39 protein-coding genes (1 of these 39 cut by a window edge) are annotated in these 42,643 nt (G+C 65.7%); 17 read left to right on the forward strand and 22 right to left on the reverse strand.

All coding sequences use genetic code 11. The features are described from left to right. From J2X45_RS04955 to J2X45_RS04970, 4 genes are all read left to right on the forward strand, one after another. Positions 1–686, forward strand: the 3' portion of a protein-coding gene (locus J2X45_RS04955) for a site-specific integrase (RefSeq protein ID WP_310211938.1). It extends 181 nt beyond the left edge of the window; the window shows 686 of its 867 coding nt (coding positions 182–867); its start codon lies off the left edge, out of view; it ends in the stop codon at positions 684–686. A gap of 4 nt (positions 687–690) precedes the next feature. Then, a complete protein-coding gene (locus J2X45_RS04960) occupies positions 691–1,908 on the forward strand; it encodes an IS91 family transposase (RefSeq protein WP_310211942.1) in 1,218 nt (405 codons plus the stop codon). Positions 1,909–2,688: 780 nt separating this feature from the next. Next, positions 2,689–3,729, forward strand: a complete 1,041-nt coding sequence (locus J2X45_RS04965) for a substrate-binding domain-containing protein (protein ID WP_310211944.1) — start codon at positions 2,689–2,691, stop codon at positions 3,727–3,729. A gap of 76 nt (positions 3,730–3,805) precedes the next feature. Continuing rightward, positions 3,806–4,579 carry an A24 family peptidase gene (locus J2X45_RS04970; protein ID WP_310212111.1) on the forward strand — a complete coding sequence of 258 codons (774 nt, stop codon included), beginning with the start codon at positions 3,806–3,808 and terminating at the stop codon, positions 4,577–4,579. A gap of 40 nt (positions 4,580–4,619) precedes the next feature. On the opposite strand, the gene gspN is transcribed toward J2X45_RS04970, so the two are convergent. The 14 genes from gspN to J2X45_RS05040 form a co-directional block, all read right to left on the reverse strand. After that, complete coding sequence (gene gspN, locus J2X45_RS04975) at positions 4,620–5,330, reverse strand: type II secretion system protein N (protein ID WP_310211947.1); 711 nt, start codon at positions 5,328–5,330, stop codon at positions 4,620–4,622. Beyond that, positions 5,327–5,803: a type II secretion system protein M gene (locus J2X45_RS04980; RefSeq protein ID WP_310211949.1), complete on the reverse strand. Its 477-nt coding sequence runs from the start codon at positions 5,801–5,803 to the stop codon at positions 5,327–5,329. Before J2X45_RS04980 ends, gspN begins: the two co-directional genes overlap by 4 nt. Then, positions 5,800–6,906, reverse strand: coding sequence for a type II secretion system protein GspL (gspL, locus tag J2X45_RS04985; protein WP_310211953.1), 1,107 nt, complete (start codon positions 6,904–6,906; stop codon positions 5,800–5,802). The genes J2X45_RS04980 and gspL overlap by 4 nt, the downstream gene beginning before the upstream one ends. Further along, entirely contained in the window at positions 6,888–7,862 is a 975-nt protein-coding gene (gene gspK / locus J2X45_RS04990) for a type II secretion system minor pseudopilin GspK (protein WP_310211956.1), read from the reverse strand. The genes gspL and gspK overlap by 19 nt, the downstream gene beginning before the upstream one ends. Beyond that, complete coding sequence (gene gspJ, locus J2X45_RS04995) at positions 7,859–8,449, reverse strand: type II secretion system minor pseudopilin GspJ (RefSeq protein WP_310211959.1); 591 nt, start codon at positions 8,447–8,449, stop codon at positions 7,859–7,861. The genes gspK and gspJ overlap by 4 nt, the downstream gene beginning before the upstream one ends. Then, entirely contained in the window at positions 8,446–8,829 is a 384-nt protein-coding gene (gene gspI, locus J2X45_RS05000; RefSeq protein WP_310211962.1) for a type II secretion system minor pseudopilin GspI, read from the reverse strand. The genes gspJ and gspI overlap by 4 nt, the downstream gene beginning before the upstream one ends. After that, positions 8,798–9,286 (reverse strand): GspH/FimT family pseudopilin, encoded by a 489-nt coding sequence (locus J2X45_RS05005; RefSeq protein ID WP_310211964.1) that lies wholly within the window; start codon positions 9,284–9,286, stop codon positions 8,798–8,800. Before J2X45_RS05005 ends, gspI begins: the two co-directional genes overlap by 32 nt. Then, on the reverse strand, positions 9,270–9,722 hold the full coding sequence (gspG, locus tag J2X45_RS05010; RefSeq protein WP_310211966.1) for a type II secretion system major pseudopilin GspG: 453 nt from the start codon (positions 9,720–9,722) through the stop codon (positions 9,270–9,272). The genes J2X45_RS05005 and gspG overlap by 17 nt, the downstream gene beginning before the upstream one ends. 11 nt (positions 9,723–9,733) lie before the next feature. Then, the gene (gene gspF / locus J2X45_RS05015; protein ID WP_310211969.1) at positions 9,734–10,945 is read right to left on the reverse strand and encodes a type II secretion system inner membrane protein GspF; all 1,212 of its coding nucleotides are present in this window, start codon (positions 10,943–10,945) and stop codon (positions 9,734–9,736) included. Next, positions 10,932–12,407 (reverse strand): type II secretion system ATPase GspE, encoded by a 1,476-nt coding sequence (gspE, locus tag J2X45_RS05020; RefSeq protein ID WP_310211970.1) that lies wholly within the window; start codon positions 12,405–12,407, stop codon positions 10,932–10,934. Before gspE ends, gspF begins: the two co-directional genes overlap by 14 nt. Continuing rightward, positions 12,404–14,488 (reverse strand): type II secretion system secretin GspD, encoded by a 2,085-nt coding sequence (gspD, locus tag J2X45_RS05025; RefSeq protein WP_310211972.1) that lies wholly within the window; start codon positions 14,486–14,488, stop codon positions 12,404–12,406. Before gspD ends, gspE begins: the two co-directional genes overlap by 4 nt. After that, complete coding sequence (locus J2X45_RS05030) at positions 14,485–14,922, reverse strand: type II secretion system protein N (protein ID WP_310211974.1); 438 nt, start codon at positions 14,920–14,922, stop codon at positions 14,485–14,487. Before J2X45_RS05030 ends, gspD begins: the two co-directional genes overlap by 4 nt. A gap of 190 nt (positions 14,923–15,112) precedes the next feature. Next, a complete protein-coding gene (locus J2X45_RS05035) occupies positions 15,113–17,779 on the reverse strand; it encodes a TonB-dependent receptor domain-containing protein (protein ID WP_310211976.1) in 2,667 nt (888 codons plus the stop codon). A gap of 82 nt (positions 17,780–17,861) precedes the next feature. Next, a complete protein-coding gene (locus J2X45_RS05040; RefSeq protein WP_310211979.1) occupies positions 17,862–19,400 on the reverse strand; it encodes a hypothetical protein in 1,539 nt (512 codons plus the stop codon). Positions 19,401–19,820: 420 nt separating this feature from the next. On the opposite strand from J2X45_RS05040, the gene J2X45_RS05045 reads away from it, so the two are divergent. Together J2X45_RS05045 and J2X45_RS05050 are read left to right on the forward strand one after the other, a co-directional pair. Next, on the forward strand, positions 19,821–20,402 hold the full coding sequence (locus J2X45_RS05045; protein WP_310211982.1) for a ribbon-helix-helix protein, CopG family: 582 nt from the start codon (positions 19,821–19,823) through the stop codon (positions 20,400–20,402). A gap of 128 nt (positions 20,403–20,530) precedes the next feature. Continuing rightward, a complete protein-coding gene (locus J2X45_RS05050) occupies positions 20,531–20,935 on the forward strand; it encodes an IS6 family transposase (protein ID WP_404980001.1) in 405 nt (134 codons plus the stop codon). A gap of 292 nt (positions 20,936–21,227) precedes the next feature. On the opposite strand, the gene cydX is transcribed toward J2X45_RS05050, so the two are convergent. The 7 genes from cydX to J2X45_RS05085 all read right to left on the reverse strand — a co-directional run bounded on the left by cydX (position 21,228) and on the right by J2X45_RS05085 (position 27,414). Further along, positions 21,228–21,347 carry a cytochrome bd-I oxidase subunit CydX gene (cydX, locus tag J2X45_RS05055; protein ID WP_310211984.1) on the reverse strand — a complete coding sequence of 40 codons (120 nt, stop codon included), beginning with the start codon at positions 21,345–21,347 and terminating at the stop codon, positions 21,228–21,230. Positions 21,348–21,365: 18 nt separating this feature from the next. Continuing rightward, on the reverse strand, positions 21,366–22,517 hold the full coding sequence (cydB, locus tag J2X45_RS05060) for a cytochrome d ubiquinol oxidase subunit II (protein WP_310211987.1): 1,152 nt from the start codon (positions 22,515–22,517) through the stop codon (positions 21,366–21,368). 14 nt (positions 22,518–22,531) lie between these two features. Next, positions 22,532–24,094, reverse strand: coding sequence for a cytochrome ubiquinol oxidase subunit I (locus tag J2X45_RS05065; RefSeq protein WP_310212116.1), 1,563 nt, complete (start codon positions 24,092–24,094; stop codon positions 22,532–22,534). Positions 24,095–24,193: 99 nt separating this feature from the next. Next, a complete protein-coding gene (locus tag J2X45_RS05070; protein ID WP_310211990.1) occupies positions 24,194–25,459 on the reverse strand; it encodes a TolC family outer membrane protein in 1,266 nt (421 codons plus the stop codon). Next, entirely contained in the window at positions 25,459–25,662 is a 204-nt protein-coding gene (locus tag J2X45_RS05075) for a DUF2892 domain-containing protein (RefSeq protein WP_310211994.1), read from the reverse strand. Before J2X45_RS05075 ends, J2X45_RS05070 begins: the two co-directional genes overlap by 1 nt. A 20-nt stretch (positions 25,663–25,682) precedes the next feature. Next, complete coding sequence (locus tag J2X45_RS05080; RefSeq protein WP_310211996.1) at positions 25,683–26,126, reverse strand: thioredoxin domain-containing protein; 444 nt, start codon at positions 26,124–26,126, stop codon at positions 25,683–25,685. Positions 26,127–26,130: 4 nt separating this feature from the next. Then, on the reverse strand, positions 26,131–27,414 hold the full coding sequence (locus tag J2X45_RS05085) for an FAD/NAD(P)-binding oxidoreductase (protein WP_310211998.1): 1,284 nt from the start codon (positions 27,412–27,414) through the stop codon (positions 26,131–26,133). Between the two features lie 160 nt (positions 27,415–27,574). Between J2X45_RS05085 and J2X45_RS05090 the strand changes: the two genes are divergently transcribed. Genes J2X45_RS05090 through J2X45_RS05105 form a run of 4 tightly spaced genes read left to right on the forward strand, consistent with a single transcriptional unit; the run spans position 27,575 to position 32,571 of the window. Continuing rightward, positions 27,575–27,937 (forward strand): rhodanese-like domain-containing protein, encoded by a 363-nt coding sequence (locus tag J2X45_RS05090; protein WP_310212000.1) that lies wholly within the window; start codon positions 27,575–27,577, stop codon positions 27,935–27,937. Between the two features lie 26 nt (positions 27,938–27,963). Continuing rightward, complete coding sequence (locus J2X45_RS05095) at positions 27,964–28,998, forward strand: efflux RND transporter periplasmic adaptor subunit (protein WP_310212003.1); 1,035 nt, start codon at positions 27,964–27,966, stop codon at positions 28,996–28,998. Next, positions 28,995–32,207 (forward strand): efflux RND transporter permease subunit, encoded by a 3,213-nt coding sequence (locus tag J2X45_RS05100; RefSeq protein WP_310212005.1) that lies wholly within the window; start codon positions 28,995–28,997, stop codon positions 32,205–32,207. The genes J2X45_RS05095 and J2X45_RS05100 overlap by 4 nt, the downstream gene beginning before the upstream one ends. Positions 32,208–32,238: 31 nt before the next feature. Beyond that, positions 32,239–32,571, forward strand: coding sequence for a metalloregulator ArsR/SmtB family transcription factor (locus tag J2X45_RS05105; protein ID WP_310212007.1), 333 nt, complete (start codon positions 32,239–32,241; stop codon positions 32,569–32,571). A 3-nt stretch (positions 32,572–32,574) separates the two neighbouring features. Here the strand turns inward: J2X45_RS05105 and J2X45_RS05110 are convergent, their stop codons facing one another. Continuing rightward, on the reverse strand, positions 32,575–33,351 hold the full coding sequence (locus J2X45_RS05110) for a sulfite exporter TauE/SafE family protein (protein WP_310212010.1): 777 nt from the start codon (positions 33,349–33,351) through the stop codon (positions 32,575–32,577). 78 nt (positions 33,352–33,429) lie between these two features. Here J2X45_RS05110 and J2X45_RS05115 point away from each other — a divergent pair, with 78 nt between their 5' ends. The 7 genes from J2X45_RS05115 to J2X45_RS05145 all read left to right on the forward strand — a co-directional run bounded on the left by J2X45_RS05115 (position 33,430) and on the right by J2X45_RS05145 (position 42,539). Beyond that, positions 33,430–34,347, forward strand: coding sequence for an MBL fold metallo-hydrolase (locus tag J2X45_RS05115; RefSeq protein ID WP_310212013.1), 918 nt, complete (start codon positions 33,430–33,432; stop codon positions 34,345–34,347). 142 nt (positions 34,348–34,489) lie between these two features. Next, on the forward strand, positions 34,490–35,518 hold the full coding sequence (locus tag J2X45_RS05120; RefSeq protein WP_310212015.1) for an IS110 family transposase: 1,029 nt from the start codon (positions 34,490–34,492) through the stop codon (positions 35,516–35,518). Positions 35,519–36,014: 496 nt separating this feature from the next. Then, positions 36,015–36,395, forward strand: coding sequence for a hypothetical protein (locus J2X45_RS05125; protein ID WP_310212018.1), 381 nt, complete (start codon positions 36,015–36,017; stop codon positions 36,393–36,395). Between the two features lie 45 nt (positions 36,396–36,440). Then, on the forward strand, positions 36,441–37,706 hold the full coding sequence (locus J2X45_RS05130; RefSeq protein ID WP_310212021.1) for a TolC family protein: 1,266 nt from the start codon (positions 36,441–36,443) through the stop codon (positions 37,704–37,706). Next, positions 37,703–38,962, forward strand: coding sequence for an HlyD family efflux transporter periplasmic adaptor subunit (locus J2X45_RS05135; RefSeq protein WP_310212024.1), 1,260 nt, complete (start codon positions 37,703–37,705; stop codon positions 38,960–38,962). Before J2X45_RS05130 ends, J2X45_RS05135 begins: the two co-directional genes overlap by 4 nt. An 11-nt stretch (positions 38,963–38,973) precedes the next feature. After that, entirely contained in the window at positions 38,974–42,105 is a 3,132-nt protein-coding gene (locus tag J2X45_RS05140) for a CusA/CzcA family heavy metal efflux RND transporter (protein ID WP_310212027.1), read from the forward strand. An 83-nt stretch (positions 42,106–42,188) separates the two neighbouring features. Further along, positions 42,189–42,539: a DUF3147 family protein gene (locus J2X45_RS05145; protein ID WP_310212030.1), complete on the forward strand. Its 351-nt coding sequence runs from the start codon at positions 42,189–42,191 to the stop codon at positions 42,537–42,539. The last annotated feature ends 104 nt before the right edge of the window (positions 42,540–42,643 follow it).

A 42,643-nucleotide genomic window follows, 5' to 3' on the forward strand; every position in this document is an offset into this window, starting at 1 on the left:
CGCAGAGCGGCCTGGCCTCGGCCAGCGTCAACGGCGCGATGGTGGCGCTGCGGTTCTTCTTCCGCGTGACGCTCAAGCGGCCAGAGGCCTTGGACTACATCCCGATCGCCCGCCAGCCGCAGAGATTGCCGGTCGTGCTGACGCCGGACGAGGTCGCGCGGCTGTTGCAGGCGGCGCCGGGGCTCAAGTGGCGCACCGCGCTAAGCGTGGCCTACGGCGCGGGCCTGCGGGCCGCCGAGGTCGTGGGCCTGAAGGTCGGCGACATCGACAGCCAGCGCATGCGCATTCGGGTCGAACAGGGCAAGGGTCGGCGCGACCGTGACGCGCTGCTCTCTCCGCATCTGCTGGCGAGCTTGCGCAACTGGTGGAAGGTGGCCCGCCCGCCGGTGTGGCTGTTCCCCAACCGGCTGACGTCGTTCAACGCCGTGACGCCGCGCTCGCTCAATCGCGCCTTCCACGTGGCGGTCAGGACGGCCGGCATCAGCAAGCCGGTCTGCCTGCACACCCTGCGCCATTGCTTCGCCACCCACCTGCTGGAGCAAGGCGTCGATGTGCGGGTGATCCAGGTCCTGTTAGGCCACAAGAAGCTGGAGACAACCTCGGTCTACACGCATGTGGCCGCCAAGACCCTGGACGGCATCGAGAGCCCGCTGGATCTGCTGCGATTGAGACCGCCGCGGGCCTGAGCGAGTGGCCAGGCTTGTGCGCCCGGTCCTGGAGGTCGCCGACATCTTCCATGCCCATGGCGAGACCTTCCGCCGCGATCAGGTCGGACATCTGAGCCTGGGCCAGCTCAAGGTGATGTCGGCGATCCAAGCCTGCCGGACGGCGCAACTGGGCGGCCACGTCGAGCGCTGCGAGGACTGCGACCATCAGCGGATCGCCTATAACTCCTGCCGCAATCGGCATTGCCCAAAGTGTCAGGGCGCGGCGGCCCAGCGTTGGCTGGAGGCCCGACAGGCCGAGCTGTTACCGCTGGCCTACTACCACGTGGTCTTCACCCTGCCGGCCCAGATCGGCGACATCGCCGTCCAGAACAAGGCCGTGGTCTACAGCGCGCTGTTCAAGGCCGCGTCGGAGACCCTGCTGACCATCGCCGCCGATCCCAGGCGCCTGGGCGCCCGCATCGGCCTGACGGCTGTCCTTCACACCTGGGGGTCAGCGCTCACCCATCATCCGCATGTCCACTGCATCGTCCCCGGCGGCGGCCTCGCCTTGGACGGACAGAGCTGGGTCTCTTGTCGCCCCCGGTTCTTCCTGCCGGTGCGCGTGCTGTCCCGACTGTTCCGCCGGCTGTTCCTGGAGAAGCTCGTCGCCGCCCACGCCGAGGGGCTGCTGTCCTTCTTTGGTGAACTGGCCGGTCTGGCCGACCGCGCCGCCTTCGCCGCTCGCCTCGCCCTGCTGCGCCGCGTGGAGTGGGTGGTCTACGCCAAGCGCCCCTTCGCCGGCCCCGAAGCGGTATTGGCCTATCTGGCCCGCTACACTCACCGCGTCGCCATCTCCAGCAGCCGCCTGGTCGCCATGAACGACAGGGGCGTCACCTTCCGCTGGAAGGACTACCGCCAGGACGGCCAGGCCCGCCGCAAGGTCATGACCCTGGCGCCCAGCGAGTTCATTCGCCGCTTCCTGATCCACGTCCTGCCCACCGGCTTCCACCGCATCCGCCACTACGGCCTCTTCGCCAACCCGGCCCGTGCCGCCAACCTGGCCAAGGCTCGCGCGCTGCTTCAGGCGCCGCCGCCAACCCCAATCCTCGAGGCCCACGCCGAACCCGAGCCGGATGCAAAGCCGCCGGCCGCCTGCCCTTGCTGCGGCGGCCGCATAGTCCTGGTCGAGATCTTCGCGCGCGGGAGCGGGACTGGACACCGGCCCCTGTCCCAGCACGTGTTCCGGATCGACTCGTCATGACGCTCGTGGCCGTCACCCCACGCCATCGCAGCGCCACAGCAACGGCCAAGGGCCGCATGACCAGCCCTGCGCGCCAACGGCAAAAGCCCAGCCTCTCCGCCCAGGGCAAGCCCGATCGTCACATCATCAGGGGCGTCGTGACGGAGAAAACTGGCGACCCACACCTGCGACCAGGCCGGTCAGCCCCTCGCCAGCGACCTCATGGGACAAGCGCGCCGCTCAAATCCCCATAGGCCGATACCGCCATCCCGCGGGTCAGACTTTGAGCTTTCTCAGACACCCGCCTGCGGGGGCAAACCCATCGCCGCGCCCGGCGGGCGTCCAAGAAACCTAAACAATAAGAAACCTAAACAATAGCGGCCTTCGGCACGCTTCCAGGAACTGGACGTTACTCACCAAGCCGACGAGATCGACGCCGCCCCACCGCAGGCCCCTCCAAGGACATCACTGCCGCGACTGCGCGACGCCAGCGCGATGCGGCCGCCAGGCGCTCGGTATAGGCGCTGTTGGGCGCAAAGGTTCGGTCCAGGCACCAGAAGGCTGCGGGGGGGCTGTGTCAGTACCTGGAGATCCATCCTTCTAAACCACAATGACCGCGAGCAGGTTGGGGCCGCCCAAGGATGTCAGTTCGACGCTGCTTGTCGCTGTTTTGTCACGCGCCTGCGTTATCGAAGCTTGTTAGGCATGCTGAAGGTGCGGTTGCGGCTAGCGCAAGGCCGTTCATTGGCCTTCAGCGACCAACATCGCCGACGTTCAGGCCAGTTGCAGGATTGACAGACTATGAGACTTCTGATCGGTGCCGCTACGGCTCTAGGACTCGTGGCTATGGCCCCCGCGGCCCACGCCTCGCGCGACTACGTTTGGGCGGCAGGGTCCTCGACGGTCTTCCCTTTCGCCACGCGCGCAGCTGAGAATTTCTCGAAAAAGACAGGTAAGAAGGCCCCTAAGGTCGAAAGCCTTGGTACGGGTGGCGGCTTCAAGCTGTTCTGTGGTGGCGCAGGAGAGGGTTTTCCTGACATCGCTAACGCCTCCCGACCGATGAAGCGATCTGAGTTCGAGGCCTGTAAAGCAAAGGGCGTGCGAGACATCGTTGAGATAAAAATCGGCTTTGACGGCATTGTCATTGCAATGGACAAGTCCGCACCCAATTATAATTTCAAGCTTGCCGACCTTTATCTTGGTCTTGCGCAGAATACCCCGAACGACGATAAATTCTCTGCCAATCCCTACAAAACTTGGAGAGATGTGAATAGCCAACTGCCAGCCAACCGCATCCTCGTCTACGGTCCACCGCCAACGTCTGGTACGCGTGACGCTTGGCTGGAGCTTGCCATGGAAGGGGGCGCCAAGCAGTACCCCGCACTGAAGGCGCTTTCGGCGTCCGACGAAAAGGCGTTCAAAGCAAAAGCCCATCCGATACGCATGGACGGCGCCTGGGTCGATGCAGGCGAGAACGATAACGCCATTGTTGGCACGATCGAGAAGACACCTGGCGCGCTCGGTGTTTTTGGCTATTCCTTCCTTGGTGAAAACGCCAGCCGGATCAAGGCCGCGACCGTCAACGGGGTCAAGCCGACTCCGGTTACAATCGCCAACGGCACTTACCCTGTCTCCCGATCCTTGTTCATCTATGTCAAGAAATCGAGCGTCGGCGTCGTGCCGGGTTTGAAAGAGTTTTTGACCGAGTTCGCCTCGGACGCAGCGGCCGGAAGAGGCGGCTATCTCTCGCAGCGCGGCCTCATCCCGCTGCCGCCAGCGCAGCACGCGGCCATGAAGGGCGTTGTTGCGAAGCTTACGCCGATGGCCCCTCCTAAGAACTGAGACCAGCGCCGCGTGGACAATTGCCGTCCGCGCGGCTTTAGGCCAAGGCTAACTTTTACCCTTGGAACAGCAGTTCTTGACTATTGACCAAATTTGGGTCGCTTCGACCCTCATCTTAGCGCCCTTCATTGGCAGCTTCATTGGGCTCTTGACGCTTCGCCTGCCGGCGGATCGTCCCTGGGTCATGTCGAGGTCGGCTTGCGACACCTGTAAGCGCCCCCTTGGGATTGTCGACCTTCTCCCCGTTATCAGCTTCCTGATCTTGCGAGGACGATGCAGAAACTGTCACGCCGCTATTCCGCTGCGTTACCTGTTGCTGGAGGTAGGATGTCTGCTCATCGCCCTGTGGAGCGCGATCATCTACCCCGGCGCGATGGTTCTCGTGACAGCGCTCCTGGGCTGGTCGCTGCTTTTGATCGCGACTATCGACGCTGAGCACCTTTGGTTGCCCGACAAACTGACCCTGCCACTCGGCGCCCTAGGGGTCCTGTTTACGATAGGCGTGGGCCAGGCCCCCCTGTGGACACCGCTGCTAGGCGCGATAGTGGGTTACGGCGTACTGGCCAGCGTCGCCTGGCTCTACAAGTCACTCCGCGGCTTTGAAGGCATGGGCGGCGGCGATCCGCGCCTGATGGGGGCCATTGGAGCCTGGGTTGGCTGGCAAGGCGTGCCATCCGTGCTGGTCTGGTCCTGCGTTGCGGGCCTCAGCTTCGCAATCGCTCAGGCGATTGTTCACCGTCGTTTTTCATCACGCCAACCGCTTCCATTTGGAACTTTTTTGGCGATCGGCGGCTGGCTCACCTGGCTATGGGGTCCGCTTCACACGCTCCTAGCCTGGAACTCATTCTGATCTCAACGAGGATCGCCAGCTCTTGGAAACGAAATAGGTTTCACGTCACCCGGCCAGTCACCGTCCGCCGCGCGCCTGTCGCATCTCGTTGAAAGCCACCGGTGACAAGGGCCTGGACGAGATCCGGATCGGTCGTCGTCGCCGACATCTCGAGCTGATAGCGACCATCTTTTTCCAAACGACCGACCAGGGTCAGATCGGTCGCGCCGGCCTTGCCGCTGAGGGTTGCGATCCAGCTATCGGACCGACAGGCCGACACCCCGCTGAGCACGCTGCCGCTCAGGGGCCCCTCGCCGATCAGGCGCAGCCGGATCTCGCCGCCCGCCCGTGCGCAGCGTCCCTTGCGGAACACCGCCGTGGTGTCGCGAAAGGCCACATCGCCGCTGAGCGGCAAGCCCAGGAGGGCAAGGTCCAGGCTGGTGCGAAGGTTGAGCCGCTCCACGCCCCTTTCGCGCCCCGCCAGCAAGAGGACGGCGCGTTGGTCCGGGCCGCCGTTGCCGCGCCGGAGACTCATGCGGACCTGACCGGTGAGCAAAGTCAACGGATTGAGCCCGCCCTTCCAGCTACCGATCGGCGTGCCGGACAGCGTGACGTGGTTCAGACGGCCGGCCCAGACCACGCCGCTGACGCCGGCTGCGCCCACCACCGAAGATCCGGCTAGACCCTTGGTCAGCAGACGCATCGGCGCGAAGACGAGGACCATGACGAGGGTGGCGACGGCCAGAACCACCAAGAGAAGGCGATTGCTCATGGGGCGACGCGCGCGAAGGTGATCTCGACCTGGATCAGACCGTTGTCGAGACGGGAAGCGGTAAAATCGGTGACTTTGGCGCCCCTTTCGCGCTCAAGCGCTGCGACCCAAGGCAAGAGAATCTTGGAGTCGATGGCGGCGATCCAGATGGTGAAGCGCCCATTGGCGTCCTGGCGATGACGTGCGATCGGCAGGCCAACTCGGTTGGCGGCGGCCTCTACCACCGCCTGAGGCGAGGCTCCGCCGGCCGCCGCGTGACCAGCCCCAGGGGCGAGACGGCGCAGGGTCACCAGTTGCGTCACCGACTTATCCATGCGGGCCCGTGCGGATTTGGCGGCCGACTGGAGAGGCATGGCCACGCCATACCAGCCGACCACCCCGATAAGCGCAGCGATCATCACCGCCAGAAGCCCCTGCTCTCGCCCGGTTCGCCCGGTCCACCAGAGACGGGCGGCGTCTAGTCGTCCGTTCATGGCTTTCTCCTGATGATAAGATCGCTGCTGATACGCCCGCCCTCGCTGGCGGTGCTCTGCTCGGTCAACTCGAGCCCGAGGCGCTTGGCCCCCAGGCGCAGTTGGTCCAGGTCCGAGTAGTTCGCATAACCGATCGTCGAGCGGATCGTCCCTTCTTCGCCATAGACCAAGGTGTCGAGGCTCACGCCCGGCGCCCCCTCGACGATACTCAGGTAACGGGCTGCAAGCTCGCTAAAACCTTGATCGCTCTGACTCGCCGCCAACCGGGTCACCGCGTAGCCCGCCGCGTCTTCATAGCGAGACGCCTGGGGCACCAGAGAGACCGCCAGCTTGGCGGCCCGACGCTCAAGGGTGCTCGCCGTCCACTGATCGTGGGCGATCTCGGCGATCAGCAGCAGCAGCGGCGAGAGCACCGCCGCCGCCGCCAAAACCCCCAGACGCTTCACCCCGCCCCGCTCCCTGGACGACCGTACGGCGAAGCGCCCTTGCAGCAGGTTTACGGCCGGAGACCGGGCGCCGGCGATCAAGTGCGCATCGAGATCCTTGCCGTCGATGTAGCGATGCTGGCGGTTCTCGAACAGCAGGGCGGCCAGATCCGGATCGGCGCTAAGCGCCTTGCCGGGCTCCCGCATCGCCAAGCGCCCTCCTAGTTGTCCGACGACCAAGCCGCCTTCCTCATCTTCCGGCAGCAGAAGATAGTCCGGAACAACAGCCTGAACCGTCAATCCGAGCGCCCCGGCGGCGTCGAGCCAGGCTTGCAGTTTTGCGCGGGCCGTCCAGGCGACGAGCGTTCGCCCGGCCTCGTCGGTGCGGCCGACGGCGATGTGCAAGTCGTCGCCCCCAAGCGCCACCTCGTCCTCCAGGCGGAAGGCGGCCGCCGAGCGCGCCTGGGCGGCGCTGCCAAGCGGCAGGTCCATCCAGCGCGCCACGACGTCCTCCCCTGGGGCCACGACGATCACCGGACCAACCTCATCCAGACGCTCGTCAGCGGCCAAAGCACGCCGGGTGACCGACAGGCCGTAGTCCTGAAGCAGGTGCGCCGGCGCGTCGGGTCCGGCGGGCAGGATCAAAAGACTGAGGAGGGTCATTCTTCGGGCGTCCAACGTCGGGCGGCGAGGATCACCTGGCTGGCCGACGGCGTTTCGAAAAGGGCGGTCATAGAGACCGGCATGTCGGCGAAGACGACTTGGCTGTCCAAGGCGAAAAACCGGGTCCGGAATTTGATCTGGTCGCGAACTACGTCACCAGGCGGCGTGGCGACGAGCGCCTGCTGCCCCCAGAACGCCTGAGCGTCCGGCCAACCGCTCGCGGGACGAGCGGACAACACGCGGGCGGCCGTTTCGCGGCCGATCCGACCCTCCGTTAGCGCCGCGAGCAGCAGGGCCCGTTCGGGCGGCAGAGTGTTGACGTTAATCGGCGAAAGATCTGTGGTCGGCAGCGCGCAGACATAGGGGCGCAGCGCCGTGTAGACGCTCGGGGTGAAACCCCGGATCGCCCGCAGCTCACTGACCTCTGCCAGCGGGCCGCCGGCGGTGCGATAGGGCTGGGCCAATTGCGCGTAGCCCCGGTCCTCGGCATCGGCGCGGCCCACGTCGTTGCTGTCCATCCAGTCGGTCAGGTTTTCCGCGAGCTCCGGCCCGCCGGCGACCCCCACCAGGGACAGCAGGGTCGCAAACTGCCGAACCCCGAGCTCGCGCCGGCGGAAGGGCTCGCCCTGATTGGCCTCGACCACGCTGTTGAGATTGAAGCAGCCGGTGGCGTCGGTCAGCCTAACTTCCATGCGACCCTGCTCGATTGGGAAGGCGATCACCCGCCCGTTCCAGCCGCCCTCGAGCGTGGTCTTGCCCGCGTCGCGGTCCATCAACTGCGCGATGCGGATGCGGGCCAGTTGCTCAGCGCCCAAGGCGTACCATTGGGCCTGGCTGGCGATCCGCGCGTTGAGCGTCCTGCGAACGCCGAACCGGATGTCGTCCAGCACGCCGACCGCGATCACCGAAATCACCGCGACCATCAGCATGACCGTCAGCAGCGCCGCGCCCCTTTCGTGCTCACGCCTCATCGCCCCTCTCCCGAGGTGAGGAACAGCTGGTCGATCTCGCCAAGATCCTTGAGCTTCATGGTCAGGCGGACGGCGGCGGGAATGTCCGCCGTGGCCTCGCCCCGCCAGGTCGGCCGCCAGACGCCATCAAAGAGATAGGCCGACTGGATGCTTTCAACGCCGGTGAGCAGCACCTGGGCGGGGCCAAGCCGGGCGCCGTCGAGCGCGGGACGCGCGCGGCGCTCCAGACGCCCCTCAACGAGGGCGTACTCGACATACTGCAGCGAGGCGCGCGGCGCCTGGTCGGAATTTTCGTAGCCGCGTCGCGCAAAGGCCAGCAAAGGGCCTCCGGCGGCCCAGGGACTGACGCCGGCGAAGGCGGTCAGCGCCGGCAAGCCATCCTCGCCGCGCGTCCTGCGGGCGGCCGCCTGCGAGAGGTCTGCCTTGAGGACCGCGCGCATGCGCTGCAACTCGGCATAGCGCTCCACGCGAACCCGGACGGCGGTCTGGTTGTTGAGCGTCGAACTCATCACCGCCACACCGGCGGCGGTGATGAGCGCGAAGATCAGCAGCGCCACCATCATCTCGATCAGGGTGAAGCCCTTCATCGGGCCGCCCTGAACAGGGTCGCCGCCGCCGCCGGCTGGCGGCTGTTGGGCGACATGACCGCGATGTCGACGCGCACAATTGCCGGGTCATCGGTACGGCTCACCTGACGCGTCCACAGCCAAGGACGGCCGGCCACCCGTTCGGCGCCGGAGACCCGGCCCAGCGCCGGCGGTACGACACTGGTGAGCGCCTCGATGGCGCGATTGTCCAGAACCACCTCGGCCAGGATGCGATCCTGCAGGCGGCCGCTGGCGCGCGTGTTCTCGCCCGCGAGATTGAGCAAGGCCAGCACGGCCAGGCTGAAGATCGCCAGGGCGACCAGCAGCTCGATCAGCGTGAAGCCGGCTTCAGAGCGCTTGGGCGACATGGACGGCCACATTTCCGGCGACGTCTATACTGACCACATAGCCAGAGCCGCCGCGCCCCAGGGTGAATTCGGCGCCGCTGGCCTGACCGGTCGGCTCGAAGATCACCGCCGTTTCACCGTCGCGGCCCGAGACGCGAGTGTCTTCCACCCACGCCGTAGTTACGAACGGCGCCGTGTCGAGCGCGCGCCACGCCCGGCCATCGCGGATGTCGAAGCGATAGTCGACGGATGAGACATTGACCCGCACCTGGCGATTGACCATCAGAGACTCCTCGCGCGCGCGTAGCAGCCGCGCGGCGAACCGTGCGCTCTCTTGCGACAGCGACATCTTCCCGTCGGGCAAGGTCAGGATCACCGCGGTGGCCAGCAAGCCCATGATCATCAGGACGACCATGAGTTCGACCAGGGTGAAGCCCGCCCGCGCGACGCGACGCGTCTTGGCTGGTCTGGCGTCAGCTCCAGTTGCCAATGTCGGCGTCCTTGCCTTCGCCACCCTCGCGGCCGTCCGCGCCGAACGAGTAGACATCGATCGCGCCGTGCGCGCCCGGGGCGCGGTACTGGTAGTCGTTGCCCCACGGATCCTTGGGCAGGCGGCGGATGTAGCCGCCTTCACGATAGCGATCGACCTGGGTCAGGCCGGCGGGCGGGGTCACCAAGGCCTGCAGGCCTTGCTCGGTGGTCGGGAAGGTAAAGTTATCGAGGCGATAGCTTTCCAGGGCCTGTTCCAGGACCGACACGTCGGCCCGCGCCTTACCCTTCATGGCCTTTTCCTGGTTGGGCAGGACGTTGATCGCCACGACCGTGGCCAGCAGGCCCAGGATGACGATGACCACCATCATCTCCACCAGCGTGAAGCCGGCGCGGCGGGCCCGGCGGCGTCTCGTCTCGGGATCGAGGTTCGGCATGACTTGGCTTCCTAGTTCAAGGCGAGATTGTTGATCTGCAGAATCGGCAGCAGGATCGAGAGCACGATCGTGGCGACCACCCCGCCCAGCAGCACGATGATGGCCGGTTCGAGCAAGCTCAGCAGCGTGGCGGTGAAGGTCTCGAACTCGCGTTCCAGATAGTCGGCCGCCCGCGTCAGCATCGCCTCGACGCGTCCGCTGCTCTCGCCGCTGGCCGTCATGTAGACGAGCACCGGCGGAAAGACCTCGGCCCGGCGCATGGCCACCGACAGCGCGCCGCCTTCACGGATGGCAGCGATCATGTCGTCGAGCGCGGCTTGCAGCACGGCGTTGCGCACCGTGCCCGCCGTCAGGATCAGGCCCTCAAGCATGGGCAGCCCGCTGGCGACCATGGTGGCGAGCGTCCTGGCCAGTCGTGCGGCGTGCACGTCCCGGATCAGGCGGCCGATCATCGGCAGGCGCAGCAGCCAGCGGTCGACGGCCAGCTTGAAGAGCCGATGACGCAGGGCGCGGAGAAAGGCGAATATGGCGATCGTCGCGCTGGCCACGATCAACCAGCCGAAGGTCTGCAGGCCGGTCGACAGGCCGATCACCAGGCGGGTCAGCAACGGCAGGGTCTGGCCCATCGAGTCAAACTGCTCGACCACCTTGGGAATGACGAATACCATCAGGGCTGCGACGACCAGACAGGCGACCACCGCCAGAACGATCGGATAGACGAGGGCCGTGGTGATCTTGGCCCGGACCTGCTGCTGTTGCTCCAGCAGATCGGCCAGGCGCTCCAGGATCGCCGGCAGGGCGCCAGACGACTCGCCGGCCGCCACCATGGCGCGGTAAAGCGGCGGAAAGGCCTTGGCGGGACGGGCCATGGCGTCCGAGAGACGATAGCCCTCCAGCAGGGCGGCGTGAACCTCGCCAATCACCTGCTTCAGTTTCGGCTTGTCGGCCTGCAGGGCGATGGTGCGCAGCGCCTCTTCCAGCGTCGAGACCGAGGTCAGGGTCGCCAGCTGGCGCGTGAACATCGACCGGTCCTTGGCGCTGAGACCCTGCCCCCAGGCGAGGCGCCCGGCGCTGACCGGCTTGGCGACCGAGGCCATGATCTTGACCGGCGCCAGGCACTTTCGTTGCAGCTGGTCGGCGGCGGCGGCCTCGTCGACGGCCTTCAGGTGGCCGCGACGCGTGCGACCGGCCAGATCGAGAGCCACATAGTCAAAGCTCGCCATCGCGCGCTCCTTGACCCGTGATCCTGAGCGCCTCCTCCACCGTCGTCAGGCCGGCCAGAACGTAGTTCCGCGCCTCCTGCCCTAGGCGGCGATCCAGACCCGCCTCGGTGATCTCCTGCTCGCTGGCCGAACTGCCGATCAGGCGGCGCAGATGATCGTCGACGCGCAATGCCTCATAGACGCCGATCCGGCCCTGATAGCCGGTGTGGCCGCAGCGGGCGCAGCCGACGGGGCGATACAGGATCTCGCCCTCGGGCAGGCCCACCAGGGCCGCCGTCGCGGCGTCGGCCGGTTCTGGCGTGCGGCAATGCTCGCACAGGCGACGCACCAGGCGCTGGGCGATGACCAGGCGCAGGGTCGAGGCCAACAGGAAGGGCTCGACGCCCATGTCGCGCAGACGCACCACCGCGCCCGCCGCGTCATTCGTGTGGACCGTCGATAGGACCAAGTGGCCTGTCAGGCTGGCCTGGACGGCGATCTGGGCGGTCTCGGAGTCACGGATTTCCCCGACCATCACCACATCGGGGTCCTGGCGCAGGATGGCGCGCAGGCCCGCCGCGAAGGTCATGCCGACCTTGGTGTTGACCTGGGTCTGGCCGATGCCGTGCACGGCGTATTCGACCGGGTCCTCGATGGTCAGGATGTTGCGGCTGTTGTCGTTCAGCACGGCCAAGGCCGCGTAGAGCGTCGTCGTCTTGCCCGAGCCCGTGGGGCCGGTGACCAGGATAATCCCGTGCGGCTCACGCACGGCGGTCTCCAGCGCGCTCAGCACGTCGGCCGACATGCCAAGGTCGGATAGACGCAGCCCCGCCTGGTCCTTGTCGAGGATCCGCATCACCACCCGCTCGCCCATGCGGGCAGGCAGGGTCGAGACGCGGACGTCTAGGCTCTTGCCGCCCAGGGCCAGCGAGATCCGGCCGTCCTGCGGCACGCGCTTTTCGGCGATGTCCAGCTTAGCCATGACCTTGACCCGCGACACCAGCATGGCGGCGATGCGCGGCGAGAGGCTTAGCACCTCGGTCAGCACGCCGTCGATCCGAAGCCGGACGATGAGCGCCTTTTCGAAGGGCTCGATATGGATGTCCGAAGCGCCCAGGCGCACGGCCTCGGCGATCAGGCCGTTGATCAGGCGGATGACCGGGGCGTCGTCCTGCGGGTCGAGCAGGTCGGCCGCAGCGGGCATGTCCTCGAGCAGAAGACCAAGCCCGCCGTCCAGGTCCAGACTATCGGCGCTGGAGGCGGTGGCCAGACCCGCGCCGGCATAGACCTCCGAGAACTTACGGTCGAACACCGGGGCGGTCATCGGCTCGATCGCCAGCGGCGCGCCGACCGCCCGGCGAATCTCGACCAGCGCCATCGGGTCATAGCCCTCGCGCACGCCGATCACCGCTCGCTCGCCCAGGGACAGCAGCACGACCCCGTTTCGCTTGGCGAAGCCGTAGGCGAGCATCGGGGTGGTCATGGCGTCGTCGCCGGCTTGGCGGCAGCCGGCACGGCGCTGATCGGGGCCGAAGAGGCGACCGGGCGAGCGGCGTTCAGATAGTCACGCATCACAGCATCAAGCGAGTTGTCGCCGTCCTGCGTCGTCATCGGCGGCAGGTTGCGCATGTAGTCATAGCGCGGCGCGGTCAGGTCGCGCGCATCAGCGCTGCTGCGGATTATGCGGGGGCGGATGAAGACCATCAGGTTGGTCTTCTTGCGTTCGTGCGCCGTGCTCCGGAACAGGGCGCCCAGACCCGGGACCTCACCCAGGCCGGGGGTGCGCTGGGCCGATTGTGTTTCCTGCTGATCCAGCAGGCCGCCCAGGACGACGATGTCGCCGTCGTCGACCAGGGCCGTCGTCTCGATCTCGCGCTTGTTGATGATCAGCTCGCTGGAGCCGACGCTGACCGGACCGGCGACGCTGGAGACCTCCTGGCGCAGGAACAGGGTGATGCCGCCGCCCGCATTGATCTGCGGCTTCACCTCCAGCTGGATGCCGACGTTCTGGCGTTGGATGGTGCGGAACGGATTGGCGTTAGAGTCGCCCAGCACTTCGCCCGTGGTGATCGGCACTTCCTGGCCGACCAGAATGCGGGCCTCTTCGTTGTCCAGCGTCATGATCGACGGCGTCGACAGAAGGTTGGAGCCCGTGTCCTTCTTCACCGCATTGATAATTGCGCCAAACAGCGCATCACCGCTGCGGCCGTAAACGCCTGAGGTCACGCCCGAGGCGGTCAGTAACGAGCTGACGGCGGCGTCGCGCAAGGATTTTAACGCCTCAGTGTCGGCGCCGCTGTTGGTGGTGGCCGCCGCCCCGACCAGCGGCAGCAGGCTGGGCGTGGCGTTGGTGTAGTTGGTCGCGACGAACGGAACGGTGCCGTTGGTCCCCCCCAGCAGGAACTGCACGCCCAGCTGCTTGGCGGCGCCGTCGGTGACCTCGACGACGATGGCCTCGACCAGAACCTGTTCACGGCGGACATCGAGCTGGCGGATGACTTCGGCGAGGGTGCGCTGGGTTTCGGGCGGCGCGTTGATGATCAGGGCGTTGGCGCCCGGGAAGCGCGCGATGGTGGCCTGCGGCCCGTTGGCGGACGCGGTCGCGGCGATCGGCGTGGCCGTGGCGGTCGAGGCTGGCGGAGCGCCCGTAGCGGTCCGGACGTTGCTCAGGCCGCGCGAAGACGAGGTCGTCACCGAGGTGGTCGCCTGACCCACCAGTTGCTGCAGGACCGGCAGCATCTGCTCGGCGTTGGCGTGACGCAGGAACACCACACGTACGTCGTCGCTGGACTCGGCGCGACGATCCAGGTCGGCGATGACCGGCAATAGGCGCTGGACGGCGTCGGAGTCGCCTCGCAACAGAACCGAGTTGCTGCTGTCGACCGCAACGACGGTGACCGCGCCCCGCCCGCTCTTACCCTCGGCGCCCGGCATCGTGAGCATGTCGTTGAGGACCTGAGCGATCTCGCGCGCCGAGCTGTGAGTCAGGGTGACGGTGTGGACCATCGCCCGGTCCTGATCGACCTGGGCCAAAAGGCCGCGAATGCGGCGGACATTGTCGGCGTAGTCGGCCACCACCACCACCGCGCCGCGCGGGTTGGCCACGACCTGACCCTGTGGCCCGACCAGCGGCTTGAGCATCTCGACCGCGCTGGCCGCGTCCAGAGTGCGTAGACGGAACACTTCGGTAGCGAACTGGCCGCCCGCCGCCGACGGCTGACGGGCCGCGTTCTCAGACGGCTCAATGCGGTAGGCGCCGTTGCCGGCCGGGGTGGCTACGAAGTTGTTGGCGCGCAGCGTGGCGAGGAACACTTCGAACAGTTCACGACGGTTCAACGGGCCGTTGCTGGCGACGGTCACCGTGCCCTTGACGCGTGGATCGATGATGAAGGTCGTACCCGTTGACTTGGCGACGTCCTGGATGAAAACGCGGATATCCGCATCCTGGACGTTGAGAAGTTGGGTCTGGGCCAGCACAGGGGCTGGGCCAAGGATCGCGCCCCCGATGGTGAGCGCTGCGGCGACAACGATGAGAAGAGAGCGCGACGAAGCGACCTTGGTCATTGGGACACCGGAAAAGAGAGAGTCGCGCGCGCGCCGCCGCGGGACAGTTCGACGTGATCGGCGGCGACCAAGGCCAGGATGACGCCATCGGCGATCGTGTCACCTACGGCGTAGGATTTCTGGACGCCATCGGGCCCGGCGATGATGGCCGATCCCCCCCCTGCCCCGCCGGACCGTACGCCAAAGAGGCGCAAGCCATCGGTCGCCGAGGCCCCCGTGGCGCCAGGACTCGCCCCAAAGGCGTCAAACCGGGACAGCACGCCGAAATCGGCCGACGGCCGCGGCGCCTTGGTCGGCGACGAGACCGTACCGACGGGCCCGGCGAAGACCCAGATCAGGCGCGCCGCTTGGGCGGCGAGCGCCAGAACGAGAAGGACCTCCAGCACGAGGATGACTCGAGAACCCGGCGAACGAAAAAGGTCAGAAAGTGACAATGGGGTCCGCCAACAGGTCGCTTAGGCTCGATGCGATGTAGCGCGGCGGCGCCGCAGTTCCGCGACAATATCGCTACAGAAAAATGACAAACGCTCCCGGTTCGGACGATCCGATCCGGGAGCGCTGCTGCCTTACGCACGATGCGAAGCCCGCCTATGGAAGGCAGAGCCCGCTCTTTCGACAGACCGACTAGAACCTCGCCGAAGCGCCGATTGAGAAGAAACGACCAACGTCATAGGTATTGACGTCGACACGGTTCTTGCCCGCTTTCTGGTACTCTTCGTAGCCCACGCCAGTGAGGTTACGGGCTTCGAACTTCAGCTCGACCTCGCGCCCCCACAGTTCCAGGCCTTGGCGCGCGACGAAGTCGATGCGCGTGCCCGGATAGGCCTCGACGTCCGGCTGCCCGCTGTTGACGAGACCGCGGCTGGTCACCCGCTTGCTGGCGTAGTTGATCAGTAGGGTCTGCTGCGACAGGCGCTCGGTGTCCTCAAGACCCAATTGCAGGTTGACCACATGATCCGACTGACCCGTCAGCGGCGCGCCGTCGGTGAAATAGTCGGTCGCCTTGGTCGAGGTCGCAGCGAAGACCGCGACGGTGTCGCCAGCCGAAACCTGAAGCTCCGACTTGGAGTAGGTGTAGTTGGCGATCGCCACGACGCGACGGCTGGCCCAGAAGTCGCCCTTGAAGTCCGAAAGGTCGAAGTACTTTTGCACTTCGAACTCGGCGCCATAGAGCTTGGCCTTCGGCGCGTTGGCGAAGCTGGTCGACAGATCGCTGCCCGACACGAAGCTCTCGATCGGACGATCGATGGTCTTGTAGAAGCCCGCGACCGTCAGGCGCTGGTCGCTGGCGAAGTACCATTCATACCGACCTTCGAGGTTGGTCAGCTTGCTGTCCGTCAGCAGCGGGTTGCCGCGATACATGCGGTTGCTGTCGGGGTCGAAATAGAACTGGTAGATCAGTTCGCGGAACTGCGGACGGGCGATCGTCTTCGACGCGCTGAGACGGATCTGAGAGTCTTGGATCCCTCGCCAAGTGGCGGTGGCGGAGGGCAGCCAGTAGTTCTCGTTCTGACGGGTCGACGCCAGCGAGGCCCCCGGGGTCTTAAAGACCTCGGTCGGCGCCACCTTCAGGCGGGCGGTCTCATAGCGGACGCCCACGTCGAAATCGAGATCCTGGAACACCGTGCCATTGACCTTGCCGTAGGCCGCATGGTTCTGCAGCTGGGCGCGGAAGGCCGGGTTGCCTTCGTTGGTGTCCACGAGCGCGATGTTAAAATTCTTGATGATCGCCGGCGCCAGCAGCAGATCCGGACGCAGCATGTCGACGCCGCGCGGGAAGCTGTTCGGCGCCTGGAACTGGAAGTCACGGCGCGAGCTGTCGCGATCGGTATGGACGTAAGCGTAGCCGACCGTCGCGGCGAAGGTCGGGGCCAGCTTGTAGGTAGCGTCGACGCCGCCTGACCACAGGTCTTCGTCCAGATCCGAATAGCTGATCCGCGCGTCGCCGCCGTTACCGTTGTTCAGGCGGTTGACGAAGTACTGGCCGAACGGATCGGCCGCAGCGTTCGTGCGCACATACTCCAGCGAAAGCTCTGCCGGCGCCTTGCGCTGGGTGTTGGCGTAGCTGGCGCGAACGTCGACGTTGAGCTTATCCATCGGCCGAAATTCGCCGACCAGCTGAGTGTTGATCAGCTGACGCTCAAACCAGCCAGTGTTCTGCTGCATGTAGTCGACGGTGGTGCCGCCGCGACGGCCCATGGCGAGGCGCGTGTTCTTGATCGTGTCGTGGACGTAGAGGTTGGTCCAACGGACCTTGTTCTCGCCAAAGCCCAGCGACGCGCCGAACAGCCCGTTCAGGACCATGCGATTGTCCGTGCTGACGCGGCGGAAATCCGATTCCCTATCCGCGAGATCGGCGTTCAGCGAGCTTTGAATCTGAGCGTCGCGAGTGGTCCAGCGGTTGCTGAAACCGACCGTACCGATGATGCCGAGATCCATCGAGTCGAGGTCGAACGGCTTGGCCGCCGTGATATCCATCGAATAGTTGGCCGGCAGGTGGTTCCACTTCTGGACCACGCCGTTGCGGCTGTTGACCAGTTGGCTGGCGATCGCGGCGGTGTCGACCTTGCCCGAGCTGATCCGCTCGCCGCTGGCGAAGAAGGCTGCCAGGGCTGAGGGCGTGTCGCGGTTGCCGTTATCGAAGCCTGTCCAATCGGACTTGCTGCCGTAGTAGTCATAGCCCAGCTGATTGGTGGTTTCGGTGTCGCCGGACACCGAACCGCCGATGCTGATGAAGCCCTCGTTCGGGATCGACTTCGTCGTCAGGTTGATCACGCCGCCGCCGAACTCGCCGGGGAAGTTGGCGGAATAGCTCTTCTGAACCAGCGACGAGGCGATCACGCGGCTAGGGAACAGATCCAGCGGGACCACGCGCTTCAACGGCTCAGGGCTGGGCAGCGGCGAACCGTTCAAGAGCGCCAGCGAGTAGCGATCACCCAGACCACGCACATAGACATAGCCGTTGCCCACCAGGGTGACGCCCGTAACGCGGGTCAGCGCGCCCGCGATATTGCCTTCGCCGGTGCGCGCGATTTCAGCCGCGCTGAGAACCGAAACGACCTGCGAGCCAGTGCGAACCACATTACCCGAGCGGTTGGCCGTGACGACCACCGCGTCGACCATGCCCGGGATCGAGACTTCGGGTTGCTGGAAATTGGACTGCGCCGCCGCAGCGGTCGGCTTAGCGGCCTCTTCGGCCGACGGAGCGGTCTGCGCCAGAGCCCAGGTCGGCATCGAGAGCGCGGTCGAAAGGAGCAGCAGGGACGTTAGCCGACGCGTAATCATATCCAATCCCCCCGGGGAGTTAGCCAGGTAAAAGTATGGGGGGCAGCCGTCTTCCAGCCGCCCCCCGCTTCAGCCAAACCGCGTCGGCTTAGTTGGTCGGCAGAGACGTGCAGCTCGTGCTCGTCGAACCGAAGTTCGCCGCAGCGCTGTTGCAGGTCCAGCCGGCGTACCACGTGTCGTTGCTGTCTTTGACGGCGCCGATGTTGGTGGCGGCGCCAAAGAAGGCGCCCAGGCCCGTGACGTTGAACACGGCGACCGCCAGTTCGTTGGCACCGTTGACGAAGGCGTTCAGCGTCGAGGTGAAGGCGTCGTTGTTGTTGTTGCCGCCCGAACCAAACTGAGCCGACACGGTCGTCGCGTTGTAGGTGCCCGTGCCCAGGTACTTGGTCGCGTTACAGCTCATGACGAACGAGCGAGCCGTCAGCGTCGCCGGGGTCGCACCCGAACCGTTCATGCGCAGGCATTCGTTGTTCGGCGAAACGATGATGCTGTTGGCGATCGTCGTGTCCGAGTTGCCGCGAAGCAGGATCGAGGCTTGGTCGTTGGCTTCGTTGTTGCTGCTGACCTGACGCTGGATCATCGTGAAGTTCGAGATCCGCAGATCGGTGCGCGGCAGTTCGGTCTCACGACCATTGCTGTCGATTTCCATCAGGGCGTCGCCAGCGCCATCGCGCTGGATCATCAGGCCGTACTGGAAGCTGGCGCGCGCGCCGACATCGACGTCGAGGCTGTCGTCGTCAGCGCCGACCGACACATAGTACTTCATCTGCGGCACGCCGCCGAAGAACTCAACGCCATCGTCCGAGCTGTTGTAGCTCTGGATGTGGCTCAGCACCGTGCCGCTGCCGACGCCCGACGGGGTCAGCGACTGCAGTTCGACGTTCGAGCCGAGCACATAGCCCGAGTAGCGGATTTGCACATACCGCATCGTGCCGCTGCTGTCGGCGTCATCCGCGCCGCCAAACAACGCCGGGTCGGCCGCGCCTTCGGTCTGACGCTCGCAGGTGTTGGCCGCGGTCGAACCGGTGGTGCAGTCGGTGACCTTCGCGCGACCCAGCAGCACGACGCCGCCCCACTGGCCTTGCGAGGTTTCGGTGTTCAGGCCCAGAACGTTGTCACGGCTGGTGAAGACGATCGGACGCGTAGCCGTGCCGACGGCGTTGATCTTGTTGCCGCGATTGACTGCCAGCCAGGACACGCCCGAACCGCCGTAGACGATGACGCCCGGCTCGATGGTCAGGGTGACGTTCGAGTCGGCCGAGGTCTTGGTGAAGCCGCCGTCGGTGCCGACGTCAACGCGACCAGCCATTTGGTAGAGAAGGCCCGCGATCTTCGGAAGCGTGATCGAGCGGTTGATGCGCGACGGAAGGGTGCAGACGCGCCACGTGCCCGTCGGGCCCGTGATGGTGCCGTCGTCCTTCAGGCCTTGCGGGTCGGCGATCGTCGGGCAACCCGAGGCCGGAGTCACGCCAGCCGGTGTGGTCGGGGTGGTGGGTGTGGTCGGGGTGGTCGGGTTGTTGATCGTGACGTTGCCGCCCGTTCCCGGCGAAGAAATGTCATCGGATCCGCAGCCGGCCAGCGCCAGCGCCGCGCCGCTCACGAGCAATAGGTTTCTATACAGCTTCACAGGAGCCCCTCTGGTTTCTCAAGCCGCGACGAACGCAGGCGGTCACGCCGTGGGAGCTGTTTAGTCGTGAATTGTGACAGTTTTTTCCAGAATTCCGGAAGTCCCACATGCGCATCATTGTGCGCCAACGCCGATTGTACAGAAAACCTCAACCAAACCGATAATTAACACAGCGCCAAAAGCGGCCAAAGTCGTCAATTGTGAATTTTTAATTCTCAAATCGATTTAGAATATCAACATATTTTTACATTTTCATGACGATTGAAATATTTATTTTTTATTGGCAGACACTCTTGACTCTGACTATTTCACGGCGGAATCCATTTACTTAGGCAGAATTCTGAAAGGCTATTTAATCCGTGGTGTGACTATATTCGTGCCGCGAATTCGAGCCTTAAAGCGCTCCGGGGCCACACGGCATTGAAGTATACGGCTCATCTTGGCTTTCTGCTCCCCGATGATCTTCGCGAGCAGTTTGACCGCTACGCCGCCAACCGCGGCGGCCGGTCGGCCGCTCTGCGCTTGCTTGTCGCGCAAGCTTTGGCGGCCGAAGGCGGCGATATCACCCCGCCGCCTTCAGCGCGAAGCGAGCGAGGCGTTGGCGAGCCCATTACGATACGACTGCCTGTCGACGACTTGGCGCGCTTAGACGAAGAATGCGACGCGATGGGCATGTCGCGCGGACAATGGCTGCTGTCCTGCGTACGCAATCGCCTGAGAGGCAGTCGACATTTTGGCCCGGTAGACCGCACCCGCCTAGCCAAGATCGTCTCGGAACTGCGGCACATCAAAACGATTCTATTCCGATGCGCAGGAACCTTGGAGCGAGCTCCACGAGACACATCAGTTCTCGACGATACCCTGAAAGTCATATCTCGAATTTCATCAGATAACGATCGCATTGTTGACGATATAGAGACGTCACTTCGAGGAAACGATCGCTACTGGCGACAAAATCTATCTCGTCTAGAACATGAACATGAGCAAAACAATTCAATGTAGATTATTTTCCATTTGAAGAAAATGTTACAAATGTCCCCAAATACATTTGCAATTGAAAGACACCTTCAGGATAATACCAACTTTTCTCCGCAACTCGGGCCGGCCGGGGCTTTGTGCGGAGACTGAATTTGAAACTCCTGTCGCTCAAGCGCCACCGCTTCCTGCCAGACGTCATCAGACACGCGGTGTGGCTCTATTTCCGTTTTAGCTTGAGCCTCCGCGACGTCGAATGTCTCCTCGCCGAGCGCAGTATCGAAGTCAGCTACGAGACGATCCGATGCTGGACCAAGAAGTTCGGACCGGCCATCGCTAGGCGCTTGAAGAAGCTGCGCCCCTCCCCTTCGCCACGCTGGCATCTCGACGAAGTGGCCTGCCGGACAGACGGCAGCCACATGTATCTCTGGCGCGCGGTCGACGATGAAGGCGAGGTTCTCGACCTGCTGGTGCAGCGCCGACGCGACACGAGGGCAGCCCGAAAGCTCCTTGAGCGACTGCTGCGGCGAAAACCCATCGAGCCCCAAGCGCGATCATGAGTTGCTAAGGTGTGCCGTAAACCGACCTTGTTACATCTCCAACAATTGGCCGTTCAGCCTCTTATTGAAATCATCAATGGCGCCGAGACTGCGGTCGACCTGCTCGTTCTACGGCTTCCGGTAGTAGACCGGCTCATTGACGTTGGCGCGTCCCATCGCCGCGACTGCCAATATCAGGCTCCAGCGCCCGCCCTCTCATTTGAACTGGCAACCAAGCGATGATCCGGCCCCACGGCGAACGTGGGGTGCGCCGCCTGGTGTCCAGCCAGGCGGCCTGAAGACCTGGTTCGCCTCAGGCCTCCCCCTCGTCGACGTCGCCGTCGTCGAGCATGTTGAACTCAAACCAAACCCCGTTGAGCACGCCGAAGGCGACAGCCAGGCCCAGGCCGAGGATCCAGGTGAAATACCACATCGGTTTGTTTCCTTCGGATCAGTAGAGGTCTGGATTGACGGCCAGGGCGGCGGTCGTGCTGCGCCCCCACAGGACCTTGTAGACCCAGGCGGTGTAGGCCAGCACGATCGGCAGGAAGACGATCGTCACCACCAGCATGATGAAAAGGGTCATGTGGCTGGACGAGGCGTTCCACACCGTCAGGCTCGAGCGCGGGTCGACGCTGCTGGGCAGGATGAACGGGAACATCGACAGACCCACCGTGGCGATGATGCCCGTGGCCGAGGCCGAGGATCCGGCGAAGCCCATCCAGGCGCTCTTCCGGCGCAGGCCCAGCAGGGCCAGGGCGGCGCCGGCGAAGCCCAGGACCGGGGCGATGATCATCCAGCCGTGGCGGCCATAATTGTCCAGCCAGGCGCCGGGCTCGCGCACCGCGGCCGCGCCGCGAAGCGGGTTGGAGGGGCCCGCGGCGTCCGCCAGACCCTCGATCCGGAAGCCCATGCCGCCAAACGCCACCCAGAAGCCACCGGCCGCGAACAGAACGATGCTGGCCAAGCCGGCGAGCTCGCCGATGCGGCGGGCGCGTTCGGCCACGGGACCTTCCTCCCCCTTCACGGTGATCCAGGTGGCGCCGTGCAGCACCAGCATCGACACCGACAACAGGCCGCACAGCAGGGCGAACGGCGAGAACAGGCCCAGGAACGTGCCGTCGTAGAAGGCGCGCAGGTCGCCGTCGAGCCGGAAGGGCGCGCCTTGCAGCACGTTGCCCAGAGCCACGCCAAAGCACAGCACCGGGACAAAGCCGCCGACGAACAGCGCCCAATCCCAGAACGCGCGCCAGCGCGGATCCGGCCGCTTGGAGCGGTACTTGAAGCCCACCGGCCGCAGGATCATGGCGGTCAGCACCACGAACATGGCAAGGTAGAAGCCCGAGAAGCTGATGGCGTAGACGAACGGCCAGGCCGCGAAGATCGCCCCGCCGCCCAGGATGAACCACACCTGGTTGCCTTCCCAGGTGGCGCCGACGGTGTTGATCACCATCCGGCGTTCCTTGTCGGTCTTGGCGACGAAGGGCAGCAGCGCGCCGACGCCCATGTCAAAGCCATCGGTCAAAGCAAACCCGATCAGGAGGATCCCGACCAAGGCCCACCAGATCACGCGAAGCGTGGCGAAATCGACGGGGATTTCCATTGTGAGGCGCTCCTTCAGGCGACGGCGGCTTCAGGTTCGGGCGAACCGTCGGGGGCGGGATCGTGCAGGGCGTACGGGCCGCGCTTGATGGTCTTGAGGATCAGGCCGACCTCGACCACCGCCAGGGCGCCGTACAGCAGGGTGAAGACCGCGATGCTGGTCAGCAGTTGCGGGACGCTCAGGCTGGACGCGCCCAGGAAGGTGGGCAGCACGCCCTCCACGGCCCAGGGCTGGCGACCGACCTCGGCCAGCACCCAGCCCATCTCGGCCGCGAGCCAGGGCAGCGGTATGGCCGCGACCGCCAGGACCAGGAACCACTTGGTCTCGTGCTTGCGGAGGGTGACCAGCAGGAAGGCCGTGGCGAAAAGCAGGATCATCAGGAAGCCGATCCCGGCCATGATCCGGAACGACCAGAACATCACCGGCACGGGCGGCACCACGTCCCAGGCGGTCTGCTTGATCAGCTCGGGCGAGGCCTGACGCGGGTCGGCGACATGGCGCTTGAGCAGCAGGCCGTAGCCGAGGTCACGGCGATGCTGCTCGAAGGTGGCGCGCGCGGCGACATCGTTGGGATTGGCCTTCAGGGCCTCGACCGCGCCGTAGGCGATGACGCCGGACTCGATGCGATCCTCGGCCTTGGCGACCAGCTGGAAGATGCCTTCCACCGGCTTGTCGAGGCTGCGCGTGGCGATCAGGCCCAGCACATAGGGGATCTTGATCTCGTGATGGGTCTTGCGGTCGGCCAGGCTGGGGATGCCGAAGGCCGTCAGGCCGGCCGGCGCGGGCTCGGTCTCCCACATGGCTTCCAGGGCGGCCAGCTTCATCTTCTGGTTATCGGTGAGGGCGTAGCCGCTCTCGTCGCCCAGCACGACCACCGACAGCGACGAAGCCAGGCCGAAGGCGGCCGCCACGGTCATCGACCGCTTGGCCACGCCCGCATACTTGCCCTTCAGCAGGTAGAAGGCCGAGATCCCCAGCACGAACGCAGCGGCGATCACGTAGCCGGCGCTGACGGTGTGGACGAACTTGGCCTGGGCCACCGGGTTGAACAGCACATCGCGGAAGCTTTCGACCTCCATCCGCATGGTGTCGGGATTGAACGCCGCGCCGATCGGGTTCTGCATCCAGCCGTTGGCGATCAGGATCCACAGCGCCGACAGGTTGGTGCCCAGGGCCACCATGAAGGTCACGAAGAGGTGCCCCACCCGGGACAGCTTGTCCCAACCGAAGAACATCAGGCCCACGAACGTGGCTTCCAGGAAGAAGGCCATCAGGCCCTCGATCGCCAGCGGCGCGCCGAAGATGTCGCCGACATAGTGCGAGTAGTAGGACCAGTTCATGCCGAACTGGAATTCCATGGTGATCCCGGTCGCCACGCCCAGCACGAAGTTGATGCCGAACAGCGTCCCCCAGAACCGCGTGACCGTGCGCCAGATCGGACGCTTGGTCATCACATAGATGCTCTCCATGATGACCAGCATGAACGACAGCCCCAGGGTCAGGGGCACAAACAGAAAGTGGTAGAGGGCGGTGAGCGCGAACTGTAGTCGCGACAGGTCTACGACGGCGGGGTCCATCGCCATGTCAAATCTCCTGAGGACGCCGCAGAATTCTCACAATGTTATAATATTCGCAATTACGTATTCATGCTGAAGATCGACTTTCGGGGTGTCGCGTTAGGGGCGCGCAGCTCCAGCCGCAGCTAAGATCTGCAGCTGCCGCCCACTGACCGTCACTTCCCCTTCTGCGGCCAGAGCCCGCGCGACCGCGCCGAGCTGGTCACGCTCAGCGTCCAGCAGGTCCACCACGGGACGCTGGCCGACCCGCACCTCCTGACGCAGGCTCTCGACCGCCCGCTTTGCAGCCTGCGCCTGATCGCGCGCGGCGACCGTCGCGAGGCGACTGGCCTGAAGATCGCTCCAGGCGGCGATCACCGCAGTCTTCAGCGCCGCGCGCGTCGCTTCGCGCCGCGCTTCGGCGGCGCGGACTTCAGCGGACGCCTCGACCTTGGCCGCCTGGACGCGCCCGCCGGCGAACAACGTCCAGCGCCCTTGCAGGCCGACCGTGACGGCGTCCGAGCGATAACCTGGAAAAAACTGATCTCGCGCCTGTTCGGCCCGAGCCGCGATGCTGACGCTGGGCAAGCCTTGGGCCGAAGCGAGCCTGGCGGCCGCCTGCGCGGCGCGAACAGCAGCCTCCGCGGCCTCAAGCGTCGGACTGACGGCCTCGGCGCGCGCCAGGGTCTCGTCCAGCGGGGGCAGGACGCCATCGTCAGCGATCGGCTCAAGCGCAATCGGCGCGTCCCCCACCAGCGCCACATACCGAGCCCGCGCCACCTCTAGCGCGCCTTGCGCCCTCGCCGTCCCCGCGCGCGCCTCGGCGCTGCGCGCGAGCGTCAAGTCCAGGTCGCTCCGCGGAATCTCGCCGGCCGCGAACCTTAGTTGCGCCTGACGGGCCCATTCATCGAACGCCTTGGCATGAGCCTGACTCGCCTCGAAGAAGGCCTGCGCGGTTCGCACGCCGACATAAGCGCGCGCGACCGCGACCTGCAACGCGTCGTCAGCCTGGACCAGCTGAGCCTTGGCTCCAGCCTGCCCGGCCCTGGCCTTGTCGACCCCCGCCAAAATGGCGCCGCCTGAGTAGAGCGGCTGTGCGACCTCCAATCGAACCGCACGCGGATCCACGTCCGCGGCAGCGAAACCAAAGAAGCCGCCCAGATCGTTGCGGCCGCTCATATATTCGCCGGCCAAACCAACGGTCGGGAGCCGCGCCCCCTTGGCCGCGTCGAGGCGCGCGTTGGCGGCATCCGTCTGGGCTCTTGCTGCGCGGAGATCCGGATTATAGGCGCGCGCCGCCGCGATCGCTTCCTCAAGCGTGGTCGCCTTGGCGAGGGGCGGCAAGGCCAGCAACGCGCCGGCGGCGATCAAGACGGCGCGGCGCATCAGCGAAACGCCGTCCCCGGCTTCACGCCGAGCTTCTTGAAAATGATCGCCGCAGGGCAAAAGCCCGTGAACGCCGCTTGGATCATGTTCAGGCCAGCGAACGCCGACAGTCCGACCCAGTAGGGATGAACGAAGTGTGCGAGCGCCAGCCCGAGCAGAACGACTAGGCCGGCGAAGGCCAGCACGGCGCGATCCAGGGTCATTTTTCGTCTCCTTTTTGATGTCAGACGGCGGCTTTGGCCGCCGCCAGGGTCACCCAATCCACAATTTGATCAGCCGACATGAGGCCCGCCTTGCGGGCGATCAGTCGCCCGTCCAGGAAGAGCAGCAGCGCGGGAATTCCCTGCAACGCGTACTGCGCGCAGAGCTCAGGGTTTTCGTCAGCGTTGAGCTTGAGGAAGCGTGCGCCAGAGCCGACCCTTTTGGCGGCTTGGGCGAACTGCGGCGTCATGGCGCGACAGGGGCCGCACCAGGGTGCCCAGACATCGACGAGCACCGGTACGCCCTTAGTGCCGGCAAGATGGTGCGCAAAGGCCTTGGCTTCCACATCCAGCGGCGCCCCCGAGAGCACTTCGGCCTTGCAGCGACCACAGCGCGCCTGAGCCGGATCGCGATCGACTGGAACCCGATTGCCTGCGCCGCAGCTGGGACACACGAACTGGCGCATGGCCTCAAGCGCCCTTGATCTTGTTCACACCCAGGATGTCCAGGGCGAGCTTCTCGTAGAACGGCTCGCTCTCGCCGCGCTTGACCTTGCCCAGGAAGTATTTCTCGAAGCCGACCTTGGCCAGGTGCACCCACTTGCCGCTGGCCGACCAATTGACGTTACGCGGCGGGATCTGAGGCTGGGCCACAAAGGCTACGCCCCCGTCGCCGAAATCGGCCAGGCAGATGGCGTTCCAGCTGGCTTCATGGGTCGGCGCCTGGCCGTCGAGGATCTCTTTGAAGTTATGGGCTATGGCCGTGACCATGCTTTCGATCATGAAGCCGGTTTTGGGCACGCCCACCGGCACCGGCGTCTTGCCTGTCGGCGCGATGGCCACGCAGACGCCCAGCGCCATGACGTTCGGATAGGTCGGATTGCGCTGGTGCTTATCGATCAGGATGAAGCCGCGCGGATTGACCAGCCCCTCGACGCCCCGCACCGCTTCGACGCCCCGGAACGCCGGCAGCATCATCGCATAGCCGAACGGCACGTCATGGCGCTCGCGCACGGAGCCATCGTCGGCGATCTCGTCGACATGCATCAGCCCTTCATCGACCGAGGCGACCTTGGCGTTCGTGATCCACTTGATGTGGCGCTGGCGCATCTCGCTCTCGAGCAGCCCCTTTGTGTCCCCGACCCCATCCAGCCCAAGGTGGCCGACATAGGGCTCAGAGGTGACGAAGGTCATCGGCACCTTGTCGCGGATCTTGCGACGACGCAGTTCGGTGTCGAGGATCAGCGCGAACTCATAGGCCGGGCCAAAGCATGATGCGCCCTGCACGGCGCCGACGACGATCGGTCCGGGGTTTTCGCAGAATTTATCGAAGGCGTCCGCCGCCGCCTCGGCGTGCTGGACGTGGCAAACCGACTGGGTGTGGCCGCCGTGCGGACCAAGCCCCGGGATTTCGTCAAAGGCCAGCTCCGGGCCCGTGGCGATCACCAGATAGTCGTAAGGCAGGATCGCGCCGTTGCGCAGTTCGATGGTGTTCGATTTCGGGTCGACACGCGTCGCGCCTGTCCCCGTGAACTCGATGCCCTTCTTCTGAAACACCGGCGGCAGCTTGACCTCGATGGCCTCGCGCTTGCGCCAGCGAACCGCCACCCAAGGATTGGAGGGCACGAAGTGAAAGGTGTCCCCCTCCGAGACCACCCGGACGTCGGCGCGCTTGCCGACCGCGAGCTTGATTTCGAAGGCGGCGATCGCGCCCCCCAGACCTGCGCCCAAAACGACGATGCGAGGCTTGGTCACCTTGGCGTCTCCCTGCTGATTGATCCAGCGCAGCGTCGCGGCCCGCCAGAGCGGCCATGACGCTTTCCCAGCGACCGCGCTTGACTTAATATTCTAATTCTCGCATATACGCAATTGCGAATTTTAAGGCTGCATTGCGGCCCCATTGACGGAGACGATCATGTTTGGCGCCCCTAAGGTGAAGGACCTCACGCCGGCGGATGTGAAGGCGGCGCTGGACGCCGGCGACACCTTGCTGATCGACGTGCGTGAACCGGCCGAGTTCGCCGCCGAACGGATTCACGGCGCCCTGAACTTTCCGCTGTCGACCTTTGATCCAACCGCCCTGCCCGTAGCTGACGACAAGCGCATCATCATGCAGTGCGGGTCGGGCAAGCGCTCAGCGATGGCGATCGAGCGCTGCCGCGCAGCGGGCCACAAGCTGGAAAGCCATCTAGGCGGCGGCATCATGGCCTGGAAAACCGCCGGCTTGCCGACCATCACCATCGACAGCGAGAGCGGCCAAGTCCGCGACCGCGGCTGATCCGATAACGCCCTGGGGGGACCCCGATGACCGCCAAACCTTTCCTGATCGGCGCGCTGGGCTTAGCCACGCTGTTGAGCGCTTGCGGCGAGGAGAAGACCGCGCAAAAGCCGGCGACCGTCATGGCGCCGGCCGCCGATCGCCTGACGGTGCGCGCCTTGGTCGTCGACGACCTCAAGCCGGTCCCCGCCACCCTGACGACCCGCGACATGGCCGACGCCCGCGCGCGGATCGGCGGAACGGTCAGCCAGCTGCTGGTCAAGGAAGGCGACACTGTCCGCCAAGGCCAGACCATCGCCGTCATTCGCGATGAGCGTATCAGCCTGCAGACCCTGGCCTACGATGCGCAGGTCGCGGCCGCGGCCGCGCAAGCTGCGCAGGCTCAGGCTGATCTCGCCCGGACCCAGGATCTCTATGACCACGGCGTCTACGCCAAGGTTCGCCTGGATCAAGTGCAAGCCGCCGCCAAGGCCGCCAACGCTGGCCTCGCAGCGGCTCGCGCCCAAGCCCGCGCCAGTTCGGAACTGGGCCACCAAGGCGCGGTTCTGGCTCCGACTGCTGGCCGCGTGCTGACCGCCGATGTCCCGCCAGGTTCGGTTGTCATGCCCGGTCAGTCCCTGGCCACCATCACCGCTGGCCCGCCCGTTGTCCGCATCACCGTCCCCGAAGGCGAAACCGCCGCGCTGAAACTTGGCGCAAGTGTCCGTTTCGCCGCAGAGGACTTGGGCGGCGCTGCGGCGACGGGACAGATCACCCAGATCTATCCGGCGGTGACCGGCGGTCAGATCATCGCCGACGTGACCGCCGCGGGCCTTCCCCAGGCGCTGGTTGGTCGAAAGGTTCGCGCCTTCGTGGCCGTTGGCCAACGTCAGGCCTTGGTGATCCCGCGCCGCTACATCACCACGCGCTTTGGCGTCGACTATGTCCGCCTGGTCGGCAAGGACGGCGCCGCAGTCGACAGCCCCGTCCAGACCACGCCGGCCGCCGACCCTGCGGCGGTGGAAGTTCTTTCCGGCCTGCGTCTTGGCGACGTCCTGACCCCTGCGGAGCCCCGCCGATGAACCTTGGACTGTCGGGCCGGCTGACACAGGCCACCATCCGCTCGCCGCTGACGCCGCTGATCCTGATGGCCGCCATCGCTGTCGGGCTCCTGGCGCTGTTCTCGATCCCCCGCGAAGAGGAGCCGCAGATCAGCGTGCCCATGGTCGACATCATGGTCGCCGCGCCCGGCCTCTCTGCGCCAGATGCGGTCGAGCTGGTCGGCAAGCCGCTGGAAGCCATCGTCAAGAGCGTCAACGAGGTCGAGCACGTCTACACCTTCGCCGACGACCACCAGGTGATGGTGACAGCGCGTTTCAAGGTCGGCGTTGATCCCGACGCGGCGGCGGTACGGATCCACGAGAAGGTCCGCGCCAACTACGACAAGATCCCGGCCGGCGTGCCCGAGCCCCTGATCCAGACGCGCGGCATCAACGACGTGCCGAGCCTGGTGCTGACCCTCTCGCCCAAGCCGGGCTTCGAGAACCGCTGGACTGACGAGGCGCTGCGCGAAATCGCCGGCAAGCTGAAGACCGAGGTGGCCAAGGTCGACAATGTCGGCCTGACCTTCATCGTCGGCGGGCGGCCGCGCGAGATTCGCGTCACGCCCGACCCGGCCCGGCTGGCGTTGCGCGGCGTGTCGATGGGCGCGCTGATGGACACGATCCGGCAGGCCACGCGCGCCTTCCCGGCTGGCGACGTGCGCAACGGCGGCGAGGCGGTGGCCGTCACGGCGGGCCGCGATCTGAAGAGCGCCACCGAAATCGGTCTTCTGGCCCTGCCCTCCGCCAAGGGCGAAGCGGTCTATGTGCGCGATGTCGCAGCCGTGACCGAAGGCCCGCGCGAGGACCAGACCCAGGTCCGCCGCTACGCGCGCCTGGAAAGTGGCTGGAGCGAGGCCCCGGCGGTCAGCCTGGCGATCGCCAAGCGCAAGGGGGCGAACGCCGTCGTCGTCTCCGAGGCCGTTCTGAGCCGCGTGGAGATGCTGAATGGCTCGCTGCTGCCCAGTTCCCTGAACGTCGATGTCACCCGTGACTACGGCGCCACGGCTAATGAAAAGGCCAATGAGCTGCTCTTCCACCTCGGACTGGCCACCATCTCGATCGTCGTGCTGATCGGCTTGGCCATCGGCTGGCGCGAGGCCGCCGTCACCGCTGTCGTTATCCCGACCACCATCTTGCTGACGCTCTTCGCCTCGAACCTGATGGGCTACACCATCAACCGGGTCAGCCTGTTCGCCCTGATCTTCTCGATCGGTATCCTGGTCGACGACGCGATCGTCATGATCGAGAACATCGCCCGGCATTGGTCTATGAAGGATGGCCGCAGCCGGATCCAGGCCGCCATCGAAGCGGTGGCTGAGGTCGGCAATCCAACGGTCGTCGCTACCTTGACCGTGGTTTCAGCCTTGCTGCCGATGCTGTTCGTCTCCGGCCTGATGGGTCCCTACATGGCGCCGATCCCGGTCAACGCCTCGGCCGCCATGGTGTTCTCGTTCTTCGTCGCCGTGGTCATCGCGCCCTGGCTGATGGTGCGCTTCGCCCGCAAGGCGATGGAAGGCGGCTCGCACGGCCATGGCCACGACGACGAGGGCAAGCTGGGCGCGCTCTACCGCCGGGTCGCCGACTGGGTGATCCGCGACCGACGCACCGCCTGGACGTTCCTGGGCGGCGTCGGCGTCGCCACGGTGTTGGCTTGCGCCATGTTCGCCACCAAGACCGTGACGGTGAAACTGCTGCCGTTCGACAACAAATCCGAGCTGCAGGTGGTGCTGGACATGCCCGAGGGCACGTCGCTGGAGATCACCCAGCGCACCCTGGCGCAGGCCGCCGCCATCGCCGGAACCCTGCCCGAGACGGTGGCCATCGACTCCTATGCCGGGACCGCCTCGCCGTTCAATTTTAACGGCCTGGTGCGCCACTACTACCTGCGCAACCGGCCTGAACAGGGTGATCTTTCGGTCGCGCTGGCCCCCAAGCATGACCGCAAGCGCTCAAGCCACGCCGTCGCCTTGGACCTGCGCGAGCGCCTGTCGCGTCTCGCCCTTCCTGCCGGCGCAGCCGTCAAGGTGGTCGAAGCGCCGCCGGGGCCGCCCGTCATGGCCACGCTGCTGGCGGAGATCTACGGTCCCGACGCGGCCACGCGCCGCGCGGTCGCCGACAAGGTCAAGGCCACGTTCCACGCCGTGCCTTACATCGTCGACATCGACGATAGCTGGGGCGCGCCCCGCCCCACCCTGCGCTTGGTCCCCGATCGCACGCGCTTGGAGGCCCTAGGTGTCTCCGACCGCGAGGTGCTGGAGTCGATCGGCGCGGCTTTCGGGGGCCAGGTGGTTGGCTACGCCCATCGTGGCGAGGGCCGCGATCCCTTGGAGATCGCCGTACGCCTTCCCCAGAACGCCCGCACCTGGGGCGAAGTCCTTGGCGCGACGCCAGTCGCCCGCGCCGCAGACGGCCGTCTCGTCGAACTGTCCGAAGTTGTCGAGGCCAAGCGCGAAGTCGGCTCGACCCACGTGTTCCGCCGGGACGGCCGCGACGTCGATATGGTCATGGCCGAACTGGCCGGCGCCTATGAGGCGCCGATCTACGGCATGATGGACGTCAACAAGCGCCTGCGCGACATCGACTGGGGCGCCACGCCCAAGCCCGACATCCGCTTGAACGGCCAGCCCAGCGACGAAAGTCGTCCGACGGTGCTGTGGGACGGCGAATGGGAGATCACCTGGGTGACCTTCCGCGACATGGGCGCAGCCTTCGGCGTGGCGATCCTCGGCATCTATGTGTTGGTGGTGGCGCAGTTCAAAAGCTTCCGCCTGCCGCTGGTGATCTTGACCCCTATCCCGCTGACGCTGGTCGGCATCGTCCTAGGTCATATCCTGTTCCAGGCGCCGTTCACCGCCACCTCAATGATCGGCTTCATCGCCCTGGCCGGGATCATCGTGCGCAACTCGATCCTGCTGGTTGATTTCATCCGCCACAGCGCCGAAGGCGGCGCCCCCCTGCGCGAGGTGTTGCTGACGGCCGGCGCGATCCGTTTCAAGCCGATCCTGCTGACCGCGCTGGCGGCCATGATCGGCGCGGCGGTGATCCTGACCGATCCGATCTTCCAGGGCCTGGCGATCTCGCTGCTGTTTGGCCTCGCCTCCTCGACCGTCCTTACGGTTTTAGTCATCCCGGCGATCTATGTCGTCCTGCGCGACCCGGATGCGCCCGTGAAACCCAAGGCCGCTTGATCCTGAACCCCACGTTTCTACATTGGCTCCAATGACCGCTCCCGCCATTTCCTGTCACGCGCCCTCCGATGTCGCCGATCTGCGCGCCTGCGCCAGCGACGCGGCGCGCCTGCTGAAACTGCTGGCCAACGAGCAGCGCCTGCTGCTGCTTTGCCGGCTGGCGGATGGCGAGGCGTCCGTGGGCGAGCTCTCCGAGCATGCGGGCTTGGCCCAGTCAGCGACTTCGCAGCATCTGGCCAAGATGCGCGCTGAGGGGCTGGTGGCGACCCGCCGGGAAGCCCAGACAATCTACTACAGCCTCAGCGACCCGAACGCAGCGCGCGTGCTGGGCACCCTATCGGATATCTACCGCACCGCAGGCTGAGGCCTAGAGCCCGCCCGTCGCGCGCCAAGCGACATAGGCCGCCACGATCAAAACCAACGCGGCGAACAGTCGGCGCGCCAGCAACGCGCGACCCGCCAAAAGGGTCGCGCCCTTGACGCCGACAACCCCACCAAGCGCGCCGCCCAACACGAACACGCCGGCGATCTTCCAGTCGACCCAGCCTGACAGCGCGTAGTTAAAGGACGTCGCCGCCCCAAACAGCGCGACCGAAACCAGCGACGAAGCGGCAGCATTGGCCAAGGTCATGCCCGTGGCCGCCATCAGACCTGGCACGATCAGAAAGCCCCCGCCGATGCCAAAAAAGCCCGCGGCCGCCCCAGTCATGACCCCGAGCGGCGCCAGGCGCCGAACCAGCGGCCACGTAATATGAACGTCGGGATCGCCTTCCGAGCGCGGCCTGCGCATCATCGAGACAGCGATCGCCGCCATGGCCAAGGCGAAGAACAGCAGCAGCCTTTGCCCGTCGATCAGCTTGGCGACGCTGGAGCCGAGGAAAGATCCAAGCAGTCCTGCGGTCGCAAAAACGCTGGCGCAGGGCCATTTGACCCGCCCACCGCGCCAGTGACCGGCCAGGTTCGCCACAGCGTTGACCGCGACTGCGGCGGCCGAGGTGCCGATCGCCACGTGCGGGTCGCGCACACCGATCACGTAGAGCAAGAGCGGCGTCGCCAGCACTGAGCCGCCGCCGCCGAACAAGCCCAGCAAAGCCCCGACCAAGGCGCCGCTGGCCAGGGTGGTCGCGACTGTGATCATGTCCATGAGCGCCTCGATCAGGCTTGATATATTCGCATATTCGCATATATACAAGCACACTGGATATCAAGCTGGAACTCGACCATGGCCTTGCCGGACATCGCCCTAGAGACCGCCCGTCGTCTGGCCGACACCCGCACCGGCCCGGAGGTCAAGGCCTTCTTCGACGCCGACACTTTCACCGTGTCGTATGTCGTCAAGGACCCGGCGTCCAACGCCTGCGCGATCATCGACAGCGTCCTCGACTTCGATCCGGCCTCCGGGCGCACCCGTCGCTCGAGCGCCGACAAGATCATCGACCACGTCCAACGCGAAGGTTTGAAGGTCGAGTGGATCCTGGAGACCCACGCCCATGCCGACCACCTGTCGGCGGCGCCTTATCTCCAGAGCAAGCTCGGCGGCAAGATCGCCATCGGCGCGCACATCACCGCCGTGCAGCGGGTGTTTGGCGCCCTGTTTGGTCTTGGCGGCGACTTTTCGGCCGACGGTCGTCAGTTTGATCACCTGTTCCAGGATGGCGAGCATTTTCGCATCGGCGGCCTGGACGCGGTCGTACTCCACACGCCTGGCCATACACCCGCTTGCGTCAGCTACGTGGTCGGCGACGCCGTTTTCGTGGGCGACACCCTGTTCATGCCCGACTATGGCTCGGCGCGGTGCGACTTTCCGGGCGGCGATGCAGCCACGCTCTTCGCCTCGGTCCGCCGTCTTCTCTCGCTACCGCCCCAGACCCGCATGTTCCTGTGCCACGACTACCTGCCAGCAGGACGGACGGATTATCGGTGGGAAACCACCGTCGCTGAGCAAAACGCGGACAACATCCACCTTCATGCAGGCGTCAGCCAAGCCGAGTTCGTCGCACAGCGTCGTGCTCGGGACGCCACCCTGCCCATGCCACGCCTCCTCCTGCCGTCCGTGCAGGTCAACATCCAGGCCGGCCATCTCCCTGAGCCCGAAGCCAACGGCGTTCGTTATCTAAAGCTGCCAATCGACGCGGTCTGAGCCCCCGTGAGGAATGGAGCATGGATCTTGGCGCACCTTCCAAACCCCAACTTGCGCCAGAAGCATGCGTAATCGGGCAGACCCCTGAAGGGTCGAGCTCCCAGTAAGGTCGCGGTTTCAGCCGAGACGAAGGGAGACGACGATGTTCTACGCTGCGTTGGATGTGTCGCTGCGGTCAGTAGCGATCTGCATCATCGATCAGAACGGCAAGGTGCGCCTCGAGGGGTCCGCGCCGTCCGAGGTCCCGAACCTGGTCCGTTGCCTGCGTGAGTTTGGCGAGCCGATCCACCAGGTTGGGTTCGAGGCTGGCACGCTGACCCAGCACTTGACCTACGGCCTGACCGAAGCCGGCTTCGACGTGGTGTGCATGGAGGCTCGCCAGGTGAACGCGGCGCTGTCAGCGATGCGCAACAAGACCGACAAGCACGACGCCCGCGGCATCGCTCAGATCCTGCGGTCTGGCTGGTACAGCCGGGTGCATGTGAAGAGCGTCGAGAGCCACCACCTGCGCGCCCTGATCTCCTGTCGGAAGGTGATGCAGCGCAAGTGCATCGACCTGGAGAACGAGATCCGTGGGCTGCTGAAGATATTCGGCGTGAAGCTGCCGCTGCGGCTGTCGCGTGGCGGCTTCGACATCGCCGTGCGCGACACCATCGAGAGTGACCCCGCGCTCAGCCACGCCCTGCTGCCGATGCTGCAGGCCAGGCGCGTGCTGTTCGACACCTTCACCGAACTCGATCGCCGCGTGCGCAAGGCCGCCCATGCCGATCCGATCTGCCAGCGCTTCATGGGCGTGCCGGGCGTAGGCGAGATCACCGCTCTCAGCTTCAAGGCCGCCGTCGACGACCCTACCCGCTTCAAGAGCTCGCGCACCGTCGGCGCCCATTTTGGCCTGACGCCAAGACGCTTCCAGTCCGGCGAGAAAGACAACCCCGGCCGCATCTCCCACGCCGGCGACGCCGACGTACGCACCACGCTCTATGCAGCCGCCAACGCCATGCTGATGCGCTCCATCAGATGGACCAGCCTCAAGGCCTGGGGCGTGCGGCTGATGAAGACCAAGGGCCGCCGGCGCGCCATCGTCGCCCTGGCCCGTAGGATCGCTGTCGTCCTGCACCGCATGTGGGTCGATGGCTCAGACTTCCGCCCCGGATCGGAGGCTGCGGCATGACCTGACCCTCATAGCCCACCGTCAAGATCCTGGCCGGATCGTCCCATGCGGACGACGGGATGGATGAAGCCGCATACGGCAGTTGCACCTTCAAGTGCGTCCATAAGCACGGCTCTCCAGACCCTGATCCCATGCATGCGTGCAGCGGCTCCGCTCGCTAGGAGCCACCAGACTGCGAAGAGAAGCTTGACCCGCGTGAACGACCCCGGCCCATCAGATCAGCGAGCTTGACCCCTATGCCCGATTAGAGAAGCTGTCGTTGGCTTGGTTCCAGGAACCGGACATTCGCTGGATGCTCCCCAAGCGCTCTAGCCGGGCTCCACCAACACAAGTATTTGGGGCTGCGAAGTTCGGATCGCCCCATGCACCCAATCATCGTCTTGCCATTCGGAGTACGAAACACGACGATACGAAGCAGCATTCGAAGCGCTGAGGAGAGGCCGTGATTGTTGGGAAGAACCGTCGGCTAGGTCGTTGTGTGGGGGCTTTAGCCGTCATGCTGATGGCCCTGCTCGTGGTTCGCGCACCCGCCGTAACCGTCGATCGGCTCCTGCATGACACTGGCCAGGTCCATTCCGCAAACGCCTTCGCGGGCGCGCTGGTCGACCTTCATGAGCATGAGCAAGAGGCGGAGCACGCCCAGCTGAAATCCGCAGCTGACCAAGAAGAGGTCGACGCCGACGGGGGCAGCTCGGCTTTGCATCATCATCATCATCACGATAGCCCATCGATCTATGGACTACCGGAAGGCTCGGGCCTGATGGTCACGTGGTCGTCTTCGCCACTGCCTTTCAGGCTGAATAACGATTTACGCCAAGGGATAGACGCGCTCCTGCAGGACCGACCGCCCAAAGCCCTCCTCGTTTACGTCGCCTGATCCGCGCGGCCCCGGGCCGCGCTCCCGCACGTTCGAGGATTTTCCATGTTCGCCCCTCACCAAGGCCGCGCCCTGCGGCCCTGGCTGCTCGCCACGGCGCTCGCCCTGGCGACCACCGTCTCGGCCCACGCCGAGCCCCTGACCCTGCCTGAGGCCCTGAGTCTCGCGGCCAAGGCCGACCCAGCCCGCCCGGCTCTCGCCGCCCGCCTTTCAGCCGCCGAGGCCGGCGCCCGCCAAGCCGCCGTCCGCCCAAACCCCGTCATCGGCCTTGAGGTCGAGGATGTGGCCGGAAGCGGGTCCTACTCGCTGGTCGATCGCGCCCAGGCGACAATCTACTACCAGCAGAGCCAGGAACGCGGCGGCAAGCGCGCCGCCCGCACCGCCCTAGCCAGGAGCGATATCGCCCTGGCGCGGCTGCGCGACGATGTCCGGGTGCTCGACCTCTTCCACGAGGTGGAGTTGATCTGGATCGACGCTGTCGCCGCCGAGGCCGAGGCCCGCCTCGCCGCAGATCGCCTGGCCATCGCCGAGCGCGCCCAGGCCGAGGTAGGCCGCCGCGTCCGCGCCGCCCGCGACCCGCTGTTCGCCGGCGCCCGCGCAGACGCCCAGGTCGCCGAAGCCAGGATCACCCTGGCCCAGGCGACGACCAAGGCGGCCAATGCGCGCCACGCCCTTTCGGCCTTCTGGGGCGGGGGCGAGATTGAGATCGACCCGGCCGTGCTGGAAAACCTCACCGCCGCCGATCAGGTTGCGGCTCCGGCGTCGCCTACCGACCTTGCCCTGCTGGACGCCCAGCGCGACCTGGCCAGGGCCAAGGTGCGGGTCGAGGAAAGCAAGGCCGTCCAGGATCCGACCTGGCGCGCTGGCCTGCGCTATCTGAACGACGGCGGCGATGTCGCCGCGATCGTCGGGGGCTCGATCCCGTTTGGGCGTTACGACACCAATCGCGGCGCCATCGACCAGGCGCGCGCCGCCCAGACCGCCGCCGATCTCGACTTGATCGGCGCCAAGATGGTGTTTGAGCGCAAGATCGCCGCCGTCCAGGCCTCGCTCGCCCAGAAGGCCGTTGAGGCGAGGCGGATCGACACCGAGATCATCCCCGCCAACGCCCGCACCGTCGACCTCGTGCGCGAGGGCTTCAACCGGGGCGGCTTCTCATACCTCGACGTGCTTGAAGCCCAGAAAGCCCTGATCGACGCCCGATCGCGCCGACTGACTGTCCTCAAATCCTTCCAGATCGACCGCGCCCAGCTCAACCGCCTGACCGGCGCCTTTGCGAGCCTGGTTCCCGCCTCGGAGACCGCCCGATGATCCGCCCGAACAAGCGCCTTAGCGCTTCCCTGGCTCTGGCTTTGGCCGGCGCACTGACCGTCTCAGCCTGCGGCGAGCGCCCCAAGACCGCCGAGACCGAAGGCCACGCCGCCAAGCCCGGCGAGTACGAACGCGGCCCGCATCGGGGCCGGATGCTGCGCGCCGGCGACTTCGCCCTGGAGGTGACGATCTTCGAGGACGGTGTCGATCCGGAGTTTCATGTCTACGCCTATCGCAAGGACAAGCCGATCGCGCCCAAGGACGTTCAGCTGTCGATCGAGCTTTCGCGGCTGGATGGCGAGGTCAACCGCTTCGCCTTCACGCCCGTCGAGGATTATCTGCGCGGCGGCGGCGTGGTCACCGAACCCCATTCTTTCGATGTGAAGGTCGCGGCGACCTATCAGGGCCAGACCCATCGCTGGAGCTACGCCTCCTATGAGGGCCGCACCTCGATCAGCGCCTCGGCCGCCCAGGCGGGCGGGGTGAAGACCGAGATCGCCGGTTCCGCGCCCATCGCCGAACTGGTCGACATGTCCGGCCGCGTCGAGATCACGCCCGAAGGCAAGGGCGAGGTGCGCGCCTGGTATCCGGGGCGGATCATGAGCCTGCGCGGCGAGCTGGGACAGATGGTGCGCAAGGGTCAGCTGCTGGCCCGCGTCGAATCCAGCGAGAGCCTACAGACCTATTCGATCACCGCGCCGATCAGTGGCGTGATCGTCGAGAAAAACCTCAATGTCGGCGACGTGGCCGGCGAGCGGGCGATCTTCGTCATCGCCGACCCGACCAAGCTGCACGCTGAGTTCTTCGTCTATCCGCGTGATGCGCAGAAGGTGCGTGTCGGCCAGCCGGTCGAGGTGCGCAGCCTGTCGGGCGACACCAAGATCATGGCCAAGGTCGAAGCCGTGCTGCCCACCGCCGATCTTGTCAGCCAGACCCTGATCGCCCACGCCCACCTGCCCGGCGGCGCCGATAGCGCCTTCCGACCCGGCATGGGCGTGGAGGGCTCGTTCCAGGTCGGCGCGCAGGTCGCCCCGCTGGCGGTTCGCACCAAGGCCATCCAGCGCTTCCGTGACTTCCAGGTCGTCTTCGTCAAGGTGCGCGACACCTATGAGGTGCGGATGCTGGAGCTGGGCCGTCAGACGCCTGTATGGACCGAGGTTCTCTCGGGCCTCAAACCCGGCTCCGAATACGTCACTGACGGCGCCTTCCTGATCCGCGCGGACATCGAAAAGTCCGGCGCGAGCCACGACCACTAAAGGGGGCGACCATGCTTGAACGCATCATCGCCGCCTCGATCCGGCTGCGCTGGATCGTACTGGCGCTCGTCGCGGTGTCGGCGGCGATCGGGGTCTGGAGCTTCCAGCGCCTGCCGATCGACGCCACGCCAGACATCACCAACGTCCAGGTCCAGATCAACACCGAGGCCCCCGGCTTCTCGCCGCTGGAGGCCGAACAGCGGATCACCTTCCCGGTCGAAACCGCCATCGCCGGGCTGCCCGGCCTGCAATACACCCGGTCGGTTTCGCGCTATGGGCTCTCTCAGGTCACCGTTGTCTTCAAGGACGGGACCGACATCTATTTCGCTCGCCAACTGGTCGGCGAGCGGCTGCAGACGGTGCGCGGGCAACTGCCCGCCGGCCTGACGCCCGAGATGGGCCCCATCGCCACGGGCCTTGGCGAAATCTTCATGTACACGGTCGAGGCCAAGCCCGGTGCGCGACGGCCCGACGGCCAGGCCTGGACGCCGGAGGACCTGCGCACCCTGCAGGACTGGGTGATCCGGCCGCAGCTGCGCAACACGCCCGGCGTCACCGAGGTCAACACCATCGGCGGCTTTGAGCGGCAATACCATGTCACCCCGCTGCCGGATCGACTGTCGGCTTACGGCCTGACCATGGCCGATGTCGTCTCGGCGCTGGAGCGCAACAACGCCAATGTCGGCGCGGGCTATGTCGAGCGCTACGGCGAGCAGTACTTGGTCCGTGTACCGGGTCAGGCCACGGGCGTGGAGGACCTCCAGGCCGTCATCGTCGCCAGCCGCAACGGCGTTCCGATCCGGGTGGCCGATCTCGCCGATGTGGGCCTTGGCCAGGAACTGCGCACCGGCGCGGCCACCGAGAACGGCCAGGAGGTGGTGCTGGGCACTGTCTTCATGCTGGTCGGCGAGAACAGCCGCGAGGTCGCCCGCGCGACGGCCGCGCGTCTGGAAGAGGCGGCCAAGGCCCTTCCGGCCGGCGTCACCGCCGAGCCCATCTACGACCGTACCCATCTGGTCGACCGGGCCATCGCCACGGTCGAGAAGAACCTGGTCGAAGGCGCGATCCTGGTCATCGTCGTGCTCTTCCTGCTGCTCGGCAACATCCGCGCGGCCCTGATCACGGCGGCGGTCATTCCGCTGTCGATGCTGCTGACCATCACCGGCATGGTGCAGTCCAAGGTCTCGGGCAACCTGATGAGCCTGGGTGCGCTGGACTTTGGCCTGATCGTCGACGGCGCGGTGATTATCGTCGAGAACTGCCTGCGGCGGCTTGGCGAAGCGCAGCATCGGCAGGGACGTTTGCTATCCCGCGACGAGCGCTTCTCCCTGGTGGCCAGCGCCGCCGGCGAGGTCATCCGGCCGTCGCTGTTTGGCGTGCTGATCATCACCCTGGTCTATGTGCCGATCTTCGCCCTGACCGGCGTCGAGGGGAAGATGTTCCACCCCATGGCCATCACCGTGGTCATCGCCCTGACGGCGGCGCTGGTGCTGTCCCTGACCTTCGTGCCCGCCGCTGTGGCGATGTTCGTCACCGGTAAGGTCGAGGAGAAGGAAAGCCCGATCATGCGCGGGGCCCGCCGGTTCTACGAACCGGCCCTGGAGATGGCTCTGCGTCTGCGTGTGGCCTTCGTCGCCGGGGCGGTCGTTCTGGTGGTCATCGCCGCCTTCGCCGCCTCGCGGATGGGGTCTGAGTTCGTCCCCAATCTCGACGAGGGCGACATCGCCATGCACGCCCTGCGGATTCCTGGGACAAGCCTTTCCCAGGCCATCGCCATGCAGACGGCGCTGGAGGCCAAGGTGAAGACCTTGCCGGAGGTGGATCGCGTCGTGGCCAAGATCGGCACCGCCGAGGTCGCCACCGACCCGATGCCGCCCTCCGTGGCGGACACCTTCATCATGCTGAAGGATCGCAAAGACTGGCCCGATCCCCGCAAACCGCGCGCGCAACTGGTCGCCGAACTTCAGGCGGTCGTCGCCAAGGTGCCGGGGAACAACTACGAGTTCACCCAGCCCATTCAGATGCGGTTCAATGAACTGCTGTCGGGCGTGCGGGCCGATGTCGCGGTGAAGGTCTATGGCGATGATCTCGATCAGCTGCTGGAAATCGGCAAACAGATCGGCGGCGTTGTCGAGAGTGTCGAGGGCGCGGCGGATGTCGGCGTGGAGCAGGTCACCGGCCTTCCCGTGTTGCAGATCACGCCCGATCGCGCGGCCCTGGCGCGTCTGGGTTTGAATGTCGATGACGTCCAATCGGTCGTCGCCACCGCCATCGGCGGCACGGTGACCGGTCAGGTGTTCGAGGGCGATCGTCGTTTCGACGTCGTCGTCCGACTGCCCGAGGACGTGCGCGGCAAGGTCGATGATATCGGCCGTCTGCGCATACCGCTGCCGGGCAGTATCGATCAGCCACGCGGGTTCGTGCCCCTGCAAGACGTCGCCAAGATCGAGATGGTGATCGGCCCCAACCAGATCAGTCGCGAGGACGGCAAGCGCCGGGTCGTGGTCACCGCCAATGTCCGGGGCCGCGATCTAGGCTCATTCATCACCGAGCTTGAGCGGAAGGTCGCCGCCGAGGTCGAGCTGCCGACCGGCTACTGGATCAGCTACGGCGGCACGTTCGAACAGTTGATCTCGGCGGCCAAGCGTCTGCAGCTCGTCGTGCCGGCGGCGCTGCTGCTGATCTTTGGCCTGCTCTACGGCCTGTTCCGCTCGGTGAAGGACGCCGCCATCGTGTTCTCGGGCGTCCCTCTGGCCCTGACCGGCGGCGTGGCGGCGCTATTGTTGCGCGACCTGCCGCTGTCGATCTCGGCCGGCGTCGGCTTCATCGCGCTTTCGGGCGTGGCGGTGCTGAACGGCGTCGTTTTGGTCAGCTTCATCCGTTCGCTCCGGCAAGGCGGTATAGATCTCGACCCCGCCATCCGCGAAGGCGCCCTCACCCGCTTGCGACCGGTGCTGATGACCGCCCTGGTCGCCAGTCTGGGCTTTGTGCCCATGGCGTTCAATGTCGGGGCCGGGGCCGAGGTGCAGCGTCCTCTGGCCACGGTCGTGATCGGGGGGATCTTATCCTCCACCCTTTTGACGCTGGTGGTGCTTCCGGCGCTCTATCGCCTAGTCCACGGTCGTTCTCGGGAAGCTCAGTAGTCAAGTGCGCGCCACGGCTCATCCTGCAACGCCAGCAGCTGTGGGCCGTGGCGCGACCATCGGGCCGGACATATGGAGAAGCAATGCTCTATTTCATAATCAAGTGCGCGATGTCCGGCGTTCTCATCGGCGCTGCATCGACCATCGCGCGTCGCTATCCGGGCATCGGCGCGATGATCGCATCGCTTCCGTTGGTGTCGGTACTAGGTATGATTTGGCTTTGGCGCGATAAGCCCGATCCGGCCAATATGGCCGCTCACGCGCAGGCCACCTTCTGGTACGTGCTGCCGTCGCTGCCCATGTTCCTGCTTATCCCTACTCTGCTGCGGCGAGGCGTTGGGTTCTGGAGCGCGCTCGCGGCTGGGTGCGTACTCACTATCCTGCTATACTTGGCAATGACTTTGGCAGCATCAAAGCTTGGGCTGCGACTTTGATGCGCCAACGTACTAACCCGCTCGCGCGGGAGGGGTATTTGTTCGGCGCTGAGGGACATCGGGATCCTCCTGTCTGAAGAGGAACGTGGGTCGGCCACGTCCTC

Origin of the sequence: Caulobacter sp. BE264 (assembly GCF_031457805.1) — a bacterium.
In the GTDB taxonomy this organism is placed as follows: domain Bacteria; phylum Pseudomonadota; class Alphaproteobacteria; order Caulobacterales; family Caulobacteraceae; genus Caulobacter.

Excerpts from the sequence above, each read along its gene's own strand:
- J2X45_RS04965 (WP_310211944.1), top strand. The coding sequence starts at position 2,689 with ATGAGACTTCTGATCGGTGCCGCTACGGCTCTAGGACTCGTGGCTATG.
- gspN (WP_310211947.1), bottom strand. The coding sequence starts at position 5,330 with ATGAGCAATCGCCTTCTCTTGGTGGTTCTGGCCGTCGCCACCCTCGTC.
- J2X45_RS04980 (WP_310211949.1), bottom strand. The coding sequence starts at position 5,803 with ATGAACGGACGACTAGACGCCGCCCGTCTCTGGTGGACCGGGCGAACC.
- gspK (WP_310211956.1), bottom strand. The coding sequence starts at position 7,862 with ATGAGGCGTGAGCACGAAAGGGGCGCGGCGCTGCTGACGGTCATGCTG.
- gspJ (WP_310211959.1), bottom strand. The coding sequence starts at position 8,449 with ATGAAGGGCTTCACCCTGATCGAGATGATGGTGGCGCTGCTGATCTTC.
- gspI (WP_310211962.1), bottom strand. The coding sequence starts at position 8,829 with ATGTGGCCGTCCATGTCGCCCAAGCGCTCTGAAGCCGGCTTCACGCTG.
- gspG (WP_310211966.1), bottom strand. The coding sequence starts at position 9,722 with ATGCCGAACCTCGATCCCGAGACGAGACGCCGCCGGGCCCGCCGCGCC.
- gspF (WP_310211969.1), bottom strand. The coding sequence starts at position 10,945 with ATGGCGAGCTTTGACTATGTGGCTCTCGATCTGGCCGGTCGCACGCGT.
- gspE (WP_310211970.1), bottom strand. The coding sequence starts at position 12,407 with ATGACCACCCCGATGCTCGCCTACGGCTTCGCCAAGCGAAACGGGGTC.
- gspD (WP_310211972.1), bottom strand. The coding sequence starts at position 14,488 with ATGACCAAGGTCGCTTCGTCGCGCTCTCTTCTCATCGTTGTCGCCGCA.
- cydX (WP_310211984.1), bottom strand. The coding sequence starts at position 21,347 with ATGTGGTATTTCACCTGGATCCTCGGCCTGGGCCTGGCTGTCGCCTTC.
- cydB (WP_310211987.1), bottom strand. The coding sequence starts at position 22,517 with ATGGAAATCCCCGTCGATTTCGCCACGCTTCGCGTGATCTGGTGGGCC.
- J2X45_RS05065 (WP_310212116.1), bottom strand. The coding sequence starts at position 24,094 with ATGGACCCCGCCGTCGTAGACCTGTCGCGACTACAGTTCGCGCTCACC.
- J2X45_RS05070 (WP_310211990.1), bottom strand. The coding sequence starts at position 25,459 with ATGCGCCGCGCCGTCTTGATCGCCGCCGGCGCGTTGCTGGCCTTGCCG.
- J2X45_RS05075 (WP_310211994.1), bottom strand. The coding sequence starts at position 25,662 with ATGACCCTGGATCGCGCCGTGCTGGCCTTCGCCGGCCTAGTCGTTCTG.
- J2X45_RS05080 (WP_310211996.1), bottom strand. The coding sequence starts at position 26,126 with ATGCGCCAGTTCGTGTGTCCCAGCTGCGGCGCAGGCAATCGGGTTCCA.
- J2X45_RS05090 (WP_310212000.1), top strand. The coding sequence starts at position 27,575 with ATGTTTGGCGCCCCTAAGGTGAAGGACCTCACGCCGGCGGATGTGAAG.
- J2X45_RS05095 (WP_310212003.1), top strand. The coding sequence starts at position 27,964 with ATGACCGCCAAACCTTTCCTGATCGGCGCGCTGGGCTTAGCCACGCTG.
- J2X45_RS05100 (WP_310212005.1), top strand. The coding sequence starts at position 28,995 with ATGAACCTTGGACTGTCGGGCCGGCTGACACAGGCCACCATCCGCTCG.
- J2X45_RS05105 (WP_310212007.1), top strand. The coding sequence starts at position 32,239 with ATGACCGCTCCCGCCATTTCCTGTCACGCGCCCTCCGATGTCGCCGAT.
- J2X45_RS05110 (WP_310212010.1), bottom strand. The coding sequence starts at position 33,351 with ATGGACATGATCACAGTCGCGACCACCCTGGCCAGCGGCGCCTTGGTC.
- J2X45_RS05115 (WP_310212013.1), top strand. The coding sequence starts at position 33,430 with ATGGCCTTGCCGGACATCGCCCTAGAGACCGCCCGTCGTCTGGCCGAC.
- J2X45_RS05120 (WP_310212015.1), top strand. The coding sequence starts at position 34,490 with ATGTTCTACGCTGCGTTGGATGTGTCGCTGCGGTCAGTAGCGATCTGC.
- J2X45_RS05125 (WP_310212018.1), top strand. The coding sequence starts at position 36,015 with ATGCTGATGGCCCTGCTCGTGGTTCGCGCACCCGCCGTAACCGTCGAT.
- J2X45_RS05130 (WP_310212021.1), top strand. The coding sequence starts at position 36,441 with ATGTTCGCCCCTCACCAAGGCCGCGCCCTGCGGCCCTGGCTGCTCGCC.
- J2X45_RS05135 (WP_310212024.1), top strand. The coding sequence starts at position 37,703 with ATGATCCGCCCGAACAAGCGCCTTAGCGCTTCCCTGGCTCTGGCTTTG.
- J2X45_RS05140 (WP_310212027.1), top strand. The coding sequence starts at position 38,974 with ATGCTTGAACGCATCATCGCCGCCTCGATCCGGCTGCGCTGGATCGTA.
- J2X45_RS05145 (WP_310212030.1), top strand. The coding sequence starts at position 42,189 with ATGCTCTATTTCATAATCAAGTGCGCGATGTCCGGCGTTCTCATCGGC.